This is a genomic window from Arachnia propionica (assembly GCF_003859805.1).
Classification (GTDB): Bacteria; Actinomycetota; Actinomycetes; order Propionibacteriales; family Propionibacteriaceae; genus Arachnia; species Arachnia propionica_C.
This window is the reverse complement of record NZ_RQZG01000011.1, coordinates 57,672-115,342: the sequence shown is the minus strand read 5'-3', so window position 1 is coordinate 115,342 and position 57,671 is coordinate 57,672. Positions and strand designations below refer to the sequence as shown.

General features: G+C 67.7%; 50 protein-coding genes, 1 tRNA gene and 1 pseudogene (2 of these 52 cut by a window edge). 32 read left to right on the top strand and 20 right to left on the bottom strand.

Annotated features, from left to right (window positions below; translation table 11 throughout):
* The 3 genes in view from EII34_RS10440 to EII34_RS10430 are tightly spaced (at most 4 nt apart) and all read left to right on the top strand, a layout consistent with a single transcriptional unit that may run on beyond the window.
* Nucleotides 1-936 carry the 3' portion of a lipopolysaccharide biosynthesis protein gene (locus tag EII34_RS10440; protein ID WP_185711290.1) on the top strand. Its footprint begins 411 nt before the window's first position, so the window shows 936 of its 1,347 coding nt (coding positions 412-1,347); its start codon lies off the left edge, out of view; the stop codon is at nt 934-936.
* Nucleotides 937-940: 4 nt separating this feature from the next.
* Nucleotides 941-2,263, top strand: coding sequence for an O-antigen ligase family protein (locus tag EII34_RS10435; RefSeq protein ID WP_124845094.1), 1,323 nt, complete (start codon nt 941-943; stop codon nt 2,261-2,263).
* Nucleotide 2,264: 1 nt separating this feature from the next.
* Nucleotides 2,265-4,115 carry a polysaccharide biosynthesis protein gene (locus tag EII34_RS10430; RefSeq protein ID WP_260425125.1) on the top strand — a complete coding sequence of 617 codons (1,851 nt, stop codon included), beginning with the start codon at nt 2,265-2,267 and terminating at the stop codon, nt 4,113-4,115.
* A gap of 53 nt (nt 4,116-4,168) precedes the next feature.
* Here EII34_RS10430 and EII34_RS10425 read toward each other — a convergent pair whose 3' ends face one another.
* Together EII34_RS10425 and EII34_RS10420 are read right to left on the bottom strand one after the other, a co-directional pair.
* Entirely contained in the window at nt 4,169-4,834 is a 666-nt protein-coding gene (locus EII34_RS10425) for a WbqC family protein (RefSeq protein WP_124845093.1), read from the bottom strand.
* Complete coding sequence (locus EII34_RS10420) at nt 4,831-5,469, bottom strand: PIG-L deacetylase family protein (protein ID WP_124845092.1); 639 nt, start codon at nt 5,467-5,469, stop codon at nt 4,831-4,833. Before EII34_RS10420 ends, EII34_RS10425 begins: the two co-directional genes overlap by 4 nt.
* Before the next feature lie 120 nt (nt 5,470-5,589).
* Here EII34_RS10420 and EII34_RS10415 point away from each other — a divergent pair, with 120 nt between their 5' ends.
* The 4 genes from EII34_RS10415 (at nt 5,590) to EII34_RS10400 (ending at nt 8,043) form a co-directional block, all read left to right on the top strand.
* A complete protein-coding gene (locus EII34_RS10415; protein WP_124845091.1) occupies nt 5,590-6,186 on the top strand; it encodes a TetR/AcrR family transcriptional regulator in 597 nt (198 codons plus the stop codon).
* 82 nt (nt 6,187-6,268) lie between these two features.
* Entirely contained in the window at nt 6,269-7,030 is a 762-nt protein-coding gene (locus EII34_RS10410) for an SDR family NAD(P)-dependent oxidoreductase (protein WP_124845090.1), read from the top strand.
* A 72-nt stretch (nt 7,031-7,102) separates the two neighbouring features.
* Nucleotides 7,103-7,738, top strand: a complete 636-nt coding sequence (locus tag EII34_RS10405) for a class I SAM-dependent methyltransferase (protein WP_260425124.1) — start codon at nt 7,103-7,105, stop codon at nt 7,736-7,738.
* A 35-nt stretch (nt 7,739-7,773) separates the two neighbouring features.
* On the top strand, nt 7,774-8,043 hold the full coding sequence (locus EII34_RS10400; RefSeq protein WP_221620271.1) for a ribbon-helix-helix protein, CopG family: 270 nt from the start codon (nt 7,774-7,776) through the stop codon (nt 8,041-8,043).
* A 2-nt stretch (nt 8,044-8,045) separates the two neighbouring features.
* On the opposite strand, the gene EII34_RS10395 is transcribed toward EII34_RS10400, so the two are convergent.
* The gene (locus EII34_RS10395) at nt 8,046-9,134 is read right to left on the bottom strand and encodes a glycosyltransferase family 4 protein (RefSeq protein WP_124845088.1); all 1,089 of its coding nucleotides are present in this window, start codon (nt 9,132-9,134) and stop codon (nt 8,046-8,048) included.
* A gap of 137 nt (nt 9,135-9,271) precedes the next feature.
* On the opposite strand from EII34_RS10395, the gene EII34_RS10390 reads away from it, so the two are divergent.
* Nucleotides 9,272-9,688 carry a hypothetical protein gene (locus EII34_RS10390; RefSeq protein WP_124845087.1) on the top strand — a complete coding sequence of 139 codons (417 nt, stop codon included), beginning with the start codon at nt 9,272-9,274 and terminating at the stop codon, nt 9,686-9,688.
* Nucleotides 9,689-9,712: 24 nt separating this feature from the next.
* Here the strand turns inward: EII34_RS10390 and EII34_RS10385 are convergent, their stop codons facing one another.
* Nucleotides 9,713-11,005 carry a nucleotide sugar dehydrogenase gene (locus EII34_RS10385; protein WP_124845086.1) on the bottom strand — a complete coding sequence of 431 codons (1,293 nt, stop codon included), beginning with the start codon at nt 11,003-11,005 and terminating at the stop codon, nt 9,713-9,715.
* Nucleotides 11,006-11,605: 600 nt separating this feature from the next.
* Between EII34_RS10385 and EII34_RS10380 the strand changes: the two genes are divergently transcribed.
* A complete protein-coding gene (locus EII34_RS10380; protein WP_124845085.1) occupies nt 11,606-13,327 on the top strand; it encodes a WD40 repeat domain-containing protein in 1,722 nt (573 codons plus the stop codon).
* Between the two features lies 1 nt (nt 13,328).
* Here EII34_RS10380 and EII34_RS10375 read toward each other — a convergent pair whose 3' ends face one another.
* Nucleotides 13,329-13,679, bottom strand: coding sequence for a Fe-S protein (locus EII34_RS10375; protein WP_124845084.1), 351 nt, complete (start codon nt 13,677-13,679; stop codon nt 13,329-13,331).
* Between the two features lie 113 nt (nt 13,680-13,792).
* Here EII34_RS10375 and EII34_RS10370 point away from each other — a divergent pair, with 113 nt between their 5' ends.
* Complete coding sequence (locus EII34_RS10370; protein WP_124845083.1) at nt 13,793-15,502, top strand: hypothetical protein; 1,710 nt, start codon at nt 13,793-13,795, stop codon at nt 15,500-15,502.
* Nucleotides 15,503-15,837: 335 nt separating this feature from the next.
* Nucleotides 15,838-17,043 (top strand): RtcB family protein, encoded by a 1,206-nt coding sequence (locus EII34_RS10365; RefSeq protein WP_124845082.1) that lies wholly within the window; start codon nt 15,838-15,840, stop codon nt 17,041-17,043.
* Between the two features lie 114 nt (nt 17,044-17,157).
* Here EII34_RS10365 and EII34_RS10360 read toward each other — a convergent pair whose 3' ends face one another.
* Nucleotides 17,158-17,808: a GNAT family N-acetyltransferase gene (locus tag EII34_RS10360; RefSeq protein WP_124845081.1), complete on the bottom strand. Its 651-nt coding sequence runs from the start codon at nt 17,806-17,808 to the stop codon at nt 17,158-17,160.
* Between the two features lie 90 nt (nt 17,809-17,898).
* Between EII34_RS10360 and EII34_RS10355 the strand changes: the two genes are divergently transcribed.
* Nucleotides 17,899-18,495, top strand: a complete 597-nt coding sequence (locus EII34_RS10355) for a hypothetical protein (RefSeq protein ID WP_124845080.1) — start codon at nt 17,899-17,901, stop codon at nt 18,493-18,495.
* An 8-nt stretch (nt 18,496-18,503) separates the two neighbouring features.
* Here EII34_RS10355 and EII34_RS10350 read toward each other — a convergent pair whose 3' ends face one another.
* Nucleotides 18,504-19,433: a 2-hydroxyacid dehydrogenase gene (locus EII34_RS10350; RefSeq protein ID WP_124845079.1), complete on the bottom strand. Its 930-nt coding sequence runs from the start codon at nt 19,431-19,433 to the stop codon at nt 18,504-18,506.
* Nucleotides 19,434-19,503: 70 nt separating this feature from the next.
* Here EII34_RS10350 and EII34_RS10345 point away from each other — a divergent pair.
* Together EII34_RS10345 and EII34_RS10340 are read left to right on the top strand one after the other, a co-directional pair.
* A tRNA-Pro gene (locus tag EII34_RS10345) sits at nt 19,504-19,580 on the top strand.
* A 100-nt stretch (nt 19,581-19,680) separates the two neighbouring features.
* Entirely contained in the window at nt 19,681-20,109 is a 429-nt protein-coding gene (locus tag EII34_RS10340) for a hypothetical protein (RefSeq protein WP_124845078.1), read from the top strand.
* A 324-nt stretch (nt 20,110-20,433) separates the two neighbouring features.
* Here EII34_RS10340 and EII34_RS16825 read toward each other — a convergent pair.
* Nucleotides 20,434-21,168 (bottom strand): annotated as a pseudogene (locus EII34_RS16825) (recombinase family protein); the annotation flags it as partial.
* A gap of 612 nt (nt 21,169-21,780) precedes the next feature.
* On the opposite strand from EII34_RS16825, the gene EII34_RS10325 reads away from it, so the two are divergent.
* The 3 genes from EII34_RS10325 to EII34_RS10315 all read left to right on the top strand — a co-directional run bounded on the left by EII34_RS10325 (nt 21,781) and on the right by EII34_RS10315 (nt 24,297).
* Entirely contained in the window at nt 21,781-22,218 is a 438-nt protein-coding gene (locus EII34_RS10325) for a hypothetical protein (protein WP_124845077.1), read from the top strand.
* Between the two features lie 280 nt (nt 22,219-22,498).
* On the top strand, nt 22,499-23,119 hold the full coding sequence (locus EII34_RS10320) for a transposase family protein (protein WP_260425122.1): 621 nt from the start codon (nt 22,499-22,501) through the stop codon (nt 23,117-23,119).
* 98 nt (nt 23,120-23,217) lie between these two features.
* The gene (locus EII34_RS10315) at nt 23,218-24,297 is read left to right on the top strand and encodes a GNAT family N-acetyltransferase (RefSeq protein WP_124845076.1); all 1,080 of its coding nucleotides are present in this window, start codon (nt 23,218-23,220) and stop codon (nt 24,295-24,297) included.
* Between the two features lie 36 nt (nt 24,298-24,333).
* Here EII34_RS10315 and EII34_RS16580 read toward each other — a convergent pair whose 3' ends face one another.
* From EII34_RS16580 to EII34_RS10300, 3 genes are all read right to left on the bottom strand, one after another.
* A complete protein-coding gene (locus tag EII34_RS16580) occupies nt 24,334-24,534 on the bottom strand; it encodes a hypothetical protein (RefSeq protein WP_260425121.1) in 201 nt (66 codons plus the stop codon).
* A 129-nt stretch (nt 24,535-24,663) separates the two neighbouring features.
* The gene (locus EII34_RS10305) at nt 24,664-25,134 is read right to left on the bottom strand and encodes a hypothetical protein (RefSeq protein ID WP_124845075.1); all 471 of its coding nucleotides are present in this window, start codon (nt 25,132-25,134) and stop codon (nt 24,664-24,666) included.
* 127 nt (nt 25,135-25,261) lie between these two features.
* Nucleotides 25,262-27,361, bottom strand: a complete 2,100-nt coding sequence (locus tag EII34_RS10300) for a hypothetical protein (RefSeq protein ID WP_124845074.1) — start codon at nt 27,359-27,361, stop codon at nt 25,262-25,264.
* 455 nt (nt 27,362-27,816) lie between these two features.
* Here EII34_RS10300 and EII34_RS10295 point away from each other — a divergent pair, with 455 nt between their 5' ends.
* Complete coding sequence (locus tag EII34_RS10295; protein WP_124845073.1) at nt 27,817-33,213, top strand: ATP-binding protein; 5,397 nt, start codon at nt 27,817-27,819, stop codon at nt 33,211-33,213.
* Nucleotides 33,214-33,252: 39 nt separating this feature from the next.
* Here the strand turns inward: EII34_RS10295 and EII34_RS10290 are convergent, their stop codons facing one another.
* A complete protein-coding gene (locus EII34_RS10290; protein WP_124845072.1) occupies nt 33,253-33,999 on the bottom strand; it encodes a hypothetical protein in 747 nt (248 codons plus the stop codon).
* A 314-nt stretch (nt 34,000-34,313) separates the two neighbouring features.
* Between EII34_RS10290 and EII34_RS10285 the strand changes: the two genes are divergently transcribed.
* From EII34_RS10285 to EII34_RS10255, 7 genes are all read left to right on the top strand, one after another.
* Nucleotides 34,314-34,769, top strand: a complete 456-nt coding sequence (locus tag EII34_RS10285) for a hypothetical protein (protein ID WP_124845071.1) — start codon at nt 34,314-34,316, stop codon at nt 34,767-34,769.
* The gene (locus EII34_RS10280; protein WP_124845070.1) at nt 34,766-34,963 is read left to right on the top strand and encodes a helix-turn-helix transcriptional regulator; all 198 of its coding nucleotides are present in this window, start codon (nt 34,766-34,768) and stop codon (nt 34,961-34,963) included. The genes EII34_RS10285 and EII34_RS10280 overlap by 4 nt, the downstream gene beginning before the upstream one ends.
* Nucleotides 34,964-34,993: 30 nt before the next feature.
* The gene (locus EII34_RS10275; RefSeq protein ID WP_124845069.1) at nt 34,994-35,581 is read left to right on the top strand and encodes an SMI1/KNR4 family protein; all 588 of its coding nucleotides are present in this window, start codon (nt 34,994-34,996) and stop codon (nt 35,579-35,581) included.
* Between the two features lie 571 nt (nt 35,582-36,152).
* A complete protein-coding gene (locus EII34_RS15985) occupies nt 36,153-36,986 on the top strand; it encodes a PASTA domain-containing protein (protein ID WP_185711289.1) in 834 nt (277 codons plus the stop codon).
* Nucleotides 36,983-39,502 carry a GDSL-type esterase/lipase family protein gene (locus tag EII34_RS10265; RefSeq protein ID WP_124845067.1) on the top strand — a complete coding sequence of 840 codons (2,520 nt, stop codon included), beginning with the start codon at nt 36,983-36,985 and terminating at the stop codon, nt 39,500-39,502. Before EII34_RS15985 ends, EII34_RS10265 begins: the two co-directional genes overlap by 4 nt.
* Complete coding sequence (locus EII34_RS10260; protein WP_124845066.1) at nt 39,502-40,269, top strand: hypothetical protein; 768 nt, start codon at nt 39,502-39,504, stop codon at nt 40,267-40,269. The genes EII34_RS10265 and EII34_RS10260 overlap by 1 nt, the downstream gene beginning before the upstream one ends.
* Nucleotides 40,270-40,367: 98 nt before the next feature.
* Nucleotides 40,368-41,672, top strand: coding sequence for a hypothetical protein (locus EII34_RS10255; RefSeq protein ID WP_124845065.1), 1,305 nt, complete (start codon nt 40,368-40,370; stop codon nt 41,670-41,672).
* Between the two features lie 297 nt (nt 41,673-41,969).
* On the opposite strand, the gene EII34_RS10250 is transcribed toward EII34_RS10255, so the two are convergent.
* The 6 genes from EII34_RS10250 to EII34_RS10225 form a co-directional block, all read right to left on the bottom strand.
* A complete protein-coding gene (locus EII34_RS10250; RefSeq protein WP_124845064.1) occupies nt 41,970-42,395 on the bottom strand; it encodes a DUF3151 domain-containing protein in 426 nt (141 codons plus the stop codon).
* 259 nt (nt 42,396-42,654) lie between these two features.
* Entirely contained in the window at nt 42,655-43,551 is an 897-nt protein-coding gene (locus tag EII34_RS10245; RefSeq protein WP_124845063.1) for a siderophore-interacting protein, read from the bottom strand.
* Nucleotides 43,548-44,363: an ABC transporter ATP-binding protein gene (locus EII34_RS10240; RefSeq protein WP_124845062.1), complete on the bottom strand. Its 816-nt coding sequence runs from the start codon at nt 44,361-44,363 to the stop codon at nt 43,548-43,550. Before EII34_RS10240 ends, EII34_RS10245 begins: the two co-directional genes overlap by 4 nt.
* A gap of 9 nt (nt 44,364-44,372) precedes the next feature.
* Complete coding sequence (locus EII34_RS10235; protein ID WP_124845061.1) at nt 44,373-45,407, bottom strand: FecCD family ABC transporter permease; 1,035 nt, start codon at nt 45,405-45,407, stop codon at nt 44,373-44,375.
* The gene (locus EII34_RS10230) at nt 45,404-46,441 is read right to left on the bottom strand and encodes a FecCD family ABC transporter permease (protein ID WP_260425120.1); all 1,038 of its coding nucleotides are present in this window, start codon (nt 46,439-46,441) and stop codon (nt 45,404-45,406) included. Before EII34_RS10230 ends, EII34_RS10235 begins: the two co-directional genes overlap by 4 nt.
* Nucleotides 46,438-47,493 carry an iron-siderophore ABC transporter substrate-binding protein gene (locus EII34_RS10225; RefSeq protein WP_221620270.1) on the bottom strand — a complete coding sequence of 352 codons (1,056 nt, stop codon included), beginning with the start codon at nt 47,491-47,493 and terminating at the stop codon, nt 46,438-46,440. Before EII34_RS10225 ends, EII34_RS10230 begins: the two co-directional genes overlap by 4 nt.
* Before the next feature lie 254 nt (nt 47,494-47,747).
* On the opposite strand from EII34_RS10225, the gene EII34_RS10220 reads away from it, so the two are divergent.
* Together EII34_RS10220 and EII34_RS10215 are read left to right on the top strand one after the other, a co-directional pair.
* Nucleotides 47,748-48,941 (top strand): glycosyltransferase, encoded by a 1,194-nt coding sequence (locus tag EII34_RS10220; protein ID WP_185711288.1) that lies wholly within the window; start codon nt 47,748-47,750, stop codon nt 48,939-48,941.
* Nucleotides 48,938-49,681 carry a PIG-L family deacetylase gene (locus EII34_RS10215; RefSeq protein WP_185711287.1) on the top strand — a complete coding sequence of 248 codons (744 nt, stop codon included), beginning with the start codon at nt 48,938-48,940 and terminating at the stop codon, nt 49,679-49,681. Before EII34_RS10220 ends, EII34_RS10215 begins: the two co-directional genes overlap by 4 nt.
* A 94-nt stretch (nt 49,682-49,775) precedes the next feature.
* Here the strand turns inward: EII34_RS10215 and EII34_RS10210 are convergent, their stop codons facing one another.
* On the bottom strand, nt 49,776-50,954 hold the full coding sequence (locus tag EII34_RS10210; RefSeq protein ID WP_124845058.1) for an MFS transporter: 1,179 nt from the start codon (nt 50,952-50,954) through the stop codon (nt 49,776-49,778).
* Nucleotides 50,955-51,311: 357 nt separating this feature from the next.
* On the opposite strand from EII34_RS10210, the gene EII34_RS10205 reads away from it, so the two are divergent.
* The 4 genes from EII34_RS10205 (at nt 51,312) to EII34_RS10190 (ending at nt 55,645) form a co-directional block, all read left to right on the top strand.
* Entirely contained in the window at nt 51,312-52,583 is a 1,272-nt protein-coding gene (locus EII34_RS10205; RefSeq protein ID WP_124845057.1) for a thymidine phosphorylase, read from the top strand.
* A 316-nt stretch (nt 52,584-52,899) separates the two neighbouring features.
* A complete protein-coding gene (locus EII34_RS10200) occupies nt 52,900-53,145 on the top strand; it encodes a FeoA family protein (RefSeq protein ID WP_124845056.1) in 246 nt (81 codons plus the stop codon).
* Between the two features lie 59 nt (nt 53,146-53,204).
* Entirely contained in the window at nt 53,205-55,082 is a 1,878-nt protein-coding gene (gene feoB, locus EII34_RS10195) for a ferrous iron transporter B (RefSeq protein ID WP_221620274.1), read from the top strand.
* Nucleotides 55,079-55,645, top strand: coding sequence for a NifU family protein (locus tag EII34_RS10190; protein WP_124845054.1), 567 nt, complete (start codon nt 55,079-55,081; stop codon nt 55,643-55,645). The genes feoB and EII34_RS10190 overlap by 4 nt, the downstream gene beginning before the upstream one ends.
* Nucleotides 55,646-56,017: 372 nt before the next feature.
* On the opposite strand, the gene EII34_RS10185 is transcribed toward EII34_RS10190, so the two are convergent.
* Nucleotides 56,018-57,007 carry a Gfo/Idh/MocA family protein gene (locus EII34_RS10185; RefSeq protein WP_124845053.1) on the bottom strand — a complete coding sequence of 330 codons (990 nt, stop codon included), beginning with the start codon at nt 57,005-57,007 and terminating at the stop codon, nt 56,018-56,020.
* A gap of 249 nt (nt 57,008-57,256) precedes the next feature.
* On the opposite strand from EII34_RS10185, the gene EII34_RS10180 reads away from it, so the two are divergent.
* Nucleotides 57,257-57,671, top strand: the 5' end (the start) of a protein-coding gene (locus EII34_RS10180) for a sensor histidine kinase (protein ID WP_124845052.1). The gene runs 1,421 nt beyond the window's last position; the window shows 415 of its 1,836 coding nt (coding positions 1-415); its start codon is at nt 57,257-57,259; its stop codon lies off the right edge, out of view.

The window sequence follows — 57,671 nt, the reverse complement described above, 5'->3', positions numbered from 1 at the left end:
GAGCTCGGCGGCTGGCTGTGGCTGGCCGGGCCGCTGGTGTTCCTCACCTCCCAGGTCACGGTGCTGGGCTACTGGCTCAACCGCAAGAAGTACTACACCGTCGCCAGCAGCAACCAGATGCTCCAGTCGCTGGCCATCGTCGGTCCGCGGCTCGGCCTCGGGGCCCTCAACCTCAGGGTCGTGGGGCTCGTCGCATCCCAGTTCGTCGGGGTCGGGGCGGCGCTGCTCCGGCTGCTGTTCGTCACCAGGGGCGAGATCACCGGGCCGACGACGGCCAGACGCCGCGACGTCGCCCGCAAGTACATCCGCATGCCGCTGGTCAACGGCCCCAACGCCCTGGTGGACGCGATCCGGCTCAACGGCATCGTCTTCCTCAACGCGCGGGTCTTCGGCAAGGCGGAGGTCGGGAACTTCGGCATGGCCTGGCTGCTGATCCAGGCCCCCCTCAGCTTCATCAACGGCGCCCTGTCCCAGGTGTTCTTCCAGAAGATGGCGGTCACCCCGCGCGGCCAGATGTTCCGGCTGGTGCGCACCTCCATCCTGCGTTCCCTGGCCATCGGGGTGGTGCCGTTCGCCCTGATCCACTTCCTGGCCCCCGTCGTGCTGCCGATGGTGCTCGGCCCCTCGTTCGACCTGGTCGGTCCCATCGCGGCGGTGCTGGTGCCGTGGCTGTTCCTCAACCTGGCGACCTCACCCATCTCGATGCTGTTCATCGTCGTCCACAAGCAGGGCGTGATGCTGCTGTTCGGCATCGCCTACATGGTCACCCCGCTGTACATCCTGGCGTTCCACCACAGCGACATCGTCTCCACCATGGCCGTGGTCTCGTGGGCGATGGCCGGGCTGCTGGCGGTGTTCTGTCTGCTGGCGCTGTGGGCGGCGCGGGCCTACGACCAGGGACGCACCCCCGATCTGTCGGTCCCCGCGAAGGAGTGACCACGTGCGACGTGTGGCGACGCTGTTCGGGTGTTCGGCCCCCGCCGTCGTGCTGGTGGCCAGCCTCTTCAACGGCCAGCAGGTGATGATCGACGACCCCGTCGGCATCACCGCCTGGCTGCTCGGTGCGGCGCCGGCCCTGCTGGTCGGGCTCATCCTGCTGCCCTGGGCGGCGGGGCGACGACCTCTGGTGGACGGGTCGCGGTGGGTGGTCGCCGCCACCGTCACGATGTTCGCCTGGTGCGCGATCAGGACCATCGGGGTCCCGCGCTGCCTGCTGACCCGTGCCGGGGAGCCGTTCGAGAAGTGTCTGCCCGAGTGGGTGGCCTGGGTGCCGTTGCTGCAGGCCGTGACGACGGCGGGGTTCGCCTGGCTGCTGGTCGCGGCCGTGCCACCCCGGCTGCTGAACCGCTGGCTGGTGGCCCTGGCCTCAGCCGTCGCGGTGGGGACGACGGTGGCGCTGGTGCGCGCCCTGATCCACCCGCGCGGCTTCAACCGGCTCGGGTCCGGGCTGGGCGGTCCGGCGGTGCTGAGCGTCGCCCTGGTCCTGGCCGCCGTGCTCCTCGTCGCGGCGGCCCGCGTCACGAGGCGGCGACGCCGGCCGTTGCTGCTGGGGGCCGTGTGGTTGGCGGTGCTGGTGGTGCTGACCTTCTCCCGCGCCGGGGTCGCGGTGGCCGTGATCGTCGCCGTCGTCCTGGCGGGCACGGGTCGTCTCCGGGTCGGCAGGCGGGAGCTGATGCTCATCGGCGGCGTGCTGCTGGCGCTGGTCCTCGCCGTCGCCCTGGTCTTCCCCGACCTGCTCGGCAGGCTGCTCACCCTGGGGGATCCGGACCGGGCGGCGACCACCCGCATCGCCCTGGGGTTCTGGGCCGAGGACTGGGGGCGCATCCTCGGTGGTGCCGGGACGGCCCGGGTGTGGCCGTGGTTCGCCGTGGACGCGGACCTGCTGTGGGCCTCCGAGAACGGGCTGTACGGCATGGCGGGGATGAGCGGTGAGATCCTCGGGCACGCGCACAGCACCTTCCTCACGGTGCTGGTCGAGCACGGGGTGATCGGGATGCTGCTGCTGGCGGCGATCCTGGTCGCGATCTGCTGGGCCGCGGTCCGCAGTCGTGGCGACGAGCCGTGGCGGTGGGGGCTGGTCGCGGCGGTCGCCGTCGTGCCCGCGTTCTTCTTCGACACCTACCTGTTCCGCAACCCGGGGGTGACCTTCGTGTGGTGGCTGGTGATCTTCGCCGGCCTTGCCGGATGGGGTGTCACGGGCCGTGCGGCCGACGGTAAGGTTGATCCGATGTCCGAACCCGGAACGAACACGCTGGAGGCTTGACGTGCAGACCAACCGAGTGCGCTGGACCCGCATGGGGCTCGCGCTGTGGGACCTGCTGGCATGGGCGACGTCCGCGTTCGCCCTGGTGGCGACGAGGTACGGCTTCGACCTGTCGGAGGAGCAGACCCAGCTGGTGCTGATCTACGCCGGGTCGGCGATGCTGCTGCAACTGTCCCTCGGCTACGTCACCAAGCTGTACCGCGGGCGTCACAGCGTCGCCTCCTTCGAGGAGGCCATCCTGTTGTCCTTGATCGGGGCCGCCGTCGGCATCTTCCTGGCCCTGTGCTTCATGATGTTCGGTCCGGTCAGCTATCCCCGGGTGATGACGTTCACCGTGCCGTTCGCGGCGTTGGTGATGATGGCGGCGGGGCGGTTCCTGTTCCGTGCCGCCACCCGCACCACCCGGTCCGGGCCCGATGCGGAGCGGGTGATCGTCTACGGGGCGGGCAACGCGGGTGAACAGTTCGGCCGCCTGATCCACGGCGACCCGGATGCGCCGTTCGAGATCGTCGGGTACATCGACGACGATCCGGCGAAGAAGAACCTCCACCTGGCGGGGGCCAAGGTGCTGGGAGACCGGCACCGGCTCATCGACGAGTGCCGCAGCGCGAACGTCCGCACCATCATCCTGGCGATCCCGACGGCGGAGCAGGCGCTGAAGCGGGAGGTCTCGGCGCTGGCCGACTCGGCTGATCTCAAGGTGCTGATGATGCCGTCGACGCGGGACATCGTGAGCGGGCGGGCGTCGGTGACGAGTCTGCACACCCTGGACGTCACGGACCTGCTGGGTCGCGCCCAGATCAAGACGAACCTGACGGAGATCGCCGACTATCTCTCCGGCAAGGTGGTGCTGGTCACCGGTGCGGGCGGGTCCATCGGGTCGGAGATCGCCCGGCAGATCTACCGGTTCGGGCCGAAGGAACTGGTGATGCTGGATCGCGACGAGTCCGGCCTGCACGGCACGCAGTTGTCGATCTTCAACCAGGGGCTGCTGGACACCCCGAACATGGTGCTGTGTGACATCCGTGACATGGAGGCCCTCGACGCGGTCTTCGCGGCCCACCGGCCCGAGGTGGTGTTCCACGCGGCGGCGCTGAAGCACCTGCCGATGCTGGAGCAGTATCCCCTCGAGGGGTGGAAGACCAACACGCTGGGTTCCCTCAACGTGCTCAGGGTCTCGGAGAAGTACGGCGTGGACCGGCTGGTCAACATCTCCACCGACAAGGCGGCCGATGCCACGAGTGTGCTCGGCAAGACCAAGCGGTTGGCGGAGGAGCTGACCGCGCACTACGCGAGGAGGACGGGGCGCACCTGGTTGTCGGTGCGGTTCGGCAACGTGCTGGGTTCGCGTGGGTCGATGCTGCACACCTTCACGGCGCAGATCGAGGCCGGTGGCCCGGTCACCGTCACGCATCCGGAGATCACGCGGTTCTTCATGACCATCCCGGAGGCCTGTGAGCTGACGTTGCAGGCCGCCGCGATCGGTGAGCCCGCCGATGTCCTGGTGCTGGACATGGGCGAGCCGGTGAAGATCCACGACGTCGCGAAGGGCCTCATCAAGCGCTCCGGCAAGGACATCAAGATCATCTTCACCGGGCTCAGGCCGAACGAGAAGATGCACGAGGTGCTGTTCAGCGACGACGAGGACCGCACCGCCACCAGTCATGAGCTGATCAGCCGGGTGCAGGTGCCGCCACTCGACCCGGCGCTGCTGGAGACCGTCGACGGCTCCGATCCCGAGTCGATGGCGAAGCTCACCCAGCAGTCGACGGCCGAGGCGGCCCGCCAGCTGAACCTGCAGCAGGCCTCCGAGGGGCTCGACGGCGTGGAGTTCGAGCGCCCGGAGAGCTGATCACAGTGGTCGGCAACCATCGCTTTTCCGACTGTTGCCGACCACTGAACTGTTCACCACCAGGGATCGGCGCCTGATGCCAGGTGGTCCAGCATGCTGAGCCCTCCGACGAAGTCGCCGTGGGGCTGCGGGTACGGCGTCGGGGTGAAGGAGTGGTGGTCCACCTCGATACCCCGGTCCCGGAAGAGCTGCTCGTCCAGGTAGTTGTGTCCTGACGGGCCGGACAGGTAGGTGTCCCCGCCGAGCTCCGCCACGATGTCGGCCAGCAGCTGTGACGACGACCCCGTCGCCTCGAGCTCGGAGGCGCGCACCAGGTGTGTCGGGATGGCGTAGTGGTCGCGGAGGCGGGTGATGAGGTCGGTGCAGAGATCCGCGAGGTTCGTCGTCGGGTTGGCGTAGACCTCGCTGAGCATCGTCGAGGCGGTGTCATGCCCGGGGGAGCGGCCGTAGAGGGTCCGCGTCGTCTTGATGTGGTTCTCGCGCCACGGCAGCAGCTCGTTGGTCTCGACGTCGCGGGTGAGCTGCCCGAGGCGTCCCTTGGTCTGCACCGGGACGGTGAGCCATTGCGGCCCGGCTGGCCCCTTGACCTTGACGCGGTTCTGGTAGCCGCCCTTGGTGAAGGGGACGGAATCCAGCAGCACGAAGACGTCTGAACGGACCATCTTGTCGAAGTAGCCGGTCCAGGGGGCGAAGTTCGGCTGGTGGACGGTGACGATCACAGCACGATCCTGATCAGCTCGAAGGCCTCGGCCCAGTCGCTCTTGACCTGCAGGCCACGCACCCGGGCCAGCGAGTCGTGGAACTCGGGCGTGAAGTAGGGGCGTCCCATCTCCAGCTGCGACCGGTACTTGGTCAGGGCCGCCCACTTGGCCTCCAGGTGGCGGCGTTCCAGGGTCACGAAGGCCGACGCGGAGAAGGTGATGTGGTTCCACGGCAGTTCGTAGCCGAGCAGGGTCTTGTGCTTGAAGGCCCGCAGCGCCTCGTCGTGGATGGTGGCGTGGTCCTGGTGCAGGTCGGCACCGGAGGGCACCAGCACCCAGTCCGGGTCGATGTCGCGGCCCAGCTGCACCATGTGTTCCAGCACCTCCTGCCGGTGGTAGCTGAGCTTGCGCACGGGGTAGCCCAGGATGGTCCGGTTCTCGCGTGGCACCCCCAGCACGTCGAGGGATTCGTGGCACTCGTCGGCCAGCTGGGTCGGGCGGGACCCCTCGGGCAGGGACTCCTCGGCGGTGGAGAACACCGCGACGTGCACGTGGACCCCGGCCTCCAGCCATTTGGCGATGGAGCCACCGGCACCCAGCTCCGCGTCGTCGGTGTGCGGGGCCAGGACCAGGATCCTCTTCGGTTGCTGCATCGAGTACCTCTCGTGTTGGGGCGACCCCTGAACCATACCGTGGCTGCACGGGATACGGCGCGATGGAATTGACATACCGAATGGTCGGTTTTTAGAATCGCGGTCGGAACAGGAGGTGCCATGACCGGACCAGGGCCCAAGGGGGAGGCGTCGCGTCGCGACATCATCGCCGCGGCGTCGAGGGTGTTCGCCCAGCGCGGCTACACCGAGACGCGGATGGACGACATCGTGAGGGCGACCGGGCGGACCAAGGGGGCGCTGTACTTCCACTTCCGTTCCAAGGAGGAGCTGGCCCGCGCCGTGGTCGAGGACCACAAGCGGACGTGGCTCGTCCTCGGGAGGGAGGAGGTGGCCCGCCACGCCTCCCCGCTGGCGCAGGTGCGGGGGCTGGGGCGGCTCCTCGGGCGGCTGGCGGCCGAGGAGGACGCCAGCTGGAGCGTCGTCCGGCTCGCGGCCCAGATCCGAGGGGGCGGGCCGGACGACGATGGTCCGCTCCGGGCGTGGGTCGACCTGGTGGCGGAGATCATCGTTCGTGGTCAGGACGCGGGGGAGATCCGCGAGGAACTGTCCGCCGACGACGCGGCCCTCATTCTCGTGTCCGCCTTCGACGGGTTGAAGTCGACGACGGAGGCCATCGGCTCCGTGGGGGCTGACGCCTTCGAGCGTCAGGCGGGACTCATGGTCGACCTGCTCCTCGCAGGCATGGTCACTCCCTGACGGTCGCCCGGACCCCGGCCCGGCGTCGACCACCCGGAGCCACGCACAAAAACAAAACCGACTGATTGGTATGGAAAATCGCATGACTGCACTCATCACAGGAGCCTCCTCGGGGATCGGCGCGGAGTTCGCCCGTCGACTCGCTGCCGAGGGACATGACATGATCCTGGTCGCCCGCGACGTCGAGCGGCTGACCGCCGTGGCCCACGAGGTCCAGGAACGACATCGCGTCCACGTCGAGATCGTCGCCCTCGACCTGTCGCGCCCGGATGCGGGGGAGCGGCTGTGGGAGGAGGTCCAACGGCTACGGTGCGACGTGGAGATCCTGGTCAACAACGCCGGATTCGGGCTCCACGGCGACGTCCACGACGCCGACCCCCGACGCCTTGAGGAGATGGTCCGACTCAACTGCGCGACCCTCGTCGGCCTGACGGCCCGCTTCCTGCCCCCGATGCGTGAGCGCGGCGCGGGGACGATCGTGAACATCGCCTCGACGGCGGCGTTCCAACCGATCCCCCACATGGCCACCTACGGTGCGTCGAAGGCGTTCGTGCTGTCCTTCACCGAGGCCCTGTGGGCGGAGAACCGGGACCACGGCATCCGCGTGCTCGCGGTCTGCCCCGGCGCCACGGACACGGCCTTCTTCGACGTCGCCGGGGAGGCGGCCGCGGCGGGGCCGAAGCGCACGACGGCCCAGCTGCTGGATGCGACGATGCGGGCGCTGCGCTCCGACAGGCCGAGTTTCGTCGACGGCCCGGCTGCCCGGTTCGTCGCCAGGGTGGTCACGCGGCTGCTCCCGCGCCGCACCCTCATCGCCGTGGCGGGACGCTCCGTGGCCCCCTGACGGGAGGCGCCACGACGCGCATCATGGGTGCATCGTCATGCAGAATCGCTGGTGGGTGGGAAGGAGCTGGTCTTGGGTGTCGCGGAAAGGCTGCGGGAGTTCAATGCCCGACACCCCTGGAGCCACAACGAGTACTTCCACCCATGGATCCTGCGGAACCTGCCGTCGGGAAGGAAGCGTGCCGTCGATGTCGGCTGTGGTCAGGGGAAGCTGCTCGTGACGTTGGCCCCGCATTTCGAGCACGTGACGGGCACCGATGTCGACAAAGCGATGCTGGCGGAGGCGTCGCAGCGAACCGAGGCGTTGTCGAACGTCGCGGTCACGTCGACGCCGTTGGCCGATCTGCCTCCGGGGTTGGACCTCGTCTGCATGGTGGCGGTGTTGCACCATCTCGACGTCGAGCAGGCGCTCTGGCGGGTCAGGGAACTCCTCGTCCCCGGCGGCCGCTTCCTGGCCGTTGGGTTGGCCGCCACGCGGACCCCCGTCGACCACGTCTGGGACCTCGCCTCCGCCGTGACCAACCCCGTGATCGGTCTGCTCAGGCATCCCCGTCCGCGGCATGAGGCGGTGCCGGACTCCGTGCCGACGCGTGAGCCCGCCCTCGGGGTCGCGGAACTGCGTCGTGCCCTTGCCCGTGTGATGCCGGGAGCGAGACTGCGAAGACGTGTTGCCTTCCGCCACACGATTGAGTGGACCCGCCCGGGCTGATCCCCGCCCGGGTTCGGGGCCGAAAGGAGATGAGGATGACTGGTCACGACGTCGAGTTGACCGAGGACGAGCTGGAGGAGATCGCAGCTCAGCACGAGGCTGGAACGTGGCCGGGACACACGTCAACCCCCATCCCGGGTCGGCCACGGCTCCACGACGAGGAATTCGAGACCATCTCGTTCCGGCTCGGGGCCTCCCGCATCCGTGCTGTCGACGACGCTGCTGACCGGCTGGGGGAGTCGCGGTCCCAGTTCCTCCGTCGCGCGGTGGGCCAGGCCCTCGAAGGCCTGACCTCGACCGGCTGAGCTCAGAGCCGCTCGTACAGCCCCAGCAGCTTCTCGAACTCGACGTCCCAGTTGTAGCGGCTCAGGATGGCCTGGCGGCCGTTCTCGCCCATCCGGGCCGCCTCCTGCGGGTCGGACAGCAGCCGCTGCAGGGCCGCGGCCGCGGCGTCGGTGTCGAAGGGATCGACGGTGATGCCGCAGTCGGCCTCCCCGATGATCTCCTGCCACAGCCGGAAGTCGGAGCACAGCACCGGCAGGCCGCAGGCCATGTACTCGAACATCTTGGTGGAGTAACCCTCCACGTAGTTGCTGATCGGGTGGTCCAGCACGATCCCGACCTGCGCGTCGCGCAGCCCGGCGACGATCTGCCCACGCTGCACCAGGCCCGCGTACTCGACGTGGCTCCAGCCGGGGTGGGCCTCGGCGCGTTCCCGCTCGTGCTTGAACTTCCCCGCGACCCAGCCGCGCTGGTTCTCGGGCAGCCGGGCGACGGCCTCCAGCATCTCGAACAGCCCCTGCTGCACCGAGAGCCCGCCGACGTAGATGAACGCGTGGCTGCGCTCCTCGAAGGGGGTCTCGTTGCGCTCCGTGGCCAGGCCCTTCTCCGGGAAGTTCTGCACCACCACCGTCTTGTTCGCCGGGAACTTCGCCGCGATCGACGGGGTGGCGGCGACGATCCCGCTGAGCAGCCGCCCGGAGAGCCCTTCCAGCACCGTCACGATTCCGGCGAGCGGTCGCTTCGCCCAGCCCGGGATCCAGGTCTTGTTCATGATCTGCAGCGGCACGTCCTCGTGGACGTCGTAGACCACCTTCCTGCCACACAGCCGAAGCGCCAGCCCGACCCCCATCAGCTCGGGGTCGTGGAAGTGATAGACATCGGCCTTCTCCTTCAGCGCTCGGCGGAAGATCGCCCAGGTCTTGACCAACATCCGGTGGAGGCGGTTGCGGGGCGCACCGAGCCCGATCACGGGAACCCCCGCGACGGTGGTGTCGCCGTCGTGGGTGTTGATGAGCGCCACGTCGTACCCGGCCTCGGCGAGCCCCCCGCACTCCTTGTGGGTGACGCGGGTGTCGGTGATGTCGTGGACGCTGCTGAGGTGAACGACGCGCATCACTGGTCCTTTCTCTGGTCCACGACAGCCGGGCTGCCGGTGCACCCGTCACGATGGTCGACGGCTGGGTCCCGGGTTCCGGGGCCAGCAGTCCCGCCAACCCTATCCCGATCCGGCAGCGCTCCTAGACTGGGGGCATGGGCAAGTTCTCCACCTTCGTCAAGGCCACAACTCCTGTCGTGGTCACCACCGTCGCGTTGCTGAAGGAGTTTCGTGAGAACCCGGAACTGCGCAGAGGCATTGACGCCGCGATCGCGAAGTTCAAGAAGGCCGCGAGCCCGAAGGAACGGGTCGAGGCCAGGATCAACGCCATCGACGTCGCCGCCGATGCCGTTGCCGAGATCGAAGCCGAGGCCACGGAGCCTGCGATGTGGCGCCGTCAGGCGCAGGCACTGCGGATGAGGAGCGACCTGGCGTGGCACGGCAACACCGGAGCCGCCCGCCGGAAGGCACTCAAGGCACTGGACACGGAGACCGCCGAACTGCTCGCCGCCGTCAACGAGCACCTGGTCCGGCTGCAGGCCGATGCGGCCCCGCCGTCGATCACACCCTGAGGCCCCGGAGCCTCAGCCGGTGGTTCAGCCCTGCCCGATGCGGAAGAACTTCACACTCTTGAAGGCCTCCTGGTCGAGGCAGCCCCGGCCGTCGACGATCACCTGCACGCCGGGCAGGTCGGCGGGGGTGAGCTGCTGGTACTCGGGGTGGTCGGCCTGCAGGATCGCCACGTCCACGCCATCGCCCAGGTGGTGGGCGGTGAAACCGTGGGAGCTGAGCTCGTCGTCGGTGAACATCGGGTCGTGGACGGTGACCTTGGCACCGCGGGCCTGCAATGCCTCGACGGTGGGGAAGACCCCGGAGAAGGCGGTCTCCTTGACCCGGCCCCGGTAGGAGGCGCCGAGCACGACGACGCGCTTGTCCGTGAGGTCACCGACGGCCCCCTCGGCCAGCGCGATGGCGTACTCCGGCATCGTCATGTTGGCCTCGCGGGCGGTGCGCACGATGGTGGCGTCCGGGTCGGTGTAGAGGTACAGGCGCGGGTAGACGGGGATGCAGTGGCCACCCACCGCGATGCCGGGCCGGTGGATGTGGCTGTAGGGCTGCGAGTTGGAGGCGTCGATGACCTTGTGGACGTCGATGCCGTGGGCGGCGGCGAACTTGCCGAACTGGTTGGCGAGCCCGATGTTGACGTCGCGGTAGGTGGTCTCGGCGAGCTTGGCCATCTCGGCGGCCTCGGCGGTGCCCATGTCCCACACGCCGTTGCCCTGCGGCAGGTCGGGGCGCTCGTCGAAGGTCAGCACCTGCTCGTAGAACTCGATGCCCTTGCGCGTGCCCTCGGGGCTGAGGCCGCCGACGAGCTTCGGGTACTTCCTCAGGTCCTCGAAGACGCGGCCGGTCAGGACCCGCTCGGGGGAGAACACGAGGTGGAAGTCCTTGCCCTCGGTCAGTCCCGAGATCTCCTCGATCATCGGCTTCCAGCGGTTGCGGGTGGTGCCGACGGGCAGCGTCGTCTCGTAGGAGACCAGGGTGCCGGGGGTGAGGTGCTCGGAGAAGGAACGGGTGGCGGCCTCCATCCAGCCGAAGTCGGGCTGCCAGGTCTCGTCGTTGACGAACAGTGGCACGACGATGACGATCGCGTCGACGCCGGGAATGGCCTGCGAGTAGTCGGTGGTGGCGCGAAGTCGGCCGGCGGGCACCAGCTGGGAGAGCTTCTCCTGCAGGTGGGCCTCGCCGGGGAAGGGCTCCTGGCCGGCGTTGACCTTGTCGACGACGCTCTGCTGCACGTCCACGCCGATGACCTCGTGGCCCATGTCGGCGAACTGGACGGCCAGCGGCAGGCCGATCTTGCCCATCGCGATGACAGCGATCTTCACGACTGTTTCCTTCCCTACGTGATGCTGGCCTGAGTCTACCCATGCATTCTGGCGGGTGTTCCTCGGTTCTGGTTCTGCCGTCGTCGTTGCCGGATGTGGTCTCACCCTCTCGGCCGGCGTCGTCGTTGCCGGATGTGGTCTCACCCTCTCGGCCGGCGTCGTTGTTCCCGGATGTGGTCCCACCCTCCCGATCGGCGTCGTCGATCCTGGCCCCAACAGGCACGAATCGCCGTTCTGCTTCCCTGAGAGCTTGATTGAAACGATTCAGTCAAGGCGGCCCGGCGGTTCGTGCTCACCTCCGCGCCTCTGTCTGAGGACCTGGTTTCGCCTGCTTTGGATGGTTTCACCTGCCTTGTGACGGGTTTGCCTGCCTTGAGGGGGAAGTGCCTGTCTTGTTTCGAATTGCCTGTCTTATTGGACAGGCAATTCGATTTTAGGCAGGCGAACCGTGCCCAAGACAGGCGAACCGTGCCCAAGACAGGCGAACCGCACCGAGGACAGGCGAACAGCGTCCAAGGCAGGCAAACCGTGTCCAAGGCAGGCGAACCCTGCTGGGGAGCAATGGGGAAGCAGGGTGGATGCGGACCGTAGACTTCCCGCATGTCTGAGGAGGTCATCGGATACCGTCTGCCCGTCTCGCCCCACACCGTCGTCGGGTCCCACGACGACTCGGGTCAGGCCATCACGCACGTCACCGTCCCCGACGGCCGACTGCTGCTGGCGACCTGCGGCGACGACGAGGTGATCCGCCTCTGGGACCCGGCAAGCGGTGCCGTCAGCCAGCCGATCACCGGGTACGGCGAGACCATGGGAGCCATCACCGCGTGGACCACCAGCGACGGCGAGCCGCGGATCGCCGCCGTCGGTGACGCCCCGGACAACGCGGTGTGGATCTGGAACCCCCGCACGGGGCAGCGGATCGGCGAACCGCTCATGGGGCACGGCTACTGCATCTCGGGCGTCGTCGCCTTCCCCAGCCCCGACGGGCCGCGGCTGGCCTCCGTCAGCGACGACCACACGATGCGGATCTGGGACCCCGGGACCGGGGAGCAGCTCCGGGTCATCGAGACTCCGGGCCACTGGCTGGCGGAGCCCTCGGCGTTCCTCGACGGGGACCGCCCCCGGATCCTCACCCGCGACTTCTCGACCCTTCGGCTGTGGGACCCGCTCACCGGCGAGGAACTCCCGGCCCCCGACTTCGACCACGAGGACCTCGTCACCGCCACCGCCGTCCACACCGACGCCGACGGGCGGGTCCGGTTGGCGTCGGTGAGCCGCAACGGCACCGTCGCCGTCCACGACCTCGCATCCGGGGTCTCCCGGGAGCTGGAGGACACGGGACCTGGCCTCCTCGACGTCCCCGACGGGCTGTGCTCGGCGGTCTTCTTCGTCACCGACGACGGGGCGTTGCGGCTGGCCACCGGCAGCGACGCCGCCGACATCCGCATCTGGGATCCAACACTCAACGAGCAGGCACCGCAGGTGCTGCGGGGCCGTCGTCGTTCCTGGACTGATCGGGAGGTCCGCGGGCTCACGGCCTTCACCGGTGCCAACTCCCGCGCCCGGCTCGCCTCCATCGACAGCGGTGGGGTGGTGCGGGTCTGGGACCCGAGTCGACCTCTCGACCGGGCGATCGGCGCGACGTTCGGGCATGCCGGACTCGTCGTCGCGGCGGGACGGTATGTCGTCCCGGTGGAGGATCGGCTCGTCGTGTTGGGCACCGACGGGTCGCCGTCGGATGAGTCCTCCGAGCCGACCGGGAGCCTGATCGAGGACTGCTCACCCCTGCCCGACGACGGGAACATCACCGTCGGTGACGGCGAGGCCGTGGTGTGGAGCGCCCGGTTGGAGGAGGTCGCCCGGTTCGAGGTCGGGCAGTGGGACGACGGCGTCGTGGCGTTTCCCGGCGACCTCGTCGCGACCGCCGCACGGTGGGGTGGCATCCGGCTGTGGTCCCTCGACCAGGGCTGCGCGGTCGGGGAGCCCTTCGACGCCCACGAGGGTGGGGTTCTCGATCTGGCCCGGCTGGGCGAGCAGCTCGTGAGCGTCGGGGATGACGGCTGGCTGCGCCTGTGGGAGGTCCAGCCGTGGCGTCTCGTGGCCGAGTTCCGGCCCGAACCCGACGGCGACGTCGCCCTGGTGGCCAGCGTCGGCGATCTCATCGCGACGGCGGGGAGCGAGCCCGTGGTCAGGCTGTGGACCCGGGAGGGTGAGGCTGCGGGCAGCATCGATGTCGAGGGGCTGCCGGAGGCCCTGTCCACCCTCCCCGACTCTCACCTGGGGGTGGGTTTCATCGACGGCCTGGTCGTGCTCCGGTCGTGAGTCAGACCAGCACCGCGATGGCGGCGTTGAGGAGGGTGAGGCCACCGATGGCCCAGAACAGGGCGGCGGGGACCTCCTGGTTGCGCTTCTGCCTGGCGGCTGCGATCCCGAGGGCGGCACCGATGACGATGAGCACGACGAGCTTGATGCCGATCTTGGCGTGGTTGAGGGGGCCGTCGAGACCCCACGGGGCGGCCAGGATGACGCCGGTGGCGAGGGCCAGGGCCATGCCCCACTGCATCACGGGTGTGATGCGCAGGCGACGGTTGGACGCCTCGACCGCGAAGGCGCCGAGCAGCAGGGCGAAGCCCACGAGATGGCAGATGACGACGATTCCGCGCAGGATTTCCACGGGGCTTCCTCTCCTCGGGCGCAGACCTTCACCGCGCACTCGACCGACCCATCCTAACTTGGAGACATGTCGTCTCCAAAATCTGCATCGGGCCAGCCCGTAGGATTCCGGCCATGGACCCACGCCAGTTCCTGGAGACCACCGACTGGGCCCACCTCGACCACGCCTACGGGTTCGTGACCTCCCGCGAGGTGGCCATCCTCGCAGGACTCCTCGACGGTGACCGCGACGCCCTCATCGCTGCCGAGCACCTGCTCGACGCCTCCTTCTTCCACCAGGGCAATCTCTACCTCGGCACCCCGGCCGCGTTCCGGGTCCTCGTCGACGCGATGCACACCTGGCCCACCGAACGCCTGATCCAGGCGGGATTCGAGGACGAGCTCATCTGGCACCTCTGCCACCTGGGACGTCGCATCCACGACGAGCTCGACGACCCCACCGAGCCGGTGCGCCCCGGCGAACCCATCGACCACGACGCCGTCGCGGCATGGAACCGGATCGTGGACGAGGTGCTGGTGATCCGCACCGAGCGTTTCCCCACCCTGGAGGCCCGACGCCGCTGCGACGAGGAACTGTGGCGCAGGCTGTGGCGCAACCAGGTGGTGGGCCTGATCGACCTGGTGCCCGACGTCGTCGCCCTCCTGCTGCCCCTGACCCGGGGCAAGGATCAGGTCAGCCGCGACGCCACCGAGGTCCTGGTGCCGTGGCTCACCCTGCCCGGCGCCGAACAGGCCCGGGTGGAGGTGACCGCCGGGCTGCGGCGCGACCTCGACGCCCAGCTGGCCGACCCGGGTCCGGGACTCATCGACGTGCTGTGGCGACTGCACGAGCTCGACGAGGACCTCACCCCGCTCCTCGACCACCCTGACCTCGAGGTCAGGGGGTTCGCGGCGCTCAGCCGCCCGGATCCAGCCACCCTCGACGTCCTCGTCAAGGCCGTCGTCGCCTCCTGTGCCGTGGCCGAGGAGGCCGTGTACGAGCTGGGTCGGATGAAGCCGCCCCTGGAGCGGGTGGTCCCGGCCGTCGTCGCGTGGCTGCAACGGATGGATCACGTCTCCCTGGCGTTGGGGCCGTGGCAGTGGCTGATCGTCATCAGCCTCCCCACCCACCCCGAGCACGACCCCTGGCGCATCCTCCCGGACCGGCCCAGCCCCGCCCAGCTGGATGTGCTGGAGGCCGTCGCCGCCAACCCGGTGTTCTGGGAGCGCAGCTTCGGGGGTCGTCGTGCGATGGGGCTGGGTGAGATGACCCGCGACGACCTCGTCACCCTGCTCGGCACCCATGGGCGGCCCGGCGACGGGGTGCGCAGCACCGGGGCGGAGGTCGCCGAGGGCATCGCAGCGCTCACCGCCGCCCACCCGGACCGCGACGGTGCCGACTGGCTTCGGGCACTTCACCCGTTGGTCGAGGCGGTAGGCCCGGGCGTCCCGACCAGGGCGATGCTGTTGGCCCTGCTGGAGGCGGCCCTGGTCGCGGATGCGCCGCCGATGGACGAGGCCTGGCGTCACATCACCCAGCCGCCGGAGCTGGAGTGGCCGCCCGGAGCGGCCCCGCCGCCCGGGGAACCGGACCCGACGGGGCACGCCGAGGCCCTGGCCGTGATCGCCTTCCAGGCCGCCGAGCTCCACCGGCTGGCCGAGGCCGGGCGGCTGGGGGAGGTGGGCTGGGGAGTGGCCTCACCGACCGGCAACACCTGGTACAACGCGACCTCCCACACCCTGCTGGAGTGCGGGGCCGCAGCGCTGGAGGACCACGGCCTCACCGTCGTCTGGGGGTGGCGGCTCCTGGCCCAGCTGCTGGAGCTCGGCCGGATCTACGAGTGAATCGGTGTTCTCTGCCATTCCTCGCGCCCAGACCGGCCTCCGGTGGCCAGGAATGGCTGAGAACACCGTCTCTCCTTGCGGACCCCGGCCGTCATCTGTCATCCTGTTCGACGGTGCCAGGACGGCACCTGCCACGAGAGGTCGGATGATGGAACGGATGCAGAGCCCCACCCGGGTGCAGCAGTCGTTCCTCAGCGCTGCCATCCGCCGCCTCGATTCCGCGAAGAATCGCTGAATCCCGGGTCCCGCCCTCTCGTTGCCACCCACTGATCCGCCGTCGGGCGAGAGGTGTCGGCGTACCCCTGTCATGAAGATCCACGAACAGGAGTAGAACCATGTCCACCTTCCCGGTGCCCCTGACCGGCACCGACAACACCCTCATGTGGGCCGACGAGGCCGGCATCGAGGAGGCCGCGATCCGGCAGCTGCGCAACGTCGCCCACCTTCCCTGGACCCACGGGCTGCGGGTCATGCCCGACGTCCACTACGGCAAGGGCGCGACCGTCGGCTCCGTCATCGCGATGCACCAGGCGGTGGCCCCGGCCGCCGTCGGCGTCGACATCGGCTGCGGCATGACCGCCGTGCGCACCAGTCTCACCCCCGAGGAGCTGCCCGATGACCTCGCGGGGCTTCGGCACGGGCTCGAGCGCGGTGTCCCCGTCGGCAACGGGCAGCACCGCACCCATTCCCGGAGCATCGACCGGCACCACGACCTGGGGCGCAGGTTCACGGAGATGTCGAAGGCCTTCGACGACCTCAGGGTCCACGACATCTCCCGCCGGTTCGGCTCGTTGGAGGGCAAGGCCATCGCCCAGGTCGGGACGCTGGGTGGCGGCAACCACTTCATCGAGCTGTGTTCCGGTGACGACGGGCGGGTGTGGGTGACGCTGCACTCCGGGTCGCGTGGGATCGGCAACAAGCTCGCCCTGGAGCACATGGAGGTGGCGCAGTCGCTGACCCACAACAAGGGGCTGGTCGATCGTGACCTGGCCGTGTTCCTCAGCCACACCCCGCAGATGGAGGCCTATCTGCACGACCTGTGGTGGGCGCAGTCGTACGCGCTGCTCAACCGCGACGTCATGCTGGCCAGCATCTGCGACGAGCTGAGGCATCGCATCCCGAGGATCCGGTTCGACGAGCCGATCCGCTGCCACCACAACTACGTGGCGGTGGAGACCTACGACGACCTGGAGCTCATCGTCACCCGGAAGGGCGCGATCCGCGCCGGGAAGGGTGACATGGGTGTGATCCCGGGGTCGATGGGCACCGGCTCGTACATCGTGCGGGGGCTGGGCAACGAGGCGTCGTTCCAGTCCGCCTCCCACGGGGCGGGTCGGCGGATGTCCAGGAATGAGGCGAAGCGTCGGTTCACCGCTGACGATCTCGCGGCGCAGACCGCGGGCATCGAGTGCCGGAAGGACGCGGGGGTCGTCGATGAGATTCCCGGGGCGTACAAGGACATCGACGATGTCATCTCGGCCCAGTCCGACCTGGTGGAGGTCGAGGCCAGGCTGCAGACCCTGCTCTGCATCAAGGGTTGAGGTCGTGTCACGGTGAGTCCCGCCGTCGCATGTGCCGCGGCGGGGCCCACCCCGCCCCGTGGGCTTGCCTGAGACCCCGGCGGTTCGTGCTCGGGTGGGGACGGGCGATCGTCGTCAGAGGGCGCCCATCATCGACCTGAGCTCGTCGCTGAAGCCCTCGACGACGACCTCGCCGTCGAGCCGGTTGAACTGGTCGGGAGTGACGGAGACGTACTGGAGCTCGACGGTGCGGGAGCCGTGCACCTCGGTGCGGATGCCGTTCGGCCGGTAGCCGGCGCTGTGGGAGACGCCCATGGACGCCTCGTTCCCGATCACCGCGGCCGACTCTGCCCGCCGGGCACCCAGATGGTCGAAGGCGAAGTGGAGCATGAGTTTGCGCATCCGAACACCCCACCCCTTGCCGTGATGGGCCAGTGCCAACCATGATCCGGAGTCCACCACCCGACGCCTGGCGAACTGGGTGGCCAGCACGTCCTGGCAGCCCACCAGCTCACCTGCGACCCACACGCCGAAACCCAGCACCCACGAGTCGGGGGAGAACTCCGCCCGGAATCGCCAGTGTGCCTGGGCGGCGTTGCGTCGACGCTCGCGCACCGGCGCCTCGTACCACGGGAAGATCCACTCCACGGAGTCGTCGGGGAAGATCGGCCCGCTCAGCAGGTCGAGGTACTCGGGGAAGTCCTCGTCCCGCATGAGGCGCAGCGTCATGTCGTCGTGTCGGATGCGCAGGCCGAACGGGGGAAACGCCGTCGTGAGGGGGTCCATCCCTCCATTGTAGGGTTCGCCCCCGCAGAGGTGGTGAGCGGGTTATCCTCGTGTGGATCGCGAACTGTCGTGGAGGCGACGATGAGGTGCATGACGTTGTTCAAAGTGCTGGTGGTCTGCTCGCTGATGACGGGTTGTGGTGTGACGGAGATCGCGGTCCCGGCCGACTCGGCCACGACCTCTCCTTCCGTCACGGCGACCACGGAGGCGTCGACACCCGATGTGTCCACCGGAGATCAGCCGGAGGAGATTCAGGCCTGGATTCAGGGGTCCTACGCCCACAAGATCGGGGAGCCCCTCGAACTTGACGCCCGGGGGTCCTACAGCTCCGCTGGAAAGCTCGTGAAGTACGAGTGGGACCTTGACGGCGATCAACAGTTCGACGAGACCAGCACCGAGCCGATGCTGACCTACACCTGGGACAAGGAGTTCGTGGGTGAGATCACACTGCGCGTCACCTCACCCACGGGGGCCACAGCCATCGGGACGACGGAGGCGATGATCACCAACGACGGTGACTCGACGCCCTATGAGCGGGACAACTGCCCCGAGGTCAACAACCATGGGCAGACCGACTACGACAACGATGGGATCGGGGATGCCTGCGACGACACCCCCGGGTACCCGACGGAGGACCTCCCGGGGGTGAGTGAGGGACCGGCCCCCACGCCGTCGGCGACCAGATGAGCGGGGCCTCAGGCCACCAGGTGCTGGAGACGACGACCGTCGGTGAGCCGTGGCAGCTGATCCGCCAGCAGGGCGACCATCCGGGGCAGCATCGCGGCGGAGTTGCCACCGATGTGGGGGGTGATGAAGGCGCCGTCGGCCTGCCACAGGGGGTGGTCGTCGGGGAAGGGCTCCGGGTCGAACACGTCGGAGGCCATGCGCAGCCGTCCGGAGGTGACCTCCGCGGTGATCGCGTCGGTGTCGACGACGGGGCCGCGCGCGACGTTGACCACCAGCGCGTCGTCGGGCAGTAGGGCCAGTTCCTCGGCCCCGATGAGGCCGCGGGTGTCCGTGGTCAGGGGCACGATGAGCACCAGGATGTCGGCGTGGGGCAGGAGGTCCGGCAGTTCGTCGATGCCGTGGATGGTGCCGTGCTCGTCGCCGCGGGCGGCGCGTCCGACCCGTGTGATCTGCACCTCGAAGGGCTCCAGGCGACGGCGGATGGCGTCGCCGATGGCTCCCACCCCGACGATGAGGACGCGCGAGTCGGCGAGGGAGCGGGTGGTGGCGACCTGCCAGCGGCGGTCACGGGCGAAGCGGGGGAGTTCACGTTGGGCGGAGATCATGAGCCCGACCGCCAGTTCGGAGGTGGAGGCGTCGTGGACCCCGTAGGCGTTGGCCAGGTGGACGCCGTCGGGGAGGATCTTCAGCAGGTTGTCGTAGCCGGCGGACTGGGCCTGGACGAGGCGGAGTCTCGGCAGGTCCGTGAGGGAGCGCCACTCCGGGGCGGCCCGGAAGTAGGGGACGATGGTGCACACCACGTCGTCGGCCTCGTCGCCGAGGACATCGCGGACGGGGCGGTTCCAGTCCCACACCCGGAGGGTCACACCGAGTTGGTCCTCAGGGGTGTGGGCGACGAGGGCGTCGAGCAGGTTCTGGTCAGGGACGGTGACGATCATCCTCCGACACTAGCCTTGATTTCACTCCTCCGCCCGGGTGGGCTAGCATTGTCGTCGGCTCTTTTGCCATCGGGGTGTGGCGCAGCTTGGTAGCGCGCGTCGTTCGGGACGACGAGGCCGCAGGTTCAAATCCTGTCACCCCGACCATATTGTCCTCGTTCGAACATGTTGACGGGGAGGCGTCGGACTGGGGTCCGGCGCTTTTTTGGTGTTCGGGGGTGGTCTGCTCGCTGCTGGTGGGGTTGGCTTGGGCGGCGTGGTGGAGGGCTGTGATGGTGTGGTGGGGCTGGGTGGTGGGTGTGGTGGTGTGGCCGTCGTCGTCGAGCCAGATGTGGGAGAAGAAGGCGGTGAGGAGTTTGCGTTTCACGGCTGGGACGGCGGTGTTGTAGAAGTTGGCGGGGTCTTCGAGGAGGGTGAGGTAGGCGAGGGTGTGGTCGGTTTCCTGCTTGAGGTGGTGGTCGGTGTGGTCGAGTTGTTCGGTGGTGGCGGCGCGGCGGGTGCGGAGGTCGTGGAGGCGTTTGCGGAGTCGGGTGGTGTCAAGTGCGGCGTCGGCTGTGAGCTCGAGGAGGCGTTCTTCTCTGGTGTCGAGTGTGGCCAGTTCTTTGCGGAGGCGTTGTCTGGCCTCGCGTTCCACGATCTGTCGGTTTTCCAGGCTCTCGGTGATCTCCTTGCGTAGGTGTGCCACTACTTCGGGAGCCAGTCGCAGAGCAGCGACTTCTTGGGCGAGTGCGTCCTCGACATCGCTCACCCGTAGATGCGGTAGGCCGCAGTCCGGATGTTGGCGGTTGATGCAGGCGTAGTACTGGTAGGTCTGTCCGGCCCGGTTGATGGGTTGGGTGTAGATGAGTTGGCTTTCGCGACCGGCTGCGTGGCAGCGGCTGCATTGCATGAGTCCTCGGAGGAAGTGGTGGTGGCGCGTGTCGCGGTGGGTGCGTCGTCTGCGGGTGTCGAGGACGTGTTGGACGCGCTCGAAGAGGTCGGCTGTGATGAGGGGTGTGTGGCGTCCGGGGCAGGTTTCGCCTTTGAAGCTGACTTTCCCGATGTAGTAGGGGTCGCGGAGGATGGCAGCGAGTTGGCTGCGGGAGAGGGGGTGTCCGCGCTGCTTGGTGGTGCGTCGGGTGGTGAGGCCCTGCTTTTCCAGTTCTGCGGCCAGTGCGGCCAGGCTGTATTCGCCGGTGGCGTATTGCTCGAAGGCCCAGCGGATGATGGGGGCGCGTTCGGGGTCGATGTCGATGGTGTTGGTGAGTCGACCGTCGAAGTCCTTGCGGACATTGAGGTAGCCGAGTTTGGCTCTGCTGATGGTACCGCGGTTCTGCGCCTTGTGCCACATCTTGTTCGAGATGTCCTCGCCGTTCTGCCGGACCTGAACCTCGTTCATGATGTCAGTGATGGCCTCCATGGCATCACCCATGTAGCCCTCACCGAACTCCTCCTTCGCGGAAACCAACTTCACCCCCATGGTCGCCAGCACCCGCTTGGCGATGGCGGCGTCGGTGAAGTTGCGGAAGGCTCGGGACCGCATGTAGATCACCACGTACCCGATCTGGGGGTTGTCCTCGACGTAGCGCAGCAGCTCCTTGAACACCGGGTGTTTGGCGATGGACTGGGCCGAGGTGCCAGGCTCGACGAACTTGCGGGCGATGGGGGCCTTCAACCTCACGCACCGCTTGATACCCGCCTCGCGCTGGGTGGCGATGGAGTTGCCGTCCTCGTCGATGTTGATGGTGGTGTTCATCTGGCGGGCGGTGGAGACCCGCAGGTACAGCACGGCTTCCGCGCCGTCGGCGATGTCGCTCTGGGCTATCGGGGCGACGCCGTCCAGACCGAGGAGCAGCTCGAAGTCGCTCAGGGCACTGCGTCGTCTGCGTGGTGTTCCTGTGCTTTGTTTTCGCTGTGCCATTGGGGTCCTCCTTTCCCTGCCGAGCCTGTCTCCCCGGCATCTTCCATTGACGCTTGGTTCGCCTGGAAAGTCCAGTCCTTTGCGTCACTTCTCAAAGACGTGGCACCAGTTGTCGGTTTCGACGATGGCGTAGGTGTCTCGTAGGTGCGTGGCCAGAGCCTGCCGGTTCCATGTCAGCATGTCGGATGGAATGCCTGAGGTGGTGGTGAATTCGTCCAGAAGTCCACAGTGAATGGTACAACAATCAGGCAGCAGCCTGAATCAAACATGATTTTCGTCGCTGTCCACGAAGCCTGTGGCAGACCATCCCTGAGGTTCCAAGTTCGAGGAAGAATTGCTTGTCAGCCAGCTGCATAGCCATCTGGCCGACAGCACATCCGCCTCACTCTCTGGCCGTAGCGCCATGGCTGTGTCTACGATGGCTTCGTACTCAGGGCGGAGGTGACGATGATGCGCTACTGGCGGTCAGTGACGACCGTGGTGGTTGCGGTGTGCCTGCTGGTGGTCGGATGCGTCAAGGAGTCGGGTTGGGAGCAGGCCATGCAGGCACTGAAGGCCGACCCGATGGCCTCGGTGAGCTGGGATGGACTGGAGTTGCTGGGGACGGTGGAGACGGTCAACGACAGCCCGAAACCTTCCCCACCAGGCATCACTCGCTGCTACAAGCTCAGTATTCCAACAAGAGAGGCTTTTGAGAAAGTAATGTCCAGCGCCAGACAGTATGAGTGGAATGAGAACCTTGAGGAAGCGGCCCCCAGCTACGCCAAAGCGTGGAAAATTATAGACGGGTATCGTGTCAGTCTACGTGTTTCCACGGATTCCTACCGATGCGAAAAAGAATACCCTGACTATGATTTTCGCATCACATTGACTGAGCAATCGTGAAAGGAGTAAGGGCGTTATTCATGGGGGTTAACGGTATAGCAGAGGTGACCCCCGGGTAGGGGCATCGACTGCTTCGCGAGAGAATGGGTATTGCAAACTATCCGTTCTCGAGGAAGCAGTCGATGCGTTACGATTCTACTACAGGTCTCCCAGTGGCAGTGATTCAGGAGATCGTGGCCCGGGTCTGGGACGTCGCCCAAGGGCGGGGGCTTGACTTCACCCGGCACAAGATCGGGTTGTACAAGCAGGTGGTGATCTGTTTGATGCTTGCGGTGAGAACATGTCCCAGATGGTGATCGCTGACCTGGTCGGGGTGTCCCAGCCCACGATCTGCCGGATCAGGCGGCGGATCACCGAGCTGTTGGAGACGGTACTGGTGTTCAGCGGTGGAGGTCTCACGGAGGCCATCGACCAGGGGCACCTTCTGCTGGTTGATGGCACCTTCGTCCCGACCGGGAACCGCCCAGCCAGCGGGCAAGCAGCTGCAAACCACTCCGGGAAACGGAAGGTCCAGTGTCGAGGCATCCAGGTCGCAGCAACCGACCGGGGTGACCTCGTGGCGGTCTCCGAGACGTTCCCCGGAGCACGCCATGACGCCAGGGTGATCCATGAGTGCGGCTGGAGTGACCTCCTCGCCGAAGCGAAGGCCTGCTGGATCGCTGACAGTGCCTACACGGCAACCACTGCCACGACACCGGTCAGGAAAACACCGAACCAGCCCCGCACCGAGTGGGAGAAGACATTCAACAAGACCATCGCGAGTCTCCGTGCTGCTGTTGAGCACTGCATCGCCCATCTGAAGAATTGGAAAATACTCGCCACCGGCTACCGAGGGTGCCTCACCGAACTCCCCGCCATCATCCGGATCGTCACCCAACTCGAACTCCTGAGAACCCAATGAAAAGAACCCCCATGAATAACGCCCTAAATCAAACATGATTTTCGTTACTGTCCACAAAACCTATGGCAGACCAATCCATTCTATGTTAGGTTTAGCGCATGCTGGATGCCACCACCCTCCCGATCACCTTTGAGAACACTCGCCTACGCCCCCTCTCTGAGCTGGACGCAGACGCGTATGCAGCCGGCACCAAGGATGAAGCTGTGCGGCGCTTCGGCCACCTGCCCGAGTCCGACTACACCCCCGAGTCCGTGCGACGGATGATCCGTGACGAGGTTGCTGAGGGTCTGTCGTCCGGCACGCTGGCAGTCCTCGCACTTGCCGACGCCGAGACGGACCGGTTTGTGGGCTCCTTGGTGCTCTTCGACGTCAGCTCCGAGGCTGCCGAGGTCGGGTTCTGGATTCATCCGGATGCGCGGGGAGCAGGGCACGCTCGTCGGGGCCTGGAGTTGGCATCGCGCTTCGCACGCAACAGTGGACTGCGAACCTTGACAGCACGCACGCTCCTGGAGAACAAGGCCTCCCAGCGGTGCTTGACGAACGCAGGGTTCCATGAGGTCGAGCGAGCCGTCGGGACCACGCCCGCAGGACAGCGCGAGGAACTATTCCATTACCGGCGCGATCTCAAGCCCACCGCCCAGTGGCCGTTGGCGACGGAGCGGCTTCGGCTCCGTCCGCATAACGCCGACGATGCCGAATGGCTTCACGAGCTGTACTCGCGACCCGACGTTGCCCGCTACCTGCTGGACGAGCCATGGACCGCGGAAGTCACCCACGACAAGCTCACCGAACGCCTAGCGAAGACTGACATCGATGGCGAGACTGGCGCGCTTGCGCTGGTCATCGAGCATGACGGCGTCCCGATCGGAGACGTCGCGTTGTGGCTCACCGATCACGAGCACCGTCAAGGCGAGATCGGGTGGGTTCTCGACCCTGCGCACGGTGGGCAAGGTTTCGCCAGCGAAGCCGTCCGAGCAGTACTCGCCCTCGGGTTTGACCACTACCGGCTCCACCGCATCACCGCGCAGATGGATGCCCGCAACAGCGCCTCGGCAGCACTGGCTCGTCGTGTCGGGCTCCGGCTCGAAGCACATCACGTCCAGGACTGGTTCAGCAAGGGCGAATGGACCGACACCCTCATCTTCGCGCGACTTGCCTCCGAGCACATGCGCCAATGATCGGGAGTCTGAGGGCGTTATTCATGGGGGTTCTTTTCATTGGGTTCTCAGGAGTTCGAGTTGGGTGACGATCCGGATGATGGCGGGGAGTTCTTTGAGGCGCCCTCGGTAGCCCTTGGCGAGTATTTTCCAATTCTTCAGATGGGCGATGCAGTGCTCAACAGTCGGGAAGATCACGCTGCGTGTCACCAGCGAGACCGGTGCCACCGCGACGACGACCACGGATGCGATGATCACCAACGATGGTGACTCCACCCCGTATACCAGGGACAACTGCCCTGAGGTGTACAACTACGGGCAGACCGACTACGACAAGGATGGCATCGGGGACACCTGTGACCCGACTCCGGGCCACCCGACGGAGGATCAGCCTGGAGTGATCGAGGGAGACCCGCCCGCGCCCTCACCGAGCCCCAGCCCGTCACCTTCGATCTCCCCTTCTGCGACAGCAAGCCCGTCACCGTCACCGAGTGCCTCTCCGACCAGGAGTTCATCTCCGACCCCGACGAGGAGCCCGTCAGCGACGCCCTCCACGACACCTTCGGGGACTCCCTCACCAAGTCCGTCCCCGTCGGTCACGGCATCACCCACACCCTCGGCCTCGCCGAGCCTGTCGCCATCAGTGGAGCCGACTGCGACGGCTGAGCCCACAGCTTCGCCGTCGGAGAGCGTGTCGCCACTGCCGACGGTGATTCCGAGCACATCGCCGACAGAGCCGTCGCCGAGTGTGACGGCGACTGAGCCAACGGTGACCGAGCCACCCACCGTGAACCCCGACCCGACAGCCAGCCCGGCACCGACAGGGGTCCCGCCGGTGTTGCCGTCGCCGACCAGCACACCGTCACCGACGACACCGCAGCCGACGACCCCGGTGCCGACCGGGGTGCCGGACCCGAGATCGCCCGTGCGGCCTGACCCCGGTACCCGGCCTCGACCAGGACTGCCCGACACCGGGCGCTGAGGCTCAGGTACGGAAGTCGTCGTGGTGGCGGATGCTGGCCAGCTCGATCCCCTCCGGGCCGCGCCAGTAGTGCAGCCGCCTGGCGCCCGGGGTGTTCACCTGCAGTGAGACCCGCCACGCAACCTGGTTGCCACGGGTCCGCACCGGATCGTCGCCACCCTGCCCGGAGCGCAGCTGATGCACCTCGCGGCCCGGCAGCTCCGGGGCCAGATCGGTCAGCACCTCCACGATGACATCCACCACCTTGCGGCGTTCGATGCCCTCCACCTGATCCCAGGACTCGAGGAAACCCTCGCCGATGCTCCAGTTCATGAGACGACGACTGCTGTTGCGCTCCGACTCCTGGAAGCGACGCAGCCACGCCATCTCCACCTCGAACTCCAGTTGTCTCGCGGGGTCGGCGAACAGTCGGGCGTCGTTCTCGAGGATCCGGGCCGCCTCGGAGTCGATGTCACGACGCTGCCCCTTCTCCCGCTGCAACTTCGTGACCCGCCGCTGCTGCTGTTCCACACGGTTGCGGAGCTTGGTGATCTCCGCATTCTGGGCCTGCAGCTGGGCCAGCAGACGACGGTTCTCCTCCTGCAGCTGGTCCAGCTCACCCGGCTCCTCCTGCGACGGCGACGCCACCACCCGGGGCGGGGCCGGGCGCGGCACCGGAGGCGGCGTCGGCTCCTCCTCCACCTCCAGGTCCGCCTGCGTCGGCATCAACCATGCCGGGCCACCCGGCAGCAGGGAGATGGTCCGGGAGGCGACCACATCGTCGGAGACCACACTGCCCAGCCGCCACTGCTCCGGTTCCGGGCCGCACGCGATGACCTGCATCGGAAGCACCTCGTTCAGTGCCACCACGCTCCGCAGGTCGACGGTGGGGTCGGAGGGGACGACGTGCTCAGGGGTCAGCCGGATCGGGAAGTCCGGATACGGCTCCACCGTGCCGCTGTCCGGCCCGATCCCGACCACCCGCACCAGCACCACGTCGTCGACGCTGACCTCGGCCAACGCCTCTGCGGCACTCAGCCGCTTCGGGACGAAGGAGCGGTTGGTGTGGTCGAAACTGCCGGTGACGCGCTGTCCCTTGACGAACAACCGCTCCGTCGACACGTTGTTGGCCACCAGCTCCGGCCAGGAATGCGCCTGACCACCCTTGTCCAGCCCGATGATGGCCTGCCCGGCCACAGTCCCCAGCACCACACCGGTGGCCTCGACGGTGCCACGGAACTGTGCTGTCTGGTGCTGTGACGGCTCGGCCCAGCGCAGCGCCTCCGCGATGAGCCGGTTGCCGGTGGCCTCACTGTCGGCCGTGCTCTGCGCGAAGTGGAGCGGTGCCTGGTAGACGTCGCTCACCCATCCGTCGCCCGGCGGATAGACCCGGGAGGCGCCGCCGTAGACGTCCCCGGCCGGTGGCAGGAGATCGGAGAAGGCCCAGGTCACGGCACCGGTCGCCATCACGAACACCGGGGCCACACCGTGGAGTTCCTCGGCGACGGGGACCGGGTCCACGAAGGGGCCCGGCGCGCCACGGGAACTGGTGATGACCACCACGGGGTGGGGCCGGCTGCCGTCCAGCAGGGTCCGGGCCAGCTCGGCGCCCTCTGCGGGGGTGCGCAGCAGACGGTAGGGCGGTGCAGCCGCCGTGTCGCCCGGGTCCGACGTCGAGGAGGGAGGTGGCTCCAGGAGTTTCCTCAGGTCCTGCAGCAGGTGTTTCTCCTGGTTCTCCCGGTGCCACTCCTCGGTGGCCAGGAAACGCGGCGACGCATAGGGGTCGTCCTGCCAGGCGGTTCCGACGGGGAAGATACGGCTCGCGCCGTCGTAGACGGTCAGCTCACGCCCGAACGTGTCGGTGATGGCGAAGGAGGTCTCGCGGTCGATCACCCACACCTCGGCACCCAGCTCGGCCGCCTTCTCCGGATCGGTGAACGTCGTGTTGTCGTCGGTGTGCGAGATCATCACCAGGGGCGTGTCCCGCTCCGGTGAGGTGAGGCGGGAGATCAGCTCGCGGGCGTCCTCCTCGGTGGTGGCGCGACGGTGGGAGGGCGGCTTCACCGGCTGTGCGGAGGCAGCCTGTCTCCGCTTCAGCTCGGCGTGACGTTTCCTCTTCGGCATGGCCCTACCCTCCGTGTGATCCAGCCCGACAAGTTTACAGGAAATCAGCGGGGAGTCCCGGAGGCAACAGGCGTGGTGAAACATTTCAAGAAGGTGAACTGATCGGCGACGGTGTGATGTTTCTCAGCCCCGTCAGGCAGCGCTCATCGAGTGCGACACCCCGTCGCTCCAGGTGGGTTCGAGGTCGACTTCACGACCGCGGGAGCCGTGTCGTACCAACAGTCGGGAAGAGATTGATTGCATTGTGGGTGATCAGGTATGCGTTTTGGCGAGAACATGCCCGACAACTCGCTAAAATGACATAAGGTGTCGATTTGTGGGGTCCCCACAAGATTTCGGGCCGAGATTGAATCCAGAGCGCGATCCGGTGGTGTGAACCCGCAATCCGTGCCGACGGGGTTCCCAGCAGGCCCCTGCGCCTGCAAGAGTCTGGGGGACACCGGATAGGAGGCCCGATGTTTCGACGCATTGCCATCGTGAACCGTGGTGAGGCCGCCATGCGCCTGATCCACGCCGTCCGTGACCTCAACGCGGAGTCCGGCGCGGACCCGATCACCACGATCGCCCTCCACACCGACGCCGAACGCACCGCCATGTTCGCCCGCGAGGCCGACGAGGCCCACCCGATCGGCCCCGCCTCGGCCCGCCCCTACCTCGACCACGACCTGCTGACCCGCGTCCTCGTCGAGGTCCGGGCCGACGCCGTGTGGGTCGGCTGGGGCTTCGTCGCCGAGGACGCCGACTTCGCCGAACGCGTCGAATCCCTCGGCATCACCTTCATCGGTCCCTCGGCCGAGGCCATGCGACGACTCGGCGACAAGATCGGCTCCAAACTGCTGGCCGAGCAGGTCGGGGTGCCCGTCGCCGCCTGGTCCGGCGGTGGCGTCGACACCCTCGACGACGCACTCGCCGCCGCGACACGCATCGGCTATCCGCTCATGCTCAAGGCCACCGCCGGTGGTGGCGGACGCGGCATCCGCCTGGTGGACTCCCCCGAGGCCCTCACCGAGGCCTACCAGCGCACCCGCGACGAGGCGGAGCGCGCCTTCGGCTCCGGCACCGTCTTCCTGGAACGCCTCGTCACCGGCGCCCGCCACGTCGAGGTGCAGCTCATCGCCGACGGCACCACCGCCTGGGCGCTCGGGGTGCGTGACTGCACCGTGCAGCGCCGCAACCAGAAGATCATCGAGGAATCCGCCTCCCCACTGCTGAGCAGCGACCAGACCGACGAGCTGCGTGCCGCCGCCGAACGCCTCGCCGTCGCCGTCGGATACAAGGGAGCAGGCACCGTGGAGTTCCTGTACCAGCCGGACGAGCAGACCTTCGCCTTCCTCGAGGTCAACACCCGCCTCCAGGTGGAGCACCCCATCACCGAGGTCACCTGCGACTTCGACCTGGTCAAGGCACAACTGCGCATCGCCGCAGGTCAGCCGCTCGGGGACCGGCCCGTCGAGTCCGGCCACGCCGTCGAGGCCCGCCTCAACGCCGAGGATCCCGACCGCGACTTCGCGCCCGCCCCCGGCCGCATCGAACGGCTCAGCTTCGGATCAGGCCCCGGGGTGCGCATCGACACCGGTGTGGCGGAGGGTGACGAGATCCCCGCCGACTTCGACTCCATGATCGCCAAGATCATCGCCCACGGCCGCACCCGCGACGAGGCCCTCGCCCGGCTGCGACGGGCACTGACCGACACCAGCGTCGTCATCGCGGGCGGCGCCACCAACAAGTCCTTCGTGCTGGAGCTGCTCGACCAGCCGGAGGTGGTCGGCGCTCCCGGGGTGCGCTGGGCCGACACCTCCTGGATCGACCGCACCCGGGCCGACGGCGGACTCGTGGCCGACCGGTACAGCGAGATCGCGCTGGTCGCCGCCGCGATCGAGGCCTACCAGGAGACTGAACGCCAACAGGTCCAGCGGCTGCTGGAGACCGCCCGTGGCGGCCGCCCCCAGGTCTCCCACGACGCAGGGGCCACCATCGACCTCAAGCTGCGTGGCCGGACCCATCAGTTCACCGTCTCCCGGATCGGCTGGCAGGACTTCCGGGTCCACGACGGTGAACGTGCGGTCCGCGTCACCGTCGAGCACCTCGACCAGGTGCACTCCCGCATCCAGGTGGAGGACCAGCGTCACCGGCTGCTCGTCGCCACCCACGGCCCCATCCACCTCGTCGAGGTCGACGGCGTCACCCACCGCATCTCCCGGGACGAGGGTGGGGTGGTGCGTGCCCCCGCCCCGGCGCTGGTCGTCGCGACCCCCGTCGCCGCCGGTGACGAGGTGGCCGCGGGGGACGTCGTGGTGGTGCTGGAGTCCATGAAGATGGAGACCGCGCTCGTCGCACCGTTCGCCGCCCGCATCCGTGAGGTGCTGGTCAAACCCGGAACCCAGGTGGAGGGTCTCGCCCCGCTGCTCAGGCTGGAACCGGTCGGGGAGATCCACGAGGAGACCACCGGCACCGCCCTCACCCTGCCCGCACCCCGTCGCCTCGACCCGGAGAGCGCCTGGCGGGAGGCCCTCGGTGACCTCACCGGTGTCGTCCTCGGTTTCGACCCCGCCCCGGACGTGCTGGAGCACTACCTGAGTGCCCGTGAGGCCTTCGTCGCCGACGGTGGTGACGTGCTGGGTGCCGAATGCGCCCTGCTGGCGACGTTCTCCGACATCACCGAGCTCGGCCGCAACCGTCCCGCCGGGGAGCAGGCCCGCACCGAGCTGCGTGTCCACTCCGACCGGGAACACCTCCATACCTTCCTCACCACCCTCGACGTCGAACGCGCCGGGCTGCCCGCCACCTTCACCACCCGCCTGTCGCGGGTGCTGGCCCATCACGGCGTCGACTCGCTGGAGCGCAGCCCGCAGCTGGAGGAGGCGGTGTTCCGCATCTTCTGGACCCAGCAGGACAACCGCGCCGGACTCGGGCTGATCCAGGGCATCCTGGAGCGCTGGTTCACCGAGACCGCCCCCACCGGCAGCCGTGCCACACGCGCCCGGGCCCACCTGGAACGCCTCAAGCAGGCCACCCAGCTGCGTCACCCCTTCCTGGCCGACCTGGCACGTTCCGTGCGGTTCCGCTGGTTCGACGAGCCCGTCGTCCAGGCCGAACGCGCCAAGATCTGGAGCCAGATGCTGGACGACGTCGAGTCTCTGGCCGCCGACCCGGGCAGTCCCGACTACGCCGACGGCATCGCCCGGCTCGTCGCGGTGCCGGAGAAGAACGACGTCACCCTCGCGGTGCGACTGGCCCGCGGGGCGCGGGGACCCGAGCCGATGCTGGAGGTCCTGGCCCGCAAGCACTACGGCCCGTTCGGGCTGGAACCGCGGGTCGAGGAGGTCGGGGGACGCCCCGTCCTGGTCGGCGAGTACACCGTCGACGGCCGCACCTCGCAGCTGATCTCCACCCTCGGTGGCAGTGACGAACTGGGGGCCGACGGGCCCATCGCGACGCTGGTCGCGGACCGGGCCGAAGCCGCCGACGTCGTCGTGGAGCTGTACCTCACCCACGACGGCGACGAACCGGAGCTGCGCTCCCGGCTCGGGGCGTGGCTGCCGGATGCGGTGCGACGGGTCGTCGTCGCGCTGTGCAGCCCGGACGGCCAGGTCACCTACGTGACGCTCCGGCGGGGGGAGGGGCTCGTCGAGGACGAGATCATCCGCGACCACCACCCGATGGTCGCCAGACGCCTCGACCTGTGGCGGCTGAGCCACTTCGACCTGGAGCGGCTGCCCGCCCCCGACGACGTGCTGCTGCTGTCGGCCCGGGCGAAGGGCAACGCCAGCGACCACCGGTTCATCGCGATGGCGCAGGTGCGGCAGGAGGCCGTGGTCCGTGACGACGGCGGCCGGGTGGTCGCGGTGCCGTACGTGGAACGGGCCATCGAGCACTGCCTGGAGTCGATCCGTCGGGTCCGCAAGTCGGCGAACCACCTCAACCACGTGTGGGTGCACGTGTGGCCGAGGCTGGAGCTGGACCCGCGCGAGGCCCAGCACCTGCAGCACCGCATCACCCCGCTGACCGAGGCCACCGGCATCGAGGAGGTGGTGGTGCACGGCACCTTCGTCGTCGACGGTGAGTCCCGTGAGCTGGCGGTGCGGTTCCACCGGCTGCTGTCCGGGGCGGTCGGGGTGGAGATCGCGGAGCCCCCGACCGCGCCGCTGCAGCCCCTCGACGACTACCGGGCGAAGGTGCTGCGGGCCCGCAGCCGTGGACTGGTGTACCCGTACGAGTTGGCCGCCACACTGGCGGGCGACGGCGGCAGCGTCGTCGAGCTGGACCTGGACGGGGACCGTCTGGTGCCGGTGGACCGGCCGTCGGGACGCAACACGGCCGGGATCATCTGCGCCCGGGTCACCACCCCGACGCCGCTGCACCCCGAGGGGGTGACCCGGGTCGTGCTGGCCGGGGACCCGACGAAGGGGCTCGGGGCACTGGCGGAGGCGGAGTGCCGCCGGGTGATCGCGGCGCTGGACCTGGCCGAGGAGCTGGGAGTGCCCGTCGAGTGGTACGCGCTGAGCTCCGGGGCGCGCGTGTCGATGACGTCGGGAACCGAGAACATGGACTGGGTCGGCGGGGCGTTGAAGCGGATCGTCGAGTTCACCCAGGCCGGGGGCGAGATCAACATGGTGATCGCGGGCATCACCGTCGGGGCGCAGCCCTACTGGGCGGCCGAGGCGACGATGCTCATGCACACCCGGGGCATCCTGGTGATGACGCCGGACTCGGCGATGGTGCTCACGGGCAAGCAGTCGCTGGACTACTCCGGTGGGGTCTCGGCGGAGGACAACCACGGCATCGGTGGCTACGACCGGGTGATGGGCCCCAACGGGCAGGCCCAGTACTGGGCGCAGGACCTGCCGGGTGCCTTCCGGGTGTTGATGGAGCACTACGACGCGACGTATGTCGCGCCCGGTGAGACCGGGGTGAGGCGGTCGCCGTCGTCGGATCCGGTGGACCGGGACGTGTCGTCGTCGCCGCACGTGCTGCCGGGCTCGGAGTTCGAGACGGTGGGGGAGATCTTCTCCGTCGAGCTCAACCCGGACCGGAAGAAGCCGTTCGACATCCGCAGCGTGATGCGTGCCGTCGTGGATGCGGACGGTCCGCTGACGGAGCGCTGGGCCGGGATGGCCGACGCGGAGACGGCGGTGGTGGCGGATGCCCGGATGGGTGGGGACTCGGTGTGTCTCATCGGGATCGAGTCGCAGCCCGTGGCCAGGGCCGGGTTCCCGCCGTCGGACGGGCCGGAGTCGTACACGGCGGGGACGCTGTTCCCGAGGTCGAGCAAGAAGGTGGCCAGGGCCATCAACGCGGCGTCGGGGAACCGGCCGCTGGTGGTGCTGGCGAACCTGTCGGGCTTCGACGGGTCGCCGGAGTCGATGCGGAACCTGCAGCTGGAGTACGGCGCGGAGATCGGTCGGGCGATCGTCAACTTCGACGGGCCCATCGTCTTCGTCGTGATCTCCCGGTACCACGGGGGTGCGTTCGTGGTGTTCAGCAAGCAGTTGAACGCGAACATGACGGTGCTGGCGTTGGAGGGGTCGTTCGCGTCGGTGCTGGGCGGTGCCCCGGCGGCGGCGGTGGTCTTCGCCGGGGACGTTGCGAAGCGCACGGCGGCCGACCCCAGGGTGGCCGACCTGGAGGGGCAGCTCCGGGAGGCCGTCGGTGAGGAGCGGGCGAGGCTGCAGGTGGAGCTGGACGACGTGCGTTCGACGGTGCGGGCGGAGAAGATCAGCGAGATCGCGGCCGAGTTCGACGCCGTCCACTCGATCCACCGGGCGGTGGAGGTCGGCTCGGTGGACCGGGTGATCTCCGTGGCCGAGCTGCGCCCGTCGATCATCGAGACCATCCGGAGGCACCGGGCGTAGGTCGGGGGCCGTACTCACGGGTCATGCGTGGGATGGCTGTCACTCAGGGACGCGTTCCAAGGGCACGGCCCCTGAGGGCTTCCTGTATCTGTAGGCAGCCAGATCACGTTTCGTTTCACGCAGGATCGCAGACTCCGTAGTGGAAGCCCAGTGAGTCACATCGATGAATGGGGCGACAAGAGCTGCCAACAGTGCTGCGAAAGTCATCAGCAGGGCTTTCCCGCTGGTGACGATTCGGGGACAGCCTTCGCCAACGGTGGGTGACTTCTTGACGTGTGCCACCCAGAGGAAGGTGCCCCCCGCCACAACGATCATCGTGGCAAAGGTGGACAACAGGGGCGTCCGCGGTATCAGCGTGAGTGTGTCCCAGTTCAGCGGAGCCAGCTGGGCTGCGATCATGAGGAGGATCCAGAAAGTACCTGCGGCGCGTGAATACACCAACCCCCTGATCTGGAGATCCACTGAGACGTTGTCCAGGGCGGCGTCGAAGAATGGCTTGGTGATCATCATCAGGAGAAGAACTGCGATGACGAGTACCACCGCGGCGCTTGCCTCGGGAAACGGTCCTGCGTTGAGGAGGGGGATGTGTGAGGTCAGCCAAGTCGCCACGGTGTCTGCGCCGAGCAGATGCACTCCTGCGGCCAGAACCCTGCTCGGCGGTTGCTGAGTCGCGAATGAGATGAGTGTCAGAACGGCGGCGGCGCAGCAGATCAGTTCATAGGCCTGGCTTCCGTCGTGCCGCCAGTCCCGGAGAGTCTTCAGTAGTCCGTTCAACGCTTCGATCATGGAGCCTCCTTGGTGTTCTTCTCCCAGTTTGGCGTTGAGCACTGACATTTCCGCTGGTCGAGCCGGTTCCTGGAACGCAGTGGAGGGAGCCGTGTCGAGACCGGGTGAGGGTTGGCAGGGAGTTCTACGGGGGTCTCGACACGGACGACTCGCTACCGCTCGCGGTCCGGCTCGACCAGCGGAGAAGTGGCGGGTGGAGCAGGATCTCGGCTGCCGGGTCGTCGGGCACGAGAACCTTGTGTCAAGCTCGCTTGACTGTCAAGGGAGCTTGACTGTAAAGTCTCCTGTACATTCCGACGGTGAGGAGGCCTGAGATGTCGAACGAGCAGAAGCAGTACCGGTGGGGACGTTCCCGCTTCGGAGGAGTCCCGACGATGCGCATCGCCATCCCGGTGGGGGTGGTCCTGGGCATGGCGTACGGGGTCGGGCATGTGGTGGTGAACAACCCCGACGGCCCGCTGAAGTGGGTCGCAGGGCTCATCTACGGGATGTTCTTGGCCCCGCTCGTCGTTGCTCTGGTGGCGGTGCTCGTCGTCGATCGTTCGACGGTGAAGGGAGCGGTGAAGCGCCCTGAGGTCTCCATCGAGAACCACTGGTACGGGCGGGCTGCGACCGTCGCGTTCCATGTGACCCTCGTGGTTGTCGGGGCCGCTTCCCTCGTGGCCACCTGGGCCGGGCATGTGGTGATCTCCCAGGTCTTGGTAGGGGTGCTGGTGGTCCTGGGTGGCAGCTTCGGTGTGGCCTACCTCTTCCAGAAGGCGCGGTCGTGAGGAACCGGGTGGCCGAGCTGCGGCAGGCGCAGGGGCTGTCGCAGCAGCGGTTCGCGGATCTGCTGGGCGTGAGCCGGCAGACGGTGATCTCCATCGAGAAAGGACGTTTCGACCCGTCGTTGCCACTGGCCTTCCAGATCGCGTCGGCCTTCGAGCTCAGGATCGAGGACATCTTCACCCCTGAAGATCGCTAGGCTGAAGGTCCGAGACGACGAGGAGGACCCATGCAGTTCGAGGAGTTCCACGACCGACTCTGGAAGATCCTGGATCCCGTCGATGAGAACGCCTTCGAACCCATCTGTGCGGAACCGGCCAGTGACGAGGCGGTCCAGGCCGTGGCGGGTCTCGTCGGGGCGCAGCTGCCCGAATGGCTGGTGAGGTTCTGCCAGCGCACCAACGGGCTGTTCATCGAGGCCAGGGAGGAGGTCTGGCCGTACAGCAAGGAGTTCGACATCGCCCCGGCCTGGACCTTCTGGCGGGGACTGGTGCTGCTGGGGATCGAGCACGAGACCCTGCCGGACTGGGCCACCATCTCGCGGGCCTGGGAGTGGCTGCTGGACTGGGGCGTCACGGATGTGCTGCCGCTGCTCAAGGTCGACGGCGATGCCGACCGTCTCTGGGGCCTGCGGATCAGGGCGGGCGAGGTGCTGGACGAGGTGGTCGAGGTCATCGACGGCCAGGTACGGGTGCTCGAGGGCACCTTCCTGGACCTCTACGAGACCCAGATCGCCGAACTGATGACGCGGCAGAAGGACATGGTGAAACTCCTGCCCAAGGAACGAGCCCGCAGGGCCCGCAGACGAGGAGCCTGAGCCGAGACGGGCGGCGGGGGTCGAGCATCGGTGACGGCCAGTCCATGGACTGGGGCAACGTTCATGCTCGTGGGAATGAGTGGAGGCCATGTGGTCTGAGCCAGTATGTTCCGATAGTGTGAAGCCATCAAGGTCGGCGCAGTTGTCGGCGGTTGTTTCACGAGGGCGGAGGATGATGATGTCTGATCAACCAGCAGGTTCGTCGCCGGATGCTAAGGGTCGCGGAGCGCAACAAGCCAGATCAGATGGCCCGATACTTCCAGTTCGGCCGGGCAAAGAAGACTCTCAGCAGCACGCATCTGTGGCCGATGTGCAAGGTAGTGACACGACTCAGATTGTTGAGCAATCAACCAGCGTGTCAGGTTCGGCAACGAAGGAACGAAAAAGAAAATTCTGGTCAGTCAACAGAAGCGGAGGTGTTGGGAAGAAAGCGAAGACGAGAACTGCCCTTCGGAAGATCTCGCTCGCAGCTTTCGCTCTCTGGACGGTTTCCTGCCTCGCTTTGGGGGTCATTCTGGGATGGGGTGTACATGACCGTGTTCAGGCAGGACGGACCACTGCTGGGCCCAGTGTGATCGAGATTCCGGCATTGGAGCAGTCGGATGGGTTCGCGATGCCTGACCTGCGAGGGTTACCGTTGCCGGATGCGAAACAGGTCATTGTCGACGGCGGGGCGGACGTTGACCTGATTGATGTGTTGGAGGTTGAGTGGGGTGGCCAGGCTGGCTTGGTCATCTCTCAGGATCCGGTGTCGGGTGAGCAGGTTGCTGCACGAATCCAGCTCCAAGTCAGCAAACAGGCGACGATGCCGGATCTGGTCGGGATGAGCGAGCTTGAAGCAGTGGATCGACTCAAGACATTGGGCGTGGAGGCTGTTGTGGAGCAGCGGTTCGATCTGGCGGCACGCACAGGCACGGTCCTCGAGGCCAGTGTGTCGGCTGGTGAAGTCCTTCCGGCGGTGGTCAATCTTGTGGTTGCACAGCCTGGTGCCGCTGTTTACTTGGCGCAGTTGAAGATGGCGGATGGTGGCTGCTCGGGCAGGGACGGCAGGATCAATGGTCGGGGGTACCCGAACTCCACTGAATGTCGTTCGGGTACCAGTCAAAATCCGTCAACTGGCGTGTGGTTGCTGGACAGGAAGGTGCATCAGCTGACCGGTGTTATCGGTGTGGATGACAGGGGAAAGGTTGATGCTGCTGTCCAGGTGATCATCACTGGAGATGGGAAAGAGCTGGTCAATGCAACGGCAACCTATGCCAATCCTGTTGAGGTGTCAGTGTCTGTCAAAGATGTTCTGAGGCTGGAGATCGCAGTGATCTCAGAAAAGCAAAGTTCAGCAATGCTTGGGGACATGCTGGTCAAGGGTATCCCTGAGGAGATCGAGACCTTGGAGAAGCGGCGATGAAGACCAAGGCGTTGACTCTCTTCTTGCTGGCGCTCCTTGCCATGACTGTTCTCGCTCCACAGAAGGTGGCGTTTGCTGATGAACAGCCGCTGGTGATTGTCTTCGATGTCTCGGGTTCGATGGCTGAACAGGACTCCTCGGGAACTGTCAAGCTTGAAACGGCAAAACGAGCCATGGCTGACCTTGTGCAAGGGCGCAAAGGTCTTCCAGTTGGTCTGTGGACCTATCCTGGAGGTGCTTCAGAGGATGGCTGCATGCCTGGTGGCTGGGTGGAGAATCTTTCGCCACAAGAACATCCGGATGTGACGGATGTGACGGCCCAGATTCAACTGCTCACTGCGAATGGTGACACCCCGACAGGTCCTGCGTTGAAGAATGTTGCTGATTCGCTCAAGGATCAAGGGTATGACAAGGCTACCATCGTCTTGGTGTCCGATGGCAAGGCCAACTGTGGGCCTCCACCGTGCGAGGTGGCGCAGGAAGTGGTCAATTCTGGATTCGATCTGACCGTGGCTGCGGTTGCCTTCGACATCGAAGAGGGTGGGCAGGGTGAACTCCAGTGCATCGCAAATGTGACCGGTGGGACCTATGCCGACGCCAAGGAGGCCGGTGAGCTGGCCAAGGAGTTGGAAGCGCTTCAACCTGCAAAACTCAAGCTGACAGTTGCTGCTCCAGAAATTGTGCAAGCCGGAGAACTGATCCACTTCCGGGTCAGCATCCACAACCCTGGCAGTGAATCCGTGTCTGATGCAAGCCTGTTGTTGTCCATGAGTGATTCAACGCTTGTTCCCTTCGTGCCCGCACCTCACAAGCGCTTGGAAGCGATACCGCCTGGGAAGACCGTCACCAAGCTGTGGACGGTGGGAACTCGAAGCGGACTCACCGGCTCCGTGGACTGGGCCGTGTTGGCTGGCTCCCGCCGCTTGGGAGCAGTCTCGGAGAAGGGCACAGTGAAGTTGACCAACGATCCCTTGAAGCGATCTGATGGAGGAGCAGTGCTCGCTGAACGTACGGGAAGCCCTGTGGTTCTTGGCGACTCCTACAGTTCTGGAGAAGGAGCTGGTGATTACCTGCCCGAGGAGGAAGGGATGGTGTGTCACCGTTCGAAGAATGCCTACGGCAAGGCTCTTGATGACGACACGACAATCTTGGCCTGTTCCGGGGCCACGCGTTATGAGATGACTGGTTTCATACGCCATGAAAAGCAGCCGAATCAGATAGGTCTCCTTGCTGGTGAAGGTGTTCCTGACATGGTATTGTTGACTATTGGTGGAAATGATATCGGGTTTGCTGACATAGTGCTTCAGTGCTTCTTGGCGGACTGCGCCAACAATGGGGCAGAATTCAAGGAGTACTCTCGTCGAATACAATCTCTTCCAGGTTACGCCAAGACATACCAAGAAATTTCCAAGATGATTAATTCTCCGGAGATGGTGTCTGCGCGAGGTGGCGTGTATGCTCCGATTATCGTCTCACCCTACCCAAATCCCTTGTGGGACAAGAGTCGAGGGAAGTGTAACGGGGCGCAATGGTGGGAGGGAGAACTTGCTGAGCTGGAGCAGCTGGTTTCGTGGGAAAAATTATCTTCCATGGACTGGGTGGATTCGTCGAAGATTGGTTTCTCTAGGGATGAAATCGCGGCGAGTGAGCTAATTCTAGGTGCTTTGAATGCTAAGATTGAACGCAGCGTGAAAGAGGCGGCCGATGCTGGTTACCCAGTATTCTATGCAGATTCGGTGCGCGACTTTGCTGTTGGCCACAGCATCTGTGAAGCAGACTCATATTTCGTCCGTCTTACCGTTACTGATGCAGGGTGGCGCGGTCTAAGCGACTTCATGACGAAGGCCAAACAGGAGATGTTCCATCCCAACAAGGAAGGGCATCGAGCATGGGCAAACCGATTGATCACATGGTCTCAGAGGGTCCCCGTGAATCCAGATGTCGAGCTCCCGAAGGAAGAGCCTGAATCCCTGACGGATCGGCTGATTCGTATGGTTCAGCAACCTGTGATCGTCAACAGTGTGATTCTTGATCCCATTCTGTTCCCGCCCAAGGAATCGGGCGAGCTGGTGGTCAGCGAGACCGTTGTTCCTGTGACAACCACTGGTGAGGTGACCGTCCGCCTCACCGGTCTCATGCCGGGGACCAATGTGCGTATCACGGTCGAATCAGAGTCACAGTTGCTCGCCTCGCCGCAAGTCGATGAGGATGGAACCATCGAGGCGACTGTCACCCTTCCAGAACTCTCGGCTGGCCAACACCACTTGGTTCTTGAGGGTTATGATGAGACGTACGCACTCGTTGGACTCCGTGTTCCTCTGCGAGTCGACTCGGGCGTGCCGATCTGGGTTCTAGTGCTCACTGTGGTTGGCGTCCTGGGCCTGCTTGGTACGGGAGTCATGATGATGAAGCGAAGGAAGTTGCGTGCAACCGGCTCATCATTGATGCCGATGAGTGAGTCCTCTGAACCGACTGCTGGTGACGATGACCCTGACTTGAGTGAGGAAGGAAAATGATGAGCGAACAGATGTCCAAACCCTCGAAGTGGATGATCCCTTCGATGGTGGTCGTCGCCGCCATCGTCGTCCTGGCCATCTTCGTGATCGTCTCCAACCTCGGAGCGCGTACCGAGCCTGCCGCAAGCACGCCTGCAGCGTCCACCCCAGCCACTGACGCCGCACCCACATCCGAGGCCGCCACCCCAGCAGCTTCAGAAAGCGCTGCTGATAGTGGGGCCAGTTGGTGCGGCCTCACCGCCGTGGAGATGACCGGAACCCTCACCGAAGCCCCAAACTCGACCTGGACACGCTTCGGCACCACTTGGGTGCCAGCGGTGGATGGGCACGGTCCCGCCGTCATCGATGACGACGGCTACCGCCACTGCTATGCCCGCACCCCCACCGGAGCGGTCCTTGCCCTCGCAAACTACAGGGCGATTCCTCAGCAGCTTTCTGATGCGTTGGATGAGAAGTTCGTCAGGACTGGGGTTGCTCCGGGTCCTGGGCGAGATGCAGGGTTGGAGAAGTTGAAGCAGCCCTCGACTGAGACTCCACGGGAGCCGGAGAGTTTTCAGACCGTCGCGTTTCGTATCTTGACCTATGACGGGAGCTCGGCCCTGGTGGAGACGGTGAGCCAGAGCTCGAAGGGCTACAAACTGGCCTGGGCTGTCCATCTTGTCTGGGTCGAGGGAGACTGGAAAATCCTGCCATCGGATGATGGGAATGATCTGACGGAGCCGACCTTGGTCAGGAGCCTTGACGGCTACATCCCCTGGGGGCCATGAGATGTGTCGTGTTTTTATTGATGATGAGTGTAAGGGCGTTATTCATGTGGGCTATTTGTGCGTCTAAAGCACTTCCTTGATGGGGCATCGACTGCTTCATGAGAGAATGGGTCGCCCACGGGCTGCTCGATGCGGCTGAGCGTTCCCGCTCCATCACCCCGGCCGTCGTGTCCCGGTTGGCCGAGTTCCTCACCAGCGGTGAGGAGGTGGGTGAGTACGACTTCGACCTGCTGCTGAGGTTGCCCCGCACCCCTGAGGTGCTCGACGCGATCGACCTCGCCGCGCCGCGGTTCGACGGCGAGATCCTCCTCAGCCAGCCGCACCCCAGCGCCGCCCTCGTCCTCGCCAAGGCCGGTGATCCCCGGTGGGAGCGGCATGCGGAAACCGCGATCCGCTGGGCGCTGGAGCATCGGGACGAGGCAGAGGACACCGAGCTGTACGCGTCGGAGGACACCGATGTGCACTCGCCGTTGGGGACCGCCCTGGCGGAGGCCGGTGTGGTTCCGGGGCGGGAACTCGCGACGTTGATCGGTGAGGCGCTGGAGGTCCTCGACCCTCAGGGCGAGGAGTTCACGTGGTGGAGCATGGCGCGGTGGGCGGCGACCTGGCCTGCCGAGCTGCAGGAACCGCTGCGGGCCGCCGCGACACGGCGGGACCCGCTCAACCCGCACTGGGCCGACTCCCAGGCGGATCTGCAACGCATCCGCGACGAGGCCGAGGACACCCGCGACCTCATCGCCCTCGCCCGGCACACCGGGCTTCTCGACGACTGGCTCGCCGCCCTGGCCGCCACCGAGGGCAGGCACCACGAGGACGTCGATGAGCAGTTCCCGGAGCGTGACCATCCGCGACTCGTCGCCTGGTGGCAGGGCATCCTCACGGACAGTGACCACGAGCAGGAGCAGGTGGCGGCGCTGAAGGGGCTCGTCGAGGCGGGGGCCATGTCCGTCGCCGAGGGCTGGGACCGCGTCGTCGGGCTCGTCACGCCGGAGAACCACCTCGTCGGTGACGCCGCCCGGGTGGCGTCGGAATGGAGTGACCGCGTCGATGACACCGCCCGGGCAGGGCTGGTGGAACGGTTGGCGACGGTGGTGGCCGAGGCGCAGTACGACCGGGCCGAGTGCGGGGCCGTGATGCTCCGGCTGGGCGGGCAGTGGCCGCTGTCGCCGGAGGACACCGCCACCATGGTGATCCGCGACCTGCTCACCAACCACAAGGGGCCGGACCACGCCGTGGCGCTGTGCGGGCTGCTCAGGGACCAGGAACCGGAGGCCATGGAGCAGCTGAGGACCCGGATGCGCTCACTGCTGGACGACGACCGGCGGCTCGCCCCGTCGATCCGGGAGGACGAGGCGAAACAGGCCGCGCTACGTCGCTGCCTGGGGGTACTCGAACAGGGTTGAGCGGGTCGTCGGGGACCCGGCCCACGAGCGGGCCAGCGGAGGTCGGACCGCCTGAGCCCGCTCCTTTTCCTCCATTGGTCGAGCCCTCCGCAGGCCGCGGACCCCGTGTGAGCAGTAGTGGAAAGGGCGGCGCGAACAATTGGCTCAGCCCCGTGAGGCCCCTTTCGGCTCGCCTGTCTTGTCTCGGGTTCGCCTGTGTTGGATGTGGCTCGCCTGCCTTAACAGCGGCTCGCCTGTCCAACTAGACAGGCGATTTGAAACAAGGCAGGCGTTTCCGACTCAAGGCAGGCGAACCGGTCATGCCCCGGCGAGTTCCTGCCAGGCCGTCTCGGAGGAGTCGCGGAGGAACTGGGCGCAGCGCTGCTGCTCGTCGGTCTCGCCGATCCGGCCCGCCGCGACGCTCAGCGCCCACAGGCTCCGCAGGAAACCGCGGTTCGGTTCGTGCTCCCACGGCACGTGTCCCGAACCCTTCCAGCCGTTGCGACGCAGCTGGTCGAGGCCGCGGTGGTAGCCGGTGCGGGCGTAGGCGTAGGCGGCGAGGGTGCTGCTGAGGGTGTCCTCGGCCAGACTCCGCTCGGCGAGCAGCGCCCAGCACAGCGACGACGACGGGTACGAGGCGGCCGCCTCCAGCAGGTCACCCTGCGTGATGAGGGCAGCGGCGGGGTCGGCAGGCAGGTGGACGACCACGTCGGAGGCCATGAGGTTCGGATGCGTCCCAGTCATGGCCCAAGCTTAGGGCCTTCCGCCTCACGCTCCGGGGCTCGACCAGCGGACAGGGGACTCGCCCGGCGGCGGAGACGGGCAGGAATCGCGGAAGAAAACCCGTTCACCGCCGTCGACATGCGACGCGCAGTCGTCCTTCACCTGTGATTCGTGCTCGATGATGTGCGCTGGATGGAGCGTTGATTCCCCGGGCACGTTGCAGTGGAGACCGGTCGACTCACCGATGAGGGCAGCTGACGGCGGGCGCGACCGGCGGCGGTCAGCCCTGTGCCCGGCCGCGCTTCCAGTAGCCCATGAACGCGATCCGGCAACGCTCGATGCCGTGGTCGCGGACCAGGGTGCGGCGCAGCCCCGCGACCACCCCCGCCTCGCCCGCGATCCACCAGTACGTGCCCGACGACGCCACCGCACCGGGCAGCTCCTCACCGAGCCCCGAATAGGTGGGTGTCTCCCAGATCTCCTCCGGGTCCTCACCCGCGACGACCCCGCCCACACCACCATCCCCCGGGGCCAGGGACAGCACCCGCGGGGCCAGCAGCGCACCGTGATCGGCCCCCTCACGTGGCAGCCACGTCACCTCGAACCCCGACGGCGCGTCGATGGGGACCCGATCGGCCGCCGTCGGCACCTCGATGAGCGCCACCCCGCAGGCGTCGCGCGGCAGGTCCTCCAGGATGCGCGCCATCGCCGGGGCCGCCGTCTCGTCACCGGCCAGCACCAGCCGCTCCGCGCCACCCGGGGCGAACTCCACCCCGACCCGCTCGCCCCCACCCGACGGCCCGACCAGCGTCACCTGGTCCCCGACAGCGGCCGAGGCAGCCCAGGCCGACGCCGGACCAGTGGCACCGTGTGCCAGGTGCAGCACGAAATCGACGACCACGGTGGCACACTGTGCTGTCTGCGCCAGGGACCGGATGGAATAGGTGCGCATCGCACCCCGCTCGGCCTCCGGCAACGCCGACCAGACCTCGTACCAGTCAGGGCCGTCATGGCGGAACACCCCGGCGGTCCCGGGCACCAGAACCTTGATCCGTTGATCCCACACCGGCCCCGAGCCACCGAACCCGGGCGGTGTGGCAAAGGTGATCCGCACGAAACCGGGGGACAGCCGCTCGACCTGCGTCACCGTCGCGACCACCGGGACGAATCGGCTCACGCCACCTCACCCATCGTGACGTGGTGCCGACCGATCGGCATCACCAGCGGGGCACCCGAGACCGGATCCGGCATCACCACCGACTCGATCCCGAACACCTCACGCACGGTCTCCACCGTCACGACCTCCGACGGCTCACCGGAGGCCACGACCTGCCCACCCAGCATCGCGACCAGATGGTCTGAGTACCGCGCCGCCAACCCCAGGTCGTGCAGCACCATCACGACGGTGGTGCCCTTGCGCTGGTTGAGGTCCGTCACCAGGTCCAGGATCTCCAACTGGTTCGCGACGTCGAGATAGGTGGTGGGCTCGTCCAGCAGCAGGATGTCGGTCTCCTGCGCCAACGCCATCGCGATCCACACCCGCTGCCGCTGCCCACCCGACAACTCGTCGACGGGCCGCTCCGCCAGCTCGGTGACGTGCGTCGCGGCCAGGGCCTCGGCCACCACCTCGTAGTCGCGGGGACTCCACCGGCCGAGCATCCCCTGGTGCGGATGCCTGCCCCGCCCCACCAGGTCCGCGACGACGATCCCCTCCGGTGCCGTCGGCGACTGCGGCAGCAGCCCCAGCACCTTCGCCACCTCCTTCGTCGGCTGCGTGTGCAGGGCCTTGCCGTCGAGGATCACCTGTCCCGCACGCGGCGGCAGCAGCCGCGCCATCGCCCGCAGCAGCGTCGACTTCCCACAGCCGTTCGCACCGACGATCGAGGTGATCCTCCCCGGTGCCACGTCGAGATCGAGGTGTTCGACGACGAGCCGGTCGCCGTAGCCCAGGGCCAGGCCGGCGGCGGACAGGGAACGTTGCGTGGTCATGGCAGCCTCTCAGGAACGGTGTGCACTGTTGGCACGCACGAGCAGGTGGACGAGGAACGGGGCGCCGAGCGCACCGGTGATGACACCGACGGGGTAACGGGTCCCCAGCAGGTACTGACCCACCAGGTCGGACAGCAGCACGATCACCGCCCCCACCAGGGAGGCGGGGACGACCTGCGACGGTGCGGACGGGCTGAGCCGGATCGCGATGGGACCCGCCATGAACGCGACGAACGCGACCGGCCCGCAGGAGGCCGTCGCGACGGCGACCAGCATCACCGCCCCGATGATCGTCCACAGCCTGACCGAACGCACCCGCACCCCGAGCCCTGAGGCCGTGTCGTCGCCGAAACGCATCGCCGCCAGCCGCGACGACGACAGCCACATCACCGGCAGCACGACGCCACAGATGACGGCCAGGGGCAGCACCTGCGCCCACGTCGCACCGCGCAGGGAGCCCGTCAGCCAGCGGGTGGCGGTGGCGAGGTCCCACTGGTTGGCCTTCGACAGCACCCAGCTGACCACGGAGCCGAGCATCGCGGAGATCCCGATCCCGATGAGGATCAGCCGGGTCCCGGCGAAACCACCCCTGAAGCTGAGGGCGTAGATCGTCAGGGCGGTGCCGAGGGCAGCGACGAGTGAGAACCCGGAGACCAGGGTCTGGGACCAGCCGAGCAGCACGATCCCGAACACCCCGGCGGCACTGGCCCCGGCGGAGATCCCGATGATGTCGGGGGAGGCCAGCTGGTTGCGCAGCAGGGTCTGGAACGTCGCCCCGGCGGCCCCGTAGGCCAGACCGGCCAGCAGCCCGAGGGTGGCGCGTGGCAACCGCAGCTGCCCGACGGTGAAGCTGGCCCCCGGCACGGTCTCGCCACGGATCACCCGCCACACCTGATCCGGGGTGTAGAAGATGTCGCCGATCATCAGGGAGGCCACCCACAGTGCGGCCACCAAGCAGCCCAGGATCACCACCACCCTCAGGTGGGAGCGGTTCCGGCGACGGCGTGAGGCGCGGAGATCGGTGGGGGTGAGGGTTGCGGTCACAGCTCACGCACCTTCTGGCGTCGCACGATGAGGATGAAGAACGGGGCACCGATGAGCGGGGTGATGATCCCCACCTCGACCGCCTCGGGCCGGACCACGACCCGACCGAGGGTGTCGGCGGCGACCAGCAGGCACGCCCCGACCAGGGCCGAGAAGGGCAGCAGCCACCGGTGGTCGGGGCCGACCAGCAACCGCACGATGTGCGGGACGACCAGGCCGACGAAACCGATCGGCCCGCAGGCCGCCGTCGCGATGCCGCACAGGATCACCGCGCCCAGGGAGGCGACGAGGCGGGTGCGCATCACGTTCTCACCCAGCCCGGTCGCGACGTCGTCGCCCAGCGCCAGGGAGTTCAGCCCACGCGCGGTGGCGAAGCAGATGAGCAGGCCGAGCAGCAGGAACGGGGTCACCAGCGCCAACCGGTCCCAGGTGCCACCGCCCAGGCCACCGATCTGCCAGAACCGGAACGAGTCCATCACCTGGAGTCTCGGCAGCATCACCGCGCTGACCAGGGAGGAGGCAGCGGCGGAGGTCGCGGCACCGGCCAGGGCCAGCTTCAGCGGGGTCGCCCCGCCGCGCCCCAGCGACCCGACGGCGTAGACGAACAGGGCGGCGGTCGCGGAGCCGACGACGGCGACGAGCAGCGTCGCGTGGGGGTGGTTGAGGTTGAACAACGCCATCCCGATGGCCACCGCCAGTGAGGCACCCGACAGCACGCCGAAGATGCCCGGATCGGCCAACGGGTTGCGGGTGACGGCCTGCATGGTGCCCCCCGCGACCGCCAGCGAGGCCCCGGCCAGCAGACCCAGCAGGGTGCGGGGGACACGGGTGGCGGCCGCCGCCTGATCGGTGGTCTCGACGAGACCGCGCAGCGCGTCGACGGCGTCGCTGAAGGCGATGATCCGCACCCCGGACATCACGGAGGTCACGACCAGCACGGCCATGACAGCGAGGGTGATGGCCAGCCATCCGACCCTGCGCCCCGTCGAGGCGTGAAGCACCTCACGCCTCGACGAGGTGGTGGCTGAGGTCACTTGACGCCTTCGGCCATCTTCGTGAAGTACTCATCCAGCATCGCCGGGATGGCCAGCGGCGACGGGTTGGCCGCCGCGCCGAGCGGGCCGTTGCCGAGGAAGACCAGCCGGTTCTCCGCGACGGCCTTGATCCGGCCGACCAGCGGGTCCGCCTGCATCGCGGCGACCAGCGGGGCGTTGTCCTCGGTGCCGTAGATGAGGAAGAAGTCGACGTCGTCGAACAGCTCCGGCTGCTCCGAGGACAGCTCCGCGAAGAAGGACTCCGACTTCGTGGTCTGCTCCTCCACGACGGCGGGCATCGCCAGCCCGGCCTCGACCAGGAAGGTGGCACGCGGGTCGTGACCGGTGTAGATGGTGATCTTGGACAGGTCGTCGGCGCTGAAGGCGGCCCAGGCGGCCTTCTTGCCCTTCAGCTCGGGATGCTTCTCGGCGACGTCCTTGACCTGGTCCGCGAGTTCGGTGATCAGGGTCTCGCCCTGCTCCTTCAGGCCGATGGCCTCGGAGTTGAGCTGGATCATCTCGTTCATGGTGGTGCCCCACGCGACCTTCGGGAAGGCGATGACCGGCGCGATCTTGCTCAGGGTGTCGTAGTCCTCCTGGGTGATGCCGGAGTAGGAGGCCAGGATCACGTCGGGACCGGTGTTCGCGACGGCCTCGAAGTCGATGGCATCGGTCTCGTCGAACAGGACGGGGGGCTCGCCACCCAGCTCGTCGAGCCTGGCCTTGACCCAGGGCATCATGCCGTCGCCGTCGTCATCACCCCAGGTGGCCTTGGACATGCCGACGGGGACGATGCCGAGCGCCAGCGGGACCTCGTGGTTGGCCCACGCGACGGTCGCGATGCGCTCCGGCTGCTTCTCGATGGTGGTCTCACCGAACGCGTGCCTGATGGTGATCGGGAAGGAGGCACTGCCGCTGGCCGCGGCGTTGGAGGAGTTCCCCGTCGCGGAGGCCGAGCCACTCGTGGTGGTGGGGGAGGTGTTGGAACAGGCGGTGACACCGGCCGTGGCGGCCATGGCGAGCAACGCGCCGAAGGTCCTTCTGGAAAGCACAGGGGCTCCGTTCTTGAGACAGGGCAGAGGGAACAGCAATGGTAAGGCAAACCTATGTGCTGTGGGAAGTGTGGACTCATTCCACGGGATCGCCGCTCCCCGGGGCACGAATCCCGGACGAGGACCCCGCGCGTCGGTGGGCGGCGGGCCAGCGTTCTTCACCCGGGATTCGTACCCGGACGATGAGGCAGACGCGACGGTGCGGGGGAGACGGTGGCTACCATCGATGCACGGACGGCAGGAAGGAGCCCGCCATGAGTCAGACTCCACTGCGGGTGGCGTTCGTCACCCTGCACACCTCCCCCCTGGAGCGCGCCGGGACCGCCGACGCCGGGGGCATGAACGTGCTCATCATGGCCCTGGCCCGGTCCCTGGGGGAGCTCGGGGTGCAGGTCGAGTTCATCACCCGGTACTCCGGGACGGACCAGCCCGCCCTCGAGGAAGTCGCGCCCGGGGTCACCCTCAGGCGCCTGCCGGCCGGCCCGCCTGCCCCCCTGCCGAAGAGCCGGATCGACCAGCACATCGACGAGTTCCGTGACGGTCTGGCCCGGCTCACCCCCTACGACATCGTCCACTCCCACCACTGGATGTCCGGGGTGGCGGCCCTGCCCGTCGCGAGGACGTGGGGGGTGCCCCACGTGATGACCTTCCACTCCGTCGCCGCGCACCCCAACTCACCCCTGCGCGACGGCGAACCCCCCGAATCGCCCGCCCGGGTCACCGGAGAGGTGGTGTGCGCGGAGGAGTCCGACCTGGTGCTGTGCGTCTCCCACCACGAGGCGGCGGTCGTCATCGGGCGCTGCAGCGCCGAGCCGGAACGGGTGCGGATCGTGCGTCCCGGCGTCGACGTGGACCTGTTCCACCCCGCGACCAGCACCTGGAGTCCCGACGGGGTGCGCCCCGGATATGTCGTGTTCGCGGCCCGGCTGCAGCCGCTCAAGGGACCGGACGTCGCGATCCGGGCACTCGCCGTCGTACCCCGTGACGAGCGCCCGGACCTGCTCATCGTCGGTCAGGGATCGGCGGACTTCAGCCACTACGAGCGTGAACTGCGGTGCTTGGTCGAGGAACTGCGGCTGGAGGACCGGGTGCACTTCATGCCGGGGCAGGACCGCGAGTCGCTGGCGCGCATCATCCGGCACGCATCGGTGATGCTGGTGCCGTCGCACTCGGAGACGTTCGGGCTGATCGCGCTCGAGGCCTCCGCCTCCGGGGTACCGGTGCTGGCGGCCGCTGCCGGTGGCCTCACCGAGGCGATCTGCAACACCCACACCGGGCTGCTCATCCCCACCCACGACCCGTGGGCGTGGGGTACGGCGCTGACCCGGCTGCTGGCCGACCCGGGACGTCGCGCCGAACTGGGGCGGGTCGGCAGGCAACGGGCCCTGGACATGACGTGGCGGGTCTCGGCCACCCGGACCCTGGAGCAGTATCGGAGGTTGCTGTGAGGATCGCATTCGTCCACGCCCACCCGGACGACGAGTCCCTGTGGTCGGGGGCACTGACCGTGCACCTGGTGGCCGCCGGGCACGAGGTGTGGTTGCTGACCGCCACCCGGGGGGAGCGCGGGGAGGTGGTGCCGGGGCCGTTGGCGGAGCTGGCCGGGACCCCGGAGCTGGAGCAGCGACGACGCCTCGAGCTGGCCGGGGCCGTCGCCAGCCTCGGGTTCGTCGGGCATGCGTTCCTGGGAGATGCCCCGGTGGGGTCGGGGCGTCGTTACCGCGACTCCGGGATGGAGTGGATCCACCCCGGACTGGCGGGGCCGGCCGCGGATGCGGAACCGGACTCGCTGTGCGAGAGCGATCTCGGGGAGGTCGTGGCGGACCTGGTGGCGTGGCTGCGGCACATCCAGGCGGAGCTGGTCATCAGCTACGACGACGACGGGGGCTACGGGCACCCCGACCACGTGCGGCTCCACCATGCCGGTCGTGAGGCGGCCGAGCAGCTGGGCATCGGTTTCGCCGCCGTCGTGCACGCCCCTGGTGAGGGTGTGGAGTGGTTCGAGCTGGAGCACCTGCTGCCCCGCGTCGAGGAGGCCCTGAGCCATCACGCCACCCAGCTGACGCTCGGCGGCGACGGCACGCTCACCCACTCCGGTGGGCAGCGGGAGGAGGTCGTCACCTCGGTGGGGTTGAAGCCGCAGGAGATGCTCGTCGCGCCCACCCGGGGGTCCGCGTCGGGAGGTTGATCCCCTCCCGCCGTCGCGAGCAGGAGCCGTAGGGAAGGAGCGTCGGGACGTCGCATGCCGACGGGCTGTGGGGGCGGCGGCAGGGGCGTGGGCGTCACCGGCTGACCGGCCGCAGCGACGGGCTGAGCAGCAGGATGACCGCTGCGAAGACCGGGATCGTCCACAGGGCCAGTCTCAGCTCCGTCGCCTCGGAGAGCATGCCGATCAGGGGCGGTCCGGTGAGGAAACCCAGCCGCATCATCGACGTGACCACCATGAGACCGTCCCCGTGGCCCATCCCGGGAAGTTCGTCGGCGGCGTGCATCGACGAGGGAATGATGGTGGCCATGCCCCACCCGATGCAGGCGAACCCGAGGATGGTGCTGGCAGGGGTCGGCCAGATCAGGGCGACCCCCATCCCGAGCCCCGCGAGGACCGCGCCCTGCACCGTCGCGGGGATGGCCCCGATCCTGGCCACCAGGGCGTCGCCGGTGAACCGTCCGACCAGCTGCATCCCCTGCAGGGCGACGAAGGCCATCCCGGTCAGGAACGGGATCACGTCGAACTGCCGCTCCAGGTAGATCGCCCCCCAGGTGCCGCCGGTGTCCTCCAGCAGCCCGGCGCTGGCGCCGAGCAGTCCCAGCGCGATGAGTCTGAGCCACAGCGCGGGACGGATGCGACGACGCTCCTGCCGCGAGGCCGCGTGCGCCTCGACGTCGTGGTCCAGTCCCGGCAGCAACAGCAGCTTCGTGCCGAGGGACATCGCCGCGAACACCACCGTCGCGATGAGGCACTGCACCCAGATGGGGATCCCGAGCTGCTTCGCGGACGAGCCGATCAGGCCACCGCACACCGCCCCCACCGACCACCAGCCGTGGAAGCCGTTGAGGATCGGCCTGGCGTAGAGCTTCTGCACCCTGAGGCCGTGCGCGTTCATCGCGATGTCGGTGAGCGAGTCGAGGGCCGCCATGAAGAAGATCGCCGTGGCGAACACCCACGCTGCCGGGGCGTTGCCGAGCAGCATCAGCATCGCGATCCCCACCACCTGGGCGGCGATGGCGACGTTGGCGGAGGAGAACCGGCGGATCAGCGACGCGGTGAACATCCCGGCCAGCAGCCCACTCAGCGGTCCGACGGCGACCACCACGCCCCACCACTGGTCGCTCAACCCCAGGGAGACCTTGATCTCCGGATAGCGCGGCAGGATCGACGACCACGCCACACCGTTCAGCCAGAACAACCCGACCACACCCCAGCGGGCGCGACGGGCCGCCGTCGGGATCTCATTCGTCACGGGATGATCCTAATCAAGGCGGACTGGTGCACCGGTGCCCCCTCCGTCCCGACGTGGCCCGACCCGCGGTGGGTCCCTGGGACCCCATGGATCCCAGCGGGTCCCAGCGGGTCCCCGCCAGACCTCCCGGGTTTGCCTGTCTTGAGGTGGAATTGCCTGTCCAAAATCGAATTGCCTGTCCAATAAGACAGGCAATTCGAAACAAGACAGGCAAACCGTGTCCAGGGCAGGCGAAGCGGGAACAAGGCAGGCAAACCTCCGGGAGGCAACGGGAGGCGACGGGAGGGAGGGGACGGGAGGGAACCGGAGGAAATCGGGACAGGGAAGGGGCGGGAGGGATGTGAAAGACTGCTGCGCATGGATGTCATCGAGGTGATCACGACCAAGCGCGACGGCGGACGGCTCAGCAACGACCAGATCGACTGGGTGATCCAGGCCTACACCGACGGCGTCGTCGCCGACGAGCAGATGTCGGCCCTGGCGATGGCGATCCTCCTCAACGGGATGGACCGCGACGAGATCGCCCGCTGGACCGCCGCGATGATCGCCTCCGGTGAGCGGATGGACTTCTCCTCGCTGCGTCACCCCACCGCCGACAAGCACTCCACCGGTGGGGTCGGCGACAAGATCACCCTGCCGCTGGCACCGCTCGTCGCGGTGTTCGACGTCGCGGTGCCACAGCTGTCCGGGCGCGGACTGGGGCACACCGGCGGCACCCTCGACAAGCTGGAGTCGATCCCCGGCTGGCGGGCCGCACTCAGCAACGAGGAGATGCTGGCCCAACTCGACGCCGTCGGCGCGGTGATCTGCGCCGCCGGGTCCGGGCTGGCCCCCGCCGACAAGAAGCTGTACGCGCTGCGTGACACCACCGGCACCGTCGAGGCGATCCCGCTCATCGCGTCGTCGATCATGAGCAAGAAGATCGCCGAGGGCACCGGGGCGCTGGTGCTCGACGTGAAGGTCGGCTCCGGCGCCTTCATGAAGACCCGCGAGCGCGCCGAGGAACTGGCCCGCACCATGGTGGACCTCGGGACCGGGGCCGGGGTGCACACCGTCGCCCTGCTCACCGACATGGACACCCCGCTGGGGCTGACCGCGGGCAACGCGCTGGAGGTCCGGGAGGCCGTGGAGGTGCTGGCCGGTGGTGGACCAGCGGATGTGGTGGAGCTGACCGTGACCCTGGCCCGCGAGATGCTGGCCGCCGCAGGGAAGCCCGACGTGGACCCGGCACCGGCACTGGCCGACGGGCGCGCCATGGATGTGTGGCGACGCATGATCGCCGCCCAGGGAGGCGACCCGGATGCGCCGCTGCCGGTCGCGGAGCACCAGCACGTGGTGGTGGCCGAGCGTGACGGTCACGTCGCCCGGCTCGACGCGATGGCCGTCGGGGTGGCCGCGTGGCGGCTGGGGGCCGGTCGCGCCCGCAAGGAGGACGCGGTCCAGGCCGTCGCCGGCGTGGAGATGCACGCCAGGCCCGGGGACCACGTCACCACGGGGGCTCCCCTGTTCACCCTCCACACCGCCACCCCGGAGCGTCTCGAACGCGGGATCGCGGCGCTCGAGGGCGCCGTGGAGTACTCCGACACCCCGGTCACCCCTGGCCCGGTCGTGCTGGGTCGCATCTCCTGACCGCAACCCGCTGGTCGAGCAGGCCCGGAGTGTGCGGAGGAGCCGTGTCGAGACCTCTGGCACCCGGTGCCGGGACTCGGGTGCCTGGGGGTCTGACCCCACACCCCTGCGCACGGTCACGGGCCTCGAGGCGGGTTCTCGCGCCGACGCCTCGGGACCCCGGCTCGACCAGTGGGGAAGGTTCCGGTGTGGGCCCGTGGCAGCGGACCGCACCCCGCCGGTGCCTGCGCAACCGGCACGCGGGGACCACGACGACCCGTAGGACTTAGGGGACCCCACCCCGGGAGGCAAGGCCAGCCGGTGCTAACTTTCTGGCATGAGCCAGACAACCGAACCTCACGGCACCCTGGCCGAGTTGGAGACGGGAAGCAGCGCCACCATCGTCGGCTTCATCGGTGACGATGTCGTCAGTCGTCGCCTCTTCGACCTCGGCTTCGCACCGGGACTGACCTGCGAGCTGGAACGTCGAGCCCCCCTCGGCGACCCCCTCATGTTCAAGGTCGGCGGCACGGAGATCGTGCTGCGCCGCACCGAGGCCTCACGGATCCAGGTGACACGATGACCTGCCACGACGACTCCACCACCACCGTCCTCGACGCGACGCTGCGTCGGTTCGTGCTCATCGGCAGCCCCAACAGCGGCAAGACCACCCTGTTCAACGCCCTCACCGGGCTGCGCGCCAAGACCGGCAACTACCCGGGCGTGACCGTCGCCCGCTTCGAGGGTCGCCACAGGCTGGGTGACGTCGACGTCATGATCGAGGACCTGCCCGGCACCTACTCGTTGGACGCGATCAGCCCCGACGAGGAGGTCGTGGCACAGACCCTGGCCGACGGCACCGCGGTCGACCAGCCCATCGCCGGACACGTCGTCCTCATCGACGCCACCCAGCTCCGCCGAGGACTCGGGCTGCTGGCCCAGGTGCAGCAGATCGCCCGCCCCACCCTCGTGGTGCTCACCTTCACCGACGAACTGGCCCGACGCGGTGGCTCCATCGACGTCGACGCCCTGTCCCGCGCCGTCGGGGTGAGGGTGGTCCCCGTCTCCGGAGGTGAACGACGAGGCGTCGAGGTGCTCTCCCGGGCACTGGGTGAGGTGGACGCCTGGCCGGCGCCCATCGTCGCGCCCCCCACCGACCCCGAGGGGATCAGCGCCTGGACCACGTCGGTGCTGGAGGCCGCGAAGCACCGCGCCCCCGGCACCGACGAGCGGACCCGGCGGATCGACGGCATCCTGCTGCACCCCGTGTGGGGAACCCTCATCTTCTTCGCGACGATGTTCGTGTTCTTCCAGATGATCTTCACCATCGCCGCCCCCATCCAGGACGCCTTCGAGAGCGCGATGCTGTGGCTGGGTGAACAGGCCAGGGGGCTCATCGGCATCGACTGGTTGGCCTCCCTGGTGGCCGACGGCATCTTCGCCGGCGTCGGCGGGGTGGTGGTGTTCCTGCCCCAGATCACGCTGCTGTTCCTCATGATCTCCCTGCTGGAGGGCTCCGGCTATCTCGCCCGGGCCGCCTTCCTCATGGACCGGGTGATGGGCATGGCTGGCCTCGAGGGACGCGCCTTCGTCGCACTCCTGTCGTCGATGGCCTGCGCGATCCCCGGCATCATGGCCACCCGCACCCTGCCGTCGGCGAAGGACCGCATCGCCACCATGATGGGGGCCCCGCTCATGACCTGCTCCGCGCGGCTGCCGGTCTACGTGCTGCTCATCGGGATGCTCGTGCCCGAGGACCTCAAATGGGGACCGTTCGGCGCGCAGGGGGCCATCATGTTCGGGCTCTACCTGCTGGGGGCGGTCTCCGCGATGCTCGCGGCCTGGGTGTTCAAGCGCATCGTCGGCCGGGGCGGCCAGCAGCTGCCGTTCTACATGGAGATGCCCTCCTACCGGCTGCCGAGCCTGCGCACCGTGCTGCTGGCGGTGTGGGATGCGTGCAAGGCGTTCCTGAGGAAGGTCGGTGGCATCATCATGGTCACCACCATCGTGCTGTGGGCACTGCTCAGCTTCCCGATGCACTCCGAGGAGTCCATGGCCGCGGCCGGGGTGGACGTCGGCGACGAGGCTGCCGTCACCGCCCACACCCTCGACAACTCCTACGGCGCCGCCGTCGGCCGGTTCGTCGGTCCGGTCTTCGAACCGCTCGGTTTCGACTGGCGGGTCAACGTCGGTGTGCTGTCGTCGCTGGCGGCCCGGGAGGTCGTGGTCTCGACGATGGGTCAGCTGGCCGCTGCCGAGGACCCGGAGGACCCGGGGGCCGCGCTGGAGGAGTTCACCCACTCCGAGGGGCCGCACGCCGGGGAGCCGGTGTTCACCCCCGGTACCATCGCTGCGCTGCTGGTCTTCTTCGTCTACGCGCTGCAGTGCGCCTCGACGCTCGGGATCATGCGACGCGAGACGGGGACGTGGCGGTGGTCGGTGATCGCCTTCGCCTACATGGGGGTGCTGGCCTGGGGCATGGCCTTCATCGCGAAGCTCGTCGTCGGAGGCCTGTCATGACCGCGCCGCGGCCCATCCACGCGCAGCTGGTCCCCGGGGAGCCGTTGGCGGCCCGATGGGTGGTCAGGACCGGGGACCTGGCCGTCGGGGAGGTCCGTCGGGCGCCGGGCACGCTCGGACCGCTGCTGGAGTACGGGGTGATCTCCCGGATGCTCCTCGAGGCCGACGGGGTGTGGACCTGGCTCGCGCCGGACCAGACGTGGCTGGAGCACGGACCCCGCATCCGGGATGCGATCACCGCGGCCCTCGACCTGGACGGCTGGGAGATCGAGCCCGGCTCGGCCGATCTGCTGGGTCTCATCGCCCGCGACGTCGTCGAGGGGGAGCTGGCCGGCTACATCGCCAGTCACGGCGGGAGGATCCGGGTCGTCGACCACGACGCGGAGTCGGTGGTGCTGGACTTCGGGGGAGCCTGCGACGGCTGCCCCGCCTCCGGGCAGACCCTCCACCAGCGGATCGAGACCACCATCCGGGCCCGTTACCCGCGGCTGCGGTCGGTCTCCCGGACCGGCGGCGAGTCGCACGGCTTGCCGCTGCTGCCCACCCCCGGGAGGTCGTGCTGAGTTCGACCCTGATCGGGCCCGATCGCCCAGCCGGGTGACGCGGTTCGCCTGCCTTGGACACGGTGTGCCTGTCTTGTTTCGAATTGCCTGTCTTATTGGACAGGCAATTCGATTTTGGGCAGGCAATTCCACCCCAGGACAGGCGAAACGGGGAAGGCGGGACGGTGCTCGTAGGCAGGCCCCTTCGCCCGGGTCGGGCGCGAATCGCAGGTGAAGAACGCCAGGACGTCGGCGGCCTGCCGTCACCTGCCGACGTCCTTGGCGCGCCTCGCACGCGACTCCTGCTCCGGGGCACCAGCCCCACGACCGGGACAGGACGCATGTCCGCCTGCCGCCGTGGGGTCGCGGGGCGAATCTGAGGGCCTGCCGGGCTCAGCTCTCCGGCGCGGCCTCCTGCCGAGGCCGACCGAGCTGGGCCAGGCATTCGTCCAGCACCTTCATCACCTCGACGGTGTCCGCCAGCGGCATCACCTGGGACTGCTGGTGGCCGGCCCGCAGGCAGTCGCCCACCTCCATGATCTCGTGGGCGTAGCCCCGACCGACGGCCTTCGCCTCGATGATGCGGGGCAGCACACCGGAGCGGTGGACCGAGATGGTGGTCGGGTGATGGAACCGCGGGTGGATCTCCACCCAGCCCTTGGTGCCGTGCACCGTCAACCGCCCGGCCCCATGGACGTCGAAACCGCAGCTGAGCGACGCCGTCGCACCACTGGCGTAACCGATGGTGATCGCCGCCGCCGACTCCACCCCGTTCGGGGCGAACCGGCCGACGCACATCACCTGCCGTGACTCACCGAGGAAGGCCTGCGCCGCCGAGACCACGTACACCCCGAGGTCGAGGAGTGCGCCACCGCCCAGGTCCGGATCCCAGAGCCGATCCGTGGGGTCGTAGGGTCGATGGGCGCACAGGTCACCGCTGACCCCCAACACCTCGCCGATCCGGCCCCAGGCCACCACCTCGCGGGCCGCCGCGAAGGCCGGCAGGAAACGTGTCCACATCGCCTCCATCGCGAACACCCCCGCCGTCTGGGCCGCCCGGACGACCTCCCGGGTCCCGGCCAGCGACGCCGTGAAGGCCTTCTCCACCAGGATCGCCTTGCCCGCCGCGATGGCCGCCAGGGCGACGCCGTGGTGCTGTGGATGGGTGTTGGCGATGTAGACCACGTCCACATCCGATTCCAGCAGGCTCCGGTAGTCCCCGAACGCCTGCGGCACCCGGTGGCGTCGTGCGAACTCCTCGGCCCGCCCGAGGTCTCGAGCCGCGACGGCGCTCAGCTCGGCTCCCGGGACGAAGGCGAAGTCTCCGGCAAAGGTCCCCGCCATTCGACCGGCCCCAACGATTCCCCAGCGAATGGTCTCCATGAACCAAGGTTACCGGTCCGGTCGTGGTCAGGCCTGGAAACCGTGATTGCCGTGGCCAGTCGTGATCTGTTCCCAGCACGGCTGGTCACGACCCGCAGGTGAAGGACGTCCGCCCGCATCCTCCCGACGGCCCGGTGCCCTCCCGCTGCGATCCGTGCCCCGGATGGCGAGGTGTACGGGGACCATGGATCGACGTCAGGGGCAGGGGGATCGACGTCGTGTTGGTCCGGCATGCAAGAATGCGGGGCGATGCAACGCGAGATCTCGGGCAGGGCGACCAGGCGGCTCATGAGCCTCGGGGTGGCGAGCGCCGTGGCCGCACTGGCCGGGGCCGCCGCCCTGGTCTTCGTGGTCGCACGCGGCTGGCAGGACGTCGTCATGGGTCTCGTGCTGCTGCTCAGCGGGCTGGTCACCGTGCTCCTGGCCGACCTGGCCATGAGGGCCCAGATCAGCGACACCACCGATGCCGCCGCCGACGGGGTGCGTCGTCAGCTGGAGGAACAGCGCACCGAGCTGCTGGCCCAGACCCGACGTGAGAACATCCGTCGGGTCCACGACACCCTGCTCCACCTGTTCCAGCAGATCGCGAGCGGCCGCGGAAAACTGACCCGCGACGAGGTCAAACGCCTCACCGAGGAGTCCCGCGCCGGGATCATCGGGGCCG

Coding starts and splice junctions, on each gene's coding strand:
- EII34_RS10420 (WP_124845092.1), bottom strand. CDS start 5,469: ATGCAGCAACCGAAGAGGATCCTGGTCCTGGCCCCGCACACCGACGAC.
- EII34_RS10415 (WP_124845091.1), top strand. CDS start 5,590: ATGACCGGACCAGGGCCCAAGGGGGAGGCGTCGCGTCGCGACATCATC.
- EII34_RS10410 (WP_124845090.1), top strand. CDS start 6,269: ATGACTGCACTCATCACAGGAGCCTCCTCGGGGATCGGCGCGGAGTTC.
- EII34_RS10400 (WP_221620271.1), top strand. CDS start 7,774: ATGACTGGTCACGACGTCGAGTTGACCGAGGACGAGCTGGAGGAGATC.
- EII34_RS10395 (WP_124845088.1), bottom strand. CDS start 9,134: ATGCGCGTCGTTCACCTCAGCAGCGTCCACGACATCACCGACACCCGC.
- EII34_RS10390 (WP_124845087.1), top strand. CDS start 9,272: ATGGGCAAGTTCTCCACCTTCGTCAAGGCCACAACTCCTGTCGTGGTC.
- EII34_RS10380 (WP_124845085.1), top strand. CDS start 11,606: ATGTCTGAGGAGGTCATCGGATACCGTCTGCCCGTCTCGCCCCACACC.
- EII34_RS10370 (WP_124845083.1), top strand. CDS start 13,793: ATGGACCCACGCCAGTTCCTGGAGACCACCGACTGGGCCCACCTCGAC.
- EII34_RS10365 (WP_124845082.1), top strand. CDS start 15,838: ATGTCCACCTTCCCGGTGCCCCTGACCGGCACCGACAACACCCTCATG.
- EII34_RS10360 (WP_124845081.1), bottom strand. CDS start 17,808: ATGGACCCCCTCACGACGGCGTTTCCCCCGTTCGGCCTGCGCATCCGA.
- EII34_RS10355 (WP_124845080.1), top strand. CDS start 17,899: ATGACGTTGTTCAAAGTGCTGGTGGTCTGCTCGCTGATGACGGGTTGT.
- EII34_RS10350 (WP_124845079.1), bottom strand. CDS start 19,433: ATGATCGTCACCGTCCCTGACCAGAACCTGCTCGACGCCCTCGTCGCC.
- EII34_RS10325 (WP_124845077.1), top strand. CDS start 21,781: ATGATGCGCTACTGGCGGTCAGTGACGACCGTGGTGGTTGCGGTGTGC.
- EII34_RS10320 (WP_260425122.1), top strand. CDS start 22,499: ATGTCCCAGATGGTGATCGCTGACCTGGTCGGGGTGTCCCAGCCCACG.
- EII34_RS10315 (WP_124845076.1), top strand. CDS start 23,218: ATGCTGGATGCCACCACCCTCCCGATCACCTTTGAGAACACTCGCCTA.
- EII34_RS10300 (WP_124845074.1), bottom strand. CDS start 27,361: ATGCCGAAGAGGAAACGTCACGCCGAGCTGAAGCGGAGACAGGCTGCC.
- EII34_RS10295 (WP_124845073.1), top strand. CDS start 27,817: ATGTTTCGACGCATTGCCATCGTGAACCGTGGTGAGGCCGCCATGCGC.
- EII34_RS10290 (WP_124845072.1), bottom strand. CDS start 33,999: ATGATCGAAGCGTTGAACGGACTACTGAAGACTCTCCGGGACTGGCGG.
- EII34_RS10285 (WP_124845071.1), top strand. CDS start 34,314: ATGTCGAACGAGCAGAAGCAGTACCGGTGGGGACGTTCCCGCTTCGGA.
- EII34_RS10275 (WP_124845069.1), top strand. CDS start 34,994: ATGCAGTTCGAGGAGTTCCACGACCGACTCTGGAAGATCCTGGATCCC.
- EII34_RS10265 (WP_124845067.1), top strand. CDS start 36,983: ATGAAGACCAAGGCGTTGACTCTCTTCTTGCTGGCGCTCCTTGCCATG.
- EII34_RS10260 (WP_124845066.1), top strand. CDS start 39,502: ATGAGCGAACAGATGTCCAAACCCTCGAAGTGGATGATCCCTTCGATG.
- EII34_RS10255 (WP_124845065.1), top strand. CDS start 40,368: ATGAGAGAATGGGTCGCCCACGGGCTGCTCGATGCGGCTGAGCGTTCC.
- EII34_RS10250 (WP_124845064.1), bottom strand. CDS start 42,395: ATGACTGGGACGCATCCGAACCTCATGGCCTCCGACGTGGTCGTCCAC.
- EII34_RS10240 (WP_124845062.1), bottom strand. CDS start 44,363: ATGACCACGCAACGTTCCCTGTCCGCCGCCGGCCTGGCCCTGGGCTAC.
- EII34_RS10220 (WP_185711288.1), top strand. CDS start 47,748: ATGAGTCAGACTCCACTGCGGGTGGCGTTCGTCACCCTGCACACCTCC.
- EII34_RS10205 (WP_124845057.1), top strand. CDS start 51,312: ATGGATGTCATCGAGGTGATCACGACCAAGCGCGACGGCGGACGGCTC.
- EII34_RS10200 (WP_124845056.1), top strand. CDS start 52,900: ATGAGCCAGACAACCGAACCTCACGGCACCCTGGCCGAGTTGGAGACG.
- EII34_RS10190 (WP_124845054.1), top strand. CDS start 55,079: ATGACCGCGCCGCGGCCCATCCACGCGCAGCTGGTCCCCGGGGAGCCG.
- EII34_RS10185 (WP_124845053.1), bottom strand. CDS start 57,007: ATGGAGACCATTCGCTGGGGAATCGTTGGGGCCGGTCGAATGGCGGGG.